This is a genomic window from Acinetobacter boissieri (genome assembly GCF_900096955.1).
Taxonomy (GTDB): domain Bacteria; phylum Pseudomonadota; class Gammaproteobacteria; order Pseudomonadales; family Moraxellaceae; genus Acinetobacter; species Acinetobacter boissieri.
On the sequence record NZ_FMYL01000008.1, the window covers coordinates 1 to 57,671 of the forward strand.

Annotated in this window: 51 protein-coding genes, 4 tRNA genes and 1 pseudogene (1 of these 56 running past the window's edge); 36 read left to right on the top strand and 20 right to left on the bottom strand. The window is 37.6% G+C overall.

Annotation, left to right across the window (positions count from 1 at the left end):
• Both BLS38_RS08955 and BLS38_RS08960 read right to left on the bottom strand, forming a co-directional pair.
• Positions 1–329, bottom strand: a 329-nt coding sequence (locus BLS38_RS08955; protein ID WP_425283479.1) for a phage regulatory CII family protein, incomplete at its 3' end; no start/stop codon positions are given.
• A gap of 62 nt (positions 330–391) precedes the next feature.
• Positions 392–580, bottom strand: coding sequence for a Cro/CI family transcriptional regulator (locus BLS38_RS08960; RefSeq protein ID WP_092748778.1), 189 nt, complete (start codon positions 578–580; stop codon positions 392–394).
• Positions 581–686: 106 nt separating this feature from the next.
• Between BLS38_RS08960 and BLS38_RS08965 the strand changes: the two genes are divergently transcribed.
• The 6 genes and pseudogenes from BLS38_RS08965 (at position 687) to BLS38_RS08995 (ending at position 4,343) form a co-directional block, all read left to right on the top strand.
• Positions 687–1,370, top strand: coding sequence for a LexA family protein (locus tag BLS38_RS08965; protein WP_092748780.1), 684 nt, complete (start codon positions 687–689; stop codon positions 1,368–1,370).
• Positions 1,371–1,877: 507 nt separating this feature from the next.
• A complete protein-coding gene (locus BLS38_RS08975) occupies positions 1,878–2,114 on the top strand; it encodes a hypothetical protein (RefSeq protein ID WP_092748784.1) in 237 nt (78 codons plus the stop codon).
• A gap of 2 nt (positions 2,115–2,116) precedes the next feature.
• Positions 2,117–3,255, top strand: a pseudogene (locus tag BLS38_RS08980) (ATP-binding protein).
• Between the two features lie 94 nt (positions 3,256–3,349).
• Positions 3,350–3,847 carry a single-stranded DNA-binding protein gene (ssb, locus tag BLS38_RS08985; protein ID WP_092748786.1) on the top strand — a complete coding sequence of 166 codons (498 nt, stop codon included), beginning with the start codon at positions 3,350–3,352 and terminating at the stop codon, positions 3,845–3,847.
• Positions 3,848–3,857: 10 nt separating this feature from the next.
• Positions 3,858–4,067: a hypothetical protein gene (locus BLS38_RS08990; protein ID WP_092748788.1), complete on the top strand. Its 210-nt coding sequence runs from the start codon at positions 3,858–3,860 to the stop codon at positions 4,065–4,067.
• A 54-nt stretch (positions 4,068–4,121) separates the two neighbouring features.
• Positions 4,122–4,343, top strand: a complete 222-nt coding sequence (locus BLS38_RS08995; RefSeq protein WP_244518255.1) for a helix-turn-helix domain-containing protein — start codon at positions 4,122–4,124, stop codon at positions 4,341–4,343.
• On the opposite strand, the gene BLS38_RS09000 is transcribed toward BLS38_RS08995, so the two are convergent.
• The 3 genes from BLS38_RS09000 to BLS38_RS09010 all read right to left on the bottom strand — a co-directional run bounded on the left by BLS38_RS09000 (position 4,340) and on the right by BLS38_RS09010 (position 12,925).
• Positions 4,340–5,545, bottom strand: a complete 1,206-nt coding sequence (locus BLS38_RS09000; RefSeq protein WP_092748792.1) for a tyrosine-type recombinase/integrase — start codon at positions 5,543–5,545, stop codon at positions 4,340–4,342. The two genes, BLS38_RS08995 and BLS38_RS09000, sit on opposite strands and share 4 nt — an antisense overlap.
• 152 nt (positions 5,546–5,697) lie before the next feature.
• Complete coding sequence (locus BLS38_RS09005; protein WP_092749081.1) at positions 5,698–10,209, bottom strand: translocation/assembly module TamB domain-containing protein; 4,512 nt, start codon at positions 10,207–10,209, stop codon at positions 5,698–5,700.
• A 25-nt stretch (positions 10,210–10,234) separates the two neighbouring features.
• Positions 10,235–12,925 (bottom strand): autotransporter assembly complex protein TamA, encoded by a 2,691-nt coding sequence (locus tag BLS38_RS09010; protein ID WP_092748794.1) that lies wholly within the window; start codon positions 12,923–12,925, stop codon positions 10,235–10,237.
• A gap of 162 nt (positions 12,926–13,087) precedes the next feature.
• On the opposite strand from BLS38_RS09010, the gene BLS38_RS09015 reads away from it, so the two are divergent.
• Both BLS38_RS09015 and coq7 read left to right on the top strand, forming a co-directional pair.
• Positions 13,088–14,404: an MFS transporter gene (locus BLS38_RS09015; protein ID WP_092748796.1), complete on the top strand. Its 1,317-nt coding sequence runs from the start codon at positions 13,088–13,090 to the stop codon at positions 14,402–14,404.
• Between the two features lie 3 nt (positions 14,405–14,407).
• A complete protein-coding gene (gene coq7 / locus BLS38_RS09020; RefSeq protein WP_092748798.1) occupies positions 14,408–15,043 on the top strand; it encodes a 2-polyprenyl-3-methyl-6-methoxy-1,4-benzoquinone monooxygenase in 636 nt (211 codons plus the stop codon).
• 39 nt (positions 15,044–15,082) lie between these two features.
• Here coq7 and BLS38_RS09025 read toward each other — a convergent pair whose 3' ends face one another.
• Genes BLS38_RS09025 through BLS38_RS09035 form a run of 3 tightly spaced genes read right to left on the bottom strand, consistent with a single transcriptional unit; the run spans position 15,083 to position 17,192 of the window.
• On the bottom strand, positions 15,083–15,547 hold the full coding sequence (locus BLS38_RS09025; RefSeq protein WP_244518257.1) for a 2-amino-4-hydroxy-6-hydroxymethyldihydropteridine diphosphokinase: 465 nt from the start codon (positions 15,545–15,547) through the stop codon (positions 15,083–15,085).
• Positions 15,504–15,884, bottom strand: a complete 381-nt coding sequence (gene folB / locus BLS38_RS09030; RefSeq protein ID WP_092748802.1) for a dihydroneopterin aldolase — start codon at positions 15,882–15,884, stop codon at positions 15,504–15,506. Before folB ends, BLS38_RS09025 begins: the two co-directional genes overlap by 44 nt.
• Before the next feature lie 33 nt (positions 15,885–15,917).
• Positions 15,918–17,192, bottom strand: coding sequence for an ABC1 kinase family protein (locus BLS38_RS09035; protein ID WP_092748804.1), 1,275 nt, complete (start codon positions 17,190–17,192; stop codon positions 15,918–15,920).
• Between the two features lie 594 nt (positions 17,193–17,786).
• On the opposite strand from BLS38_RS09035, the gene BLS38_RS09040 reads away from it, so the two are divergent.
• A tRNA-Val gene (locus tag BLS38_RS09040) sits at positions 17,787–17,863 on the top strand.
• Between the two features lie 459 nt (positions 17,864–18,322).
• Here BLS38_RS09040 and BLS38_RS09045 read toward each other — a convergent pair.
• A complete protein-coding gene (locus tag BLS38_RS09045; RefSeq protein ID WP_092748806.1) occupies positions 18,323–19,726 on the bottom strand; it encodes an aminotransferase-like domain-containing protein in 1,404 nt (467 codons plus the stop codon).
• Positions 19,727–20,401: 675 nt separating this feature from the next.
• Between BLS38_RS09045 and BLS38_RS09050 the strand changes: the two genes are divergently transcribed.
• Positions 20,402–20,875: a hypothetical protein gene (locus BLS38_RS09050; RefSeq protein WP_092748808.1), complete on the top strand. Its 474-nt coding sequence runs from the start codon at positions 20,402–20,404 to the stop codon at positions 20,873–20,875.
• A 24-nt stretch (positions 20,876–20,899) separates the two neighbouring features.
• Here BLS38_RS09050 and BLS38_RS09055 read toward each other — a convergent pair whose 3' ends face one another.
• Both BLS38_RS09055 and BLS38_RS09060 read right to left on the bottom strand, forming a co-directional pair.
• Positions 20,900–22,060 carry a glutathionylspermidine synthase family protein gene (locus tag BLS38_RS09055; RefSeq protein WP_092748810.1) on the bottom strand — a complete coding sequence of 387 codons (1,161 nt, stop codon included), beginning with the start codon at positions 22,058–22,060 and terminating at the stop codon, positions 20,900–20,902.
• Between the two features lie 3 nt (positions 22,061–22,063).
• The gene (locus BLS38_RS09060) at positions 22,064–22,432 is read right to left on the bottom strand and encodes a hypothetical protein (protein WP_092748812.1); all 369 of its coding nucleotides are present in this window, start codon (positions 22,430–22,432) and stop codon (positions 22,064–22,066) included.
• 118 nt (positions 22,433–22,550) lie between these two features.
• On the opposite strand from BLS38_RS09060, the gene BLS38_RS09065 reads away from it, so the two are divergent.
• Positions 22,551–22,895, top strand: a complete 345-nt coding sequence (locus BLS38_RS09065; RefSeq protein WP_092748814.1) for a DMT family transporter — start codon at positions 22,551–22,553, stop codon at positions 22,893–22,895.
• 170 nt (positions 22,896–23,065) lie between these two features.
• Here BLS38_RS09065 and groL read toward each other — a convergent pair whose 3' ends face one another.
• The 4 genes from groL to BLS38_RS09085 form a co-directional block, all read right to left on the bottom strand.
• A complete protein-coding gene (groL, locus tag BLS38_RS09070) occupies positions 23,066–24,700 on the bottom strand; it encodes a chaperonin GroEL (RefSeq protein WP_092748816.1) in 1,635 nt (544 codons plus the stop codon).
• Between the two features lie 57 nt (positions 24,701–24,757).
• Positions 24,758–25,048, bottom strand: a complete 291-nt coding sequence (locus tag BLS38_RS09075) for a co-chaperone GroES (protein ID WP_092748818.1) — start codon at positions 25,046–25,048, stop codon at positions 24,758–24,760.
• A 284-nt stretch (positions 25,049–25,332) separates the two neighbouring features.
• Positions 25,333–26,103 (bottom strand): metallophosphoesterase family protein, encoded by a 771-nt coding sequence (locus BLS38_RS09080; protein WP_092748820.1) that lies wholly within the window; start codon positions 26,101–26,103, stop codon positions 25,333–25,335.
• Positions 26,084–27,022, bottom strand: a complete 939-nt coding sequence (locus BLS38_RS09085) for a diacylglycerol/lipid kinase family protein (RefSeq protein WP_092748822.1) — start codon at positions 27,020–27,022, stop codon at positions 26,084–26,086. The genes BLS38_RS09080 and BLS38_RS09085 overlap by 20 nt, the downstream gene beginning before the upstream one ends.
• 358 nt (positions 27,023–27,380) lie before the next feature.
• On the opposite strand from BLS38_RS09085, the gene BLS38_RS09090 reads away from it, so the two are divergent.
• The 3 genes from BLS38_RS09090 (at position 27,381) to BLS38_RS09100 (ending at position 30,723) form a co-directional block, all read left to right on the top strand.
• The gene (locus BLS38_RS09090) at positions 27,381–29,219 is read left to right on the top strand and encodes a phosphoenolpyruvate carboxykinase (GTP) (RefSeq protein WP_092748824.1); all 1,839 of its coding nucleotides are present in this window, start codon (positions 27,381–27,383) and stop codon (positions 29,217–29,219) included.
• Positions 29,220–29,335: 116 nt separating this feature from the next.
• Positions 29,336–29,764, top strand: a complete 429-nt coding sequence (locus BLS38_RS09095) for a hypothetical protein (protein WP_092748826.1) — start codon at positions 29,336–29,338, stop codon at positions 29,762–29,764.
• A 26-nt stretch (positions 29,765–29,790) separates the two neighbouring features.
• A complete protein-coding gene (locus BLS38_RS09100; protein WP_092748828.1) occupies positions 29,791–30,723 on the top strand; it encodes a TIGR01777 family oxidoreductase in 933 nt (310 codons plus the stop codon).
• 40 nt (positions 30,724–30,763) lie between these two features.
• Here BLS38_RS09100 and folD read toward each other — a convergent pair whose 3' ends face one another.
• The gene (gene folD, locus BLS38_RS09105) at positions 30,764–31,612 is read right to left on the bottom strand and encodes a bifunctional methylenetetrahydrofolate dehydrogenase/methenyltetrahydrofolate cyclohydrolase FolD (protein WP_092748830.1); all 849 of its coding nucleotides are present in this window, start codon (positions 31,610–31,612) and stop codon (positions 30,764–30,766) included.
• A 150-nt stretch (positions 31,613–31,762) separates the two neighbouring features.
• On the opposite strand from folD, the gene BLS38_RS09110 reads away from it, so the two are divergent.
• A tRNA-Cys gene (locus BLS38_RS09110) sits at positions 31,763–31,836 on the top strand.
• 12 nt (positions 31,837–31,848) lie between these two features.
• A tRNA-Leu gene (locus BLS38_RS09115) sits at positions 31,849–31,934 on the top strand.
• A gap of 73 nt (positions 31,935–32,007) precedes the next feature.
• Here the strand turns inward: BLS38_RS09115 and BLS38_RS09120 are convergent.
• Complete coding sequence (locus tag BLS38_RS09120) at positions 32,008–32,649, bottom strand: hypothetical protein (RefSeq protein WP_425283480.1); 642 nt, start codon at positions 32,647–32,649, stop codon at positions 32,008–32,010.
• A 114-nt stretch (positions 32,650–32,763) separates the two neighbouring features.
• Entirely contained in the window at positions 32,764–34,917 is a 2,154-nt protein-coding gene (locus BLS38_RS09125; RefSeq protein WP_092748834.1) for a TonB-dependent siderophore receptor, read from the bottom strand.
• Between the two features lie 281 nt (positions 34,918–35,198).
• Between BLS38_RS09125 and BLS38_RS09130 the strand changes: the two genes are divergently transcribed.
• The 7 genes from BLS38_RS09130 (at position 35,199) to BLS38_RS09160 (ending at position 41,970) form a co-directional block, all read left to right on the top strand.
• Positions 35,199–35,284, top strand: a tRNA-Leu gene (locus BLS38_RS09130).
• Between the two features lie 177 nt (positions 35,285–35,461).
• Complete coding sequence (locus tag BLS38_RS09135) at positions 35,462–36,805, top strand: MFS transporter (protein ID WP_092748836.1); 1,344 nt, start codon at positions 35,462–35,464, stop codon at positions 36,803–36,805.
• 144 nt (positions 36,806–36,949) lie between these two features.
• Positions 36,950–37,411: an ATP synthase subunit B family protein gene (locus BLS38_RS09140; protein WP_092748838.1), complete on the top strand. Its 462-nt coding sequence runs from the start codon at positions 36,950–36,952 to the stop codon at positions 37,409–37,411.
• A 14-nt stretch (positions 37,412–37,425) separates the two neighbouring features.
• The gene (locus BLS38_RS09145) at positions 37,426–37,995 is read left to right on the top strand and encodes a 5-formyltetrahydrofolate cyclo-ligase (protein ID WP_092748840.1); all 570 of its coding nucleotides are present in this window, start codon (positions 37,426–37,428) and stop codon (positions 37,993–37,995) included.
• Positions 37,996–38,137: 142 nt separating this feature from the next.
• Positions 38,138–40,570, top strand: a complete 2,433-nt coding sequence (gene lon, locus BLS38_RS09150; protein WP_092748842.1) for an endopeptidase La — start codon at positions 38,138–38,140, stop codon at positions 40,568–40,570.
• 121 nt (positions 40,571–40,691) lie between these two features.
• The gene (gene rlmH, locus BLS38_RS09155) at positions 40,692–41,171 is read left to right on the top strand and encodes a 23S rRNA (pseudouridine(1915)-N(3))-methyltransferase RlmH (RefSeq protein WP_092748844.1); all 480 of its coding nucleotides are present in this window, start codon (positions 40,692–40,694) and stop codon (positions 41,169–41,171) included.
• 22 nt (positions 41,172–41,193) lie between these two features.
• Positions 41,194–41,970 carry a DODA-type extradiol aromatic ring-opening family dioxygenase gene (locus tag BLS38_RS09160; protein WP_092748846.1) on the top strand — a complete coding sequence of 259 codons (777 nt, stop codon included), beginning with the start codon at positions 41,194–41,196 and terminating at the stop codon, positions 41,968–41,970.
• 141 nt (positions 41,971–42,111) lie between these two features.
• Here the strand turns inward: BLS38_RS09160 and ahpF are convergent, their stop codons facing one another.
• On the bottom strand, positions 42,112–43,677 hold the full coding sequence (gene ahpF / locus BLS38_RS09165) for an alkyl hydroperoxide reductase subunit F (RefSeq protein WP_092748848.1): 1,566 nt from the start codon (positions 43,675–43,677) through the stop codon (positions 42,112–42,114).
• A gap of 425 nt (positions 43,678–44,102) precedes the next feature.
• Between ahpF and BLS38_RS09170 the strand changes: the two genes are divergently transcribed.
• Together BLS38_RS09170 and folE2 are read left to right on the top strand one after the other, a co-directional pair.
• Positions 44,103–44,855: a D-Ala-D-Ala carboxypeptidase family metallohydrolase gene (locus BLS38_RS09170; protein WP_092748850.1), complete on the top strand. Its 753-nt coding sequence runs from the start codon at positions 44,103–44,105 to the stop codon at positions 44,853–44,855.
• 55 nt (positions 44,856–44,910) lie between these two features.
• Complete coding sequence (folE2, locus tag BLS38_RS09175; RefSeq protein ID WP_092748852.1) at positions 44,911–45,780, top strand: GTP cyclohydrolase FolE2; 870 nt, start codon at positions 44,911–44,913, stop codon at positions 45,778–45,780.
• A 219-nt stretch (positions 45,781–45,999) separates the two neighbouring features.
• Here the strand turns inward: folE2 and ppsR are convergent, their stop codons facing one another.
• Positions 46,000–46,836 (bottom strand): posphoenolpyruvate synthetase regulatory kinase/phosphorylase PpsR, encoded by an 837-nt coding sequence (ppsR, locus tag BLS38_RS09180; protein WP_092748854.1) that lies wholly within the window; start codon positions 46,834–46,836, stop codon positions 46,000–46,002.
• A gap of 156 nt (positions 46,837–46,992) precedes the next feature.
• On the opposite strand from ppsR, the gene ppsA reads away from it, so the two are divergent.
• From ppsA to dnaB, 11 genes are all read left to right on the top strand, one after another.
• Entirely contained in the window at positions 46,993–49,371 is a 2,379-nt protein-coding gene (ppsA, locus tag BLS38_RS09185) for a phosphoenolpyruvate synthase (RefSeq protein ID WP_092748856.1), read from the top strand.
• Positions 49,372–49,435: 64 nt separating this feature from the next.
• The gene (locus tag BLS38_RS09190; RefSeq protein ID WP_092748858.1) at positions 49,436–50,158 is read left to right on the top strand and encodes an RDD family protein; all 723 of its coding nucleotides are present in this window, start codon (positions 49,436–49,438) and stop codon (positions 50,156–50,158) included.
• Between the two features lie 281 nt (positions 50,159–50,439).
• Entirely contained in the window at positions 50,440–51,480 is a 1,041-nt protein-coding gene (gene cyoA, locus BLS38_RS09195) for a ubiquinol oxidase subunit II (protein WP_092748860.1), read from the top strand.
• Positions 51,481–51,483: 3 nt separating this feature from the next.
• Complete coding sequence (gene cyoB / locus BLS38_RS09200) at positions 51,484–53,478, top strand: cytochrome o ubiquinol oxidase subunit I (protein WP_092748862.1); 1,995 nt, start codon at positions 51,484–51,486, stop codon at positions 53,476–53,478.
• Positions 53,479–53,481: 3 nt separating this feature from the next.
• Positions 53,482–54,102: a cytochrome o ubiquinol oxidase subunit III gene (gene cyoC / locus BLS38_RS09205; protein WP_092748864.1), complete on the top strand. Its 621-nt coding sequence runs from the start codon at positions 53,482–53,484 to the stop codon at positions 54,100–54,102.
• Positions 54,099–54,425, top strand: coding sequence for a cytochrome o ubiquinol oxidase subunit IV (locus BLS38_RS09210; protein WP_092748866.1), 327 nt, complete (start codon positions 54,099–54,101; stop codon positions 54,423–54,425). Before cyoC ends, BLS38_RS09210 begins: the two co-directional genes overlap by 4 nt.
• Before the next feature lie 10 nt (positions 54,426–54,435).
• On the top strand, positions 54,436–55,314 hold the full coding sequence (cyoE, locus tag BLS38_RS09215) for a heme o synthase (RefSeq protein WP_092748868.1): 879 nt from the start codon (positions 54,436–54,438) through the stop codon (positions 55,312–55,314).
• 180 nt (positions 55,315–55,494) lie between these two features.
• Entirely contained in the window at positions 55,495–55,884 is a 390-nt protein-coding gene (rpsF, locus tag BLS38_RS09220) for a 30S ribosomal protein S6 (protein ID WP_092748869.1), read from the top strand.
• A gap of 11 nt (positions 55,885–55,895) precedes the next feature.
• The gene (rpsR, locus tag BLS38_RS09225; RefSeq protein WP_092748871.1) at positions 55,896–56,123 is read left to right on the top strand and encodes a 30S ribosomal protein S18; all 228 of its coding nucleotides are present in this window, start codon (positions 55,896–55,898) and stop codon (positions 56,121–56,123) included.
• An 8-nt stretch (positions 56,124–56,131) separates the two neighbouring features.
• Positions 56,132–56,578 (top strand): 50S ribosomal protein L9, encoded by a 447-nt coding sequence (gene rplI, locus BLS38_RS09230; RefSeq protein ID WP_092748873.1) that lies wholly within the window; start codon positions 56,132–56,134, stop codon positions 56,576–56,578.
• Positions 56,579–56,736: 158 nt separating this feature from the next.
• On the top strand, positions 56,737–57,671 hold the 5' portion of the coding sequence (gene dnaB, locus BLS38_RS09235) for a replicative DNA helicase (RefSeq protein ID WP_092748875.1). Its footprint extends 511 nt past the window's final position; the window shows 935 of its 1,446 coding nt (coding positions 1–935); it begins with the start codon at positions 56,737–56,739; the stop codon falls past the right edge of the window.

The following is a 57,671-nucleotide window of genomic DNA, read 5'->3' on the forward strand; positions in this document are numbered from 1 at the left end:
TTCACAGGTAACAACTGCTCTACAACACTGACTTGATGTGATTTCTTTTCAGAGAGCTGTGTATCAATATTTGGTACTGGTACAAGCATGAAACCTAATTTATGAGCCCATGCTTTTAACATTGCTGGGTTTTGCGTAAACATTTGGATTGCTTCAAACTTCTTAAGGCTTGGTAAATGGCTTTCCATATTTGGATTTGCATAATTCAATATGGTTTTGTGTGAGTCATTCGTCACCATGGCAATGTCTTTAGGATCTATACCAGGAGTTTGGTGCACCATTTTGTATAAAGCTGTTTTGGCTTCTCTGCTTAAATCAATGTCGTTTATTTGCATGTGAACCTTTGATATTTTTCACGTTTATTTGTGTAGGTCGATTGGGGATAATTGGTTTAAGCCACGTTTTGTTTTAGATCTGCTTTTAAAGCACCGTTTGTTTGGATTTGGAATAAAGCTTGTCTCTTTAAAGGGATTCCATTTTTATTCCACTTCCAGATGGCAACATCTGAAATGTTTAGAATTTTTGACATTTCTCTGTAAGTCTTACAGTTGTAAAAACTCTTTAAGTCATTAACGTTCATTAAGCTAACCTAAGTTACTAAAAATCATTAATAAAAGTTAACATAAACTAACCTAAGTTTCAATACTTTGTATTAACATAAGTTAGTGTTTTTAGGGATTATCGAAATGTTGTTACACGAACGCATACAGCAAAAACTTGCTGAGAAGAATTTAAAACAAGCAGATATTTCTAGAGCGACAGGAAAGTCTAGCGTTGCTGTTACTAAATGGGTTCGAGGTGAAAACATTCCTAAGACTGATAGCTTGAAAGCTATCGCCAATCTATTAAATGTTTCGGAAGAATGGCTCTTAACTGGAAGGGATAATACATCTACCAAAAATATAGAATCCAAGAATGGTTGGGGTAATGTTCAACCATCAGGTAGAACATTACGAATTATACCTTTATTAGATTTTGTTCAGGCAGGCACATTTCATGAAACTTGTTATGATGGGCTAAATCCTAAAGGTGAATCTTATACGAGTTATAAGGGGGGCAACGATAAGTCTGTATTCTCTTTAACTATAGATGGTGAAAGCATGCTACCTGAATTTAAGCCAGGCGATGAAATTGTTGTTGATGCTAGTTTGTCTCCTAAGCCTGGATCTTTAGTAGTGGCACAGGAGATTCAGCATGGTACTGCTATGAATACATTTAAGAAGTATAGGCTTTTAGGTGTTAATGAGCATGGAGTTGATATTGTTGAATTAGTTCCATTAAATCCTGACTATCCAACATACAATTCAACTCAAATAGAAATTTCAATTATTGGTGTAATTGTTGAGCATCATAGAAATATAGGGTATTAGAAATAAAAATATTTATTTTATTAAGCCCTACTCATGTGGGGCTTTCTTTTTTACGTACTCTAAAGCCTCTTCTAATTGAGCGTTCTCAATCTCGGCTTTAAACAACCTTTCCCTGAGTTCTTCTACTTCCTTTATTCTTTTGAGGTGCATTTTTGTAATATAGCAAGTAACGCATATGCAGATAGCAACAGCAATTAGAATAAAAACCGTTATATCATCCATATTCTTATACTCAGATTTGATAAGATTTAGTATTTCATAACACTTTTTAAGTAGCAAACCAAATTACATCATTGCATGAACCATGTTTCTATTTTAGCCCTGCACTTTGCGGGGCTTTCTTTTAGGTATTATAAATTAAAAAACAAAATTATTAACTTTTTACTAACTTAAACCAACTTCACCCTTGACCACAATGCTAACTAAAGTTAATATAAATCATCAAGACAACAAAAAGCCCACTCCGACTCCTACATCCAAATGGGCTTTTCAAACAACGAGGTCATTATGAAACAAGTAAATCCAAAAAGTCAAATCACTACATTCAAGCCATCTATGGGTAAAGCAGCCACTGCCCTTTGCTCCCTTATCATTGCCACGGCGTTCTTTTACCTCTTATTGGTACAAGCGGACCGTGAGCAGGTAAACCACGAATTAGCTGTTGCAAATGCTCGTGCACAACTTGCTGAACTAAATGCTCAAGAGCAAGAAAATAATAAAGAACAACACAAAGGAGTTAACTAATCATGGCTTTAAATATCATCACTTCCGACCAAGCTGTACAAGTTAGCTCAATCATTACTTATATTTATGCAGATCCTGGTCTAGGTAAAACATCTATTGGCTTTACTGCAGTAATGCCATTTCTTTTGACTTCGATAAAGGTGTACATCGTGCTGGTGAATTACGCCGTGGTGCTGTCGTGCAAGTACAAAAGTGGACAGACGTATCTACGCTTACGGCTCAGGACCTAGCCCCTTTTAACACAGTGATTATCGATACCGTTGGGGCAATGCTTGAAACTATTAAATCTTACTTACAGGCCAACCCACAGAACTGTCAAAAAGACGGTGCATTAAAACTAAAAGCCCAAGGCCTAGCAAATAATATATTTAAGCAGTTTATTGCGAATCTGATTTCATTTGGTAAAGACATTGTTTTTATTGCACATGCCTCAGAAGATACTAACGGTGATCAAGTCATTTACAGACCAGATCTAGGCGGTAAGAATCGTAATGAGCTATATCGTATGGCAGATGTTATGGGCTATCTAACTACTGTTAAAACCAATGATGGTAACAGTGCTCGCCTACTTAGCTTTAATCCATCAGATACGCACCATGGTAAAAATAGCGGTGCATTGGGTGGAAATACAGGTGAAGTTTGGATACCTGATTTAAAAACGTCTCCTACCTTTTTGGCTGATCTTATTCAACAAGCTAAAGACCATATTAATACACTAACCCTTGAGCAAATCGCTGCTCAAAAAGCCTTTGCAGATTGGCAAAACTGGCAACAAAGCTGTGATGAAGCACAACATGCTGGTGATATTAACGACTTAACAGCCTCACTAGAAGTTTTAAGTAAAGAAGGCCACATGTACTACCAAAACATGCGTACGTACTTAGTAAGTACCGCTAAAAATAAGCTCAAATGCTCTTATAACAAAGAATACAACAAATGGATGAACCCACCTGAGTTCATGTCAATTTCAAATGAACAACGTGATGAAATCCAAGACCTACTCGCTGAACAAAATATAGATGTTCAAACCTTCTGTGAAGATATGGGCATTGATAGTTTGATTGCTATTCCTAAAGCGCAATTTAACGCCGTTAAAAATGAGATTTTGAATAAGAAATCTACAGGTGAGGTTACTCAATAAAAGTGTTGAACAGAAATATAGCCTCTATTTTAAAGAGCTCATGCAAGTAGATACGTACTATTATATCGCTTGCTACATATTAAGAGGAAAAATAATGCGTGGCGTAAATAAAGTAATTCTTGTGGGTACGTTGGGTAAAGATCCTGAAACTAAAAGCTTTCCAAATGGTGGCTCTATCACTCAGTTTTCAATTGCAACCAGTGAATATTGGGTAGATAAAAACACTGGTGAACGTAAAGAGAATACTGAATGGCATCGTATCGTTTTAAACAATCGCCTTGGTGAAGTGGCACAGCAGTATTTGCGTAAAGGCTCAAAGGTGTATATCGAAGGTTCACTACGTACTCGCCAGTGGACGGATCAGAACGGCCAGACTCAATATACGACTGAAATACGTGGCGACAGCATGCAGATTTTGGATAGTCAGCGTCAAGATAATCAGCAGAACAATAACTATGGCAACCCTAGTCAGGGCTATGGCACTCAATCTAAGCAAAGTTACGGCCAAAGCAATCAACAACCACGCTATTCAAAACCAGTAGGTCAACAGCAACAAGTACCTACTGACCTAGATGATAATTTGCCATTTTGAGGATTGACGAATGATTACTGAAATTCAACTCAATGGCTTTGTTTTTTGGCTCTGCCACATTGGTTATCGTGGCGTACAAAAAGCTGATGGTAGCACTATATTTTATTGCGAAGTCATTAATAAACGCTTCCCTCGCAACGTGATTATTAGTTACGACAAGAAGCTAAATAAAGTTGCTAGAGCACTATTTAAAGAATTTGAAAGTCATTTAATGGCATAGGGTGAGATTATGAAAAAACAATTATCAATGATGTCGGATTTTGAGAAGCAGAAATTGTTAAATCAATTTCTCCATGCGCCAACTGAGCAACTTTTTCCACAAGAATCTGTTGCCGTGTATTTACAGTGTTCAACCAACACCCTACAAAGACTTCGCTGTGTCGGTGGTGGAATGCCCTATACCAAAATTGGCAGAACAGTAGCTTACAAGAAGCAAGATGTTTTGGAGTATCAAGAATCACGGACTGTTATGAACACAGCACAGCTTGCAAGTTAATCAAAGCAATTCAATCTACCCTGATAAACGGCTTCAATATCATTCATTGCAAGCCGTAATTTTTTAACAGAAACTTGTACATAACTACCTGTTACATCACTTCTAGCACCCGATCTGTGGTTGAGTAACCTTTTAATGGTGTATTGACCATAATCAAGGTTATTACAAATTGTCGCAAATGTTCGTCTTAAGTCATGCAATGAAATATATATACCCGTATCTGCTCCAATCTTTTCTAAAAGGCCACCTGCACCAGAAACATGAGTATTATTTTTAGCTGAGAATGTCGCAGGAAATACATACTCACTTACTTTATTTTCATACCTAGTTTTCATTATCTCAAACAAATGGTCACCCATAGGTAGTGTATGGTCATCTCCATTTTTAGGATCTTTAAAAACAAAAAGACCCTTTTCAATATCTATATTTTCCCACTTCAATGTTTGTGCTTCGTTTCTTCGACAACCTGTATACATAATGAAAAGTACTAGGTCTCTTACTGCGTTCTTAGATTCATCATCGTAGAGAGATCGTTCAGTGTAGTAATTTAAAACAGCATTGTAGTATGTATGGATCGATGCTTCGTCTAAGTGCCTGGTGCGCGGTTTGACTTTATTCCAACCTCTTTTAGCTGGTATTACATCTACTGGGTTATGTTTGAGTATCGGATCTTCATCACTTGAATAATGTATTTGGGCAAATCGCCATATTGATCCAAATACCTTAAGCACCAAATTTGCCTGTGATTCACTATATTCTGAGAGCTTTAAGAACTTATCAAAAACCTGTTTTTTTGTAATTTCAAAAATAGGCTTATCTAGCCATTCGCTAAGAAATGTACCAATACAATGATTATATGTATTAATTGAAAGAGCTTTTAGCTTTCGATGCTTAAGATACAAGTCAAAAGCTTGTTGCAACGTAGGATTGTTTTCATTTTCTTCTTTTTTCTTCTGGTACATGCCATTTGATATTTCAGCAAGTACAGTTTGTGCTTTCTTTTTAGCTTCAGCAAAAGTTATTTCATTAGTACGACCCAGCGTTACTCTATAAAGCTTACCTAAACTTCGTCTCTCAACAATATACACTTTACTTTTAGTTGTGGCTCTAACAGCAAAACCAATTAAGTCAGAGTCTCGATAAATCGTCTGACCTTTTTCAGTAAGCACAATTGAATCAACATTCGACTTATTTAGTTTCATTAGGAACTTTTTGTAGATAGTTAGATGCTTTATTTTATATATAAAACACCCAACAGTCTACAAATCGTCTACATCAATAAAATTCAACACTCAATATCGTAAATATTAATATTTAAATTCAATTACTTAGAATAAATTAAACAAATTTCATATTAAAAACGCCAGTTATAAAATACATCCACTGCACGTTCAACAGACTCACTGGCCTCTAAATATAAGCGTTTGTTCATTTGATATCTTAAGGTTAATTTATTGACTGCTGTAAATACACCTACGCCGTACCTTAAGTATAAATCTGGGGTAATATACCCTGTTACGCTTACTTGTGTATCATCACCTGTCCCTTGCGCATCTAAAGCCAAGCCACTTAAACCAAAAGCATGGCCAAGTTGATTGGTAAAAGCACGTGTACCGCCCAAACCTAAACTAATACCTGCAGCTGCAAGGGTGTTATTGACATCAGATTTAAAACCTTCCGTTTGGCTTAAGCTACTGCCACCTTGATTAATTCTTCCTGTCAGCAACGCATTGAGTGCTTCTTGTTCAGATAACCCACCATCATTATAAATTTGAATATTCGGTGTAGAGGCCGTCCCTGTAATACGCACACCTAGCGTAGTATTTGATATTTTTTTCGTGGTATCTATATCTAAAGTTGGATTGGCAAGCGGTCCATTAAATCGCGCAATAGCACGGTTTAAGTCCAAAGTTTGTCCATAAGATTCAATTTTAACCTTTTGACTCACACCAATGGCACCGTTGGCACTCATGGCTGTTTCTAAGCCACGTTGCGATAAGTACAACCGACCTGTAAGTGGAATACGACTGTTAAATCCTTGGAAAATCACACGATCTCCTAAAGAAAAGTCAATATCAGCTTGCACATTCCAAGGTTTAGCTGCTTTCAATACAGCAATAAGGTCTTCACCACCACGAACAATACGTGCGTCAGGCGATACATTAATCACATCTGGACTGGTTTCTGGCATATTAATAATTGCACGTGGCACCTCAATATTACCTTTTACCGCAACACTACGTTGATTTGGATATACATCAACATTCATCACGGTATTCACCAATGCAGTCATTAACGGTGCTTGTTTAACGAGTAAGTTTTCACCTTGTAGCTTCAATTGTATATGTGGCTCATTACGCCAAGAGACTTGACCATCAATCTTTCCAAGGCCAGGGCCACTATTAAATATACCCATAATAGTGGCTTGATCTTGACGAATTGCCGAATACATTTGAATATTATTTAAATTTACAGGCGTAGAAATCATGCTAATTAGGCCATCTTTCAAACGAAGATCGCCTGTAATGAGCGGTTGATTAACTGTCCCATTAATTTTAGCTGCAAAATCTAGTGTTCCACCAATACGGCGTGCATCGGGTATAAATGGTTTTAAAAACTGTAAATCCACTTGTGAGAATGCGGCTTCACCTTGCATAGGCAACTGGTCTTTATACGGATCAATCGTCACACTGGCATAACCGTTACCAATATTTTGAGTTTTTACATCAAGTCTAATCTGTAATCCTTCAGCAACACTCCGTGCAAATATACTAAGTTGCTGATAGCTTGTGGTTGTTGCACCATCGTCAGGGTCTTCTGAAGCCATACCTATACGACCATTTTGTGCAGTCACTTTCGCATCTAAATGAGGTGCTTTTCCTTGTTCCCAACTGGCTTTTGCATAGCCATTTAATTCACCTGTCATCGCCAAACCATCTGGCATAAATGCCGCAAAATCACTTAAATTTAAGCGATTGGCAATAAAGGATATATTTCCTTGTTTTGGACTGGCTTGTATCGGTTGATCAAAACATAATTGGCTTTGATTACTAGCCCAACAATGCTCACTAATATATAAACGTTGCGTTGCTGCTCTATAAACAACATTGGCATTTTGTTGTTGTTTAAGTGAAGCTCTCAGTGAGTCAAAATTCCCTTTTTGAATTTGACCCAACCAGTCATGCTCTTGATTAAAACCACCACTCAACTGCACATATAATTTAGAGTACTTATTCCATCCCTGCACACTCACCACATGCGCTTTCGGTGTACCTGAAATGGTCACAGCACCGTACTGAATTTGACGTTGGCCATAATTTAAATGATCAATTTCTGCTTGTAATTTTGTAGGGGTTGTTTCTGAAGTTGGTAACTCTCCACGCAAACGTATTTTTTCAATATTTAGCTGATCACCGAAACCTAAACCATCAATATTTAAGTTTGCAATCGCTTGAATGGTTGGCTGTGTTTGTACATTAATAATGCCATAAGCACGGCCTCGAAGCCCTGCATACACTCGATTTAAATAAGGTGCATTCAGCTTAAGCTGGAGCTTTTGTGCATTACCTGTGATCTGTGCTTGATTCCCTGCATAGGCTAAAAAGAAATTATTGGCTTCAAATTGCTCTGGAATTAATGTTTTATTTTTAGTATTTGTGTTCATTACGAGGCTAAGTTTTCCTTTGCCTCGTAATATTTGATTATTAATTGTTCCTGCTAAGTTTAAGTCATTAATATTAATTCGCTGTGATTTGTCTGACCATATACCCGTGGTATTGACAACGCCTGAAACCTCTCCACGAACATTTGAGACAAAATATTGCGGCTTAAATCGAATCAGTGATGCATTTAAATCCCAAGCCGCGCCTGTTGCTAGGTTAACCTTACCATTTGCTAATATTTTTCCTGCCGCACCATCGTGTTGAAAGCGATTAATTTCCACACTGCTTGGTGTTCCTGAAATTTTAAAACTTAATACACCATCGGCAGTTTGATATTGGCTTGAAGTCAATTTACCATCGTAGACTACACCATAGCCTTTTAAGCCACCGCCATGTTTTTCATCATTCATTAACACTGCTGTAGTGCTTTTCCCTGTTAAATGCACTGTTTCTTTTTGCTGAGCCAACTGCCCTTTTAAATCGATGTGATCTAGTTGAATAAATTGATCATTATTTTTAGCATACCCATTAGCACGTATTTCACCATTCAGTAGGTCGAGTGGAGCGCTTAGAGAAACTGCTTGAGGATTAAAGTTTTTTGCAAGAAGCTGTGCTGTCCACTTTAATTGCTGTTTTTTTGTAGGTAAATCTAATTGTGCCTGACCTGTTAGACCACCTTGCGGTGTAACCAATTTCAACTCACTCACATTAATGTGATCACCTTTCATCACCGCTTTGGTTTGATAGACACCTTCAGGCAATACAGATTGCTCATGTTTAACAATATTTGCAGAGGCAGATAAGTCTGTTTGCTCACTGGCGAGAATGATTTTCGCTTCACCTTGAGGGCTATTTAACCAACCCACTGATGGGAAACTACGATTCATGTTCGTCCAACCCACCAGTACATTTAATGGTGGAGATTTTTTAGGGTCTTGTTGTGATGCTTGATCAAGTTGTAAATGAACCTTTTCGTACTTGTCTAAATCAACAAATGCTTTCAGATGTAAGCCTTGATCTAATGAACCTGTTGCACCAAGCTTACCATTCATTGTTGGTGGCAAATAGGCTTGTATTTGCTGTGGAATGGATTTTTCAGTGGCTTTCAACCCTTGAAGCTGTCCTTGAATATTCCATGCAAGTGCTTTGTCCCAATTTAAAACACCACTTAAATCAAGGCTTCCTCCCATCAATTGACCAGTAAATTGCTTAATATTTAACTGATGCACATAATCTACATTCAGCTTACTCTGATATCTTCCTTCAGGAACATCTACACCTTTAAGATCTGTACTCAAGTCAACATTCATTTCAGATGCCGAGCCTTGTAATCTGGCTATACCCGCATGCGTATACAGTTTTTGGTCTGTCGCAATAGGCCAGTGATATTGATTAAAATTAATCTGGCCTTGCATTGGAACATTATCTCTTACAGGATGTATTAACATTCGACCTGTAAGTAAGTCGGGTGTATTGACTGCAAAACCTGTTGCCAAAGCATCTAACGTGCCTCGAACATCAACAAAAATATCTTTGATATTAATGGCATGTAATGAAGGCAAATCGACTCTAGCTTTGGCTTGTAATGGATATTTGTGCTGAAAGTCCATTTGGCCAGTGGCCTGTTTTACAAAAACTTGGTCTAATATATTTAATGATGTATTTTTAAAACTCAGTTGTGTACCTTGCCACAAGGTATTATTCAACTGAATATCTTTAATTTCTGTGCTAGACGTTGTGGTTCTTAATTCGAGTTTATCTATACTGGCATGGTCTAAACGCAACGTGACTGGCATATTAATGACAGTAAAATCAAACGGCGTATTTGTTGGTGGTTTTTTATTAATAATTTGTAGTTGTTGTATATTTGCCTTATAAAAATGAACTTCTTTATTTAAAATAGCACGCCAACCAATCACAACATTCGCATGCTTCATTTTTACTTCTAAGTCTGGCAAATTAATGTCTAAGTTTTTCAACATCAATCCCGATAAGAAACTACCACCATCGTATTCATAGCTCATCATACTTTGGTTTTTCAATACTCGATCTAGTAAAAACTCACTACCTCGATTGGTAGAAAACATCACAGCCAATGCTACAAATAAGACAATGAATGTACCCAGCACCGACCAAAGTATACGTTTTAACCAACTACGCTTTGGCGGAAGGTTTTGTTGTTCTGTGTTATTTTTTTCAAGCATTGTCATTGAGCAAATTACCCCAAAATCAAAGTTGTGAGCCAATAAAGAAGTGTAATCGAATTGGATGGCCTGGGTCAGAAATTCCAGATGCAATATCTAGACGAATCGGACCAATAGGTGAGCGCCAACGTATGCCCACCCCAACACTGTAAGCAATTGGATTACTAAAATCTTTGTTATATGCATTACCAACGTCGGTAAATGCAGCCGCTCGCCAGCCTTCTTTAAATTGATAGTTGTATTCTAATGAACCAACCGCTAAAGCTTGTCCACCAATTTTATAACCTCCTTCTTCGGGAGATAAACTTTTATAATCAAAACCTCTTAAACTTTGATCTCCGCCTGCAAAAAATCTAAGGTTATATGGAACATGATCAAAGTCATCGGTAAAAATGTAAGCCATTTGGGCACTTGCAACAAACTGATGATTATAGTTTTTACCAAGCGAATAAATTCCAGCCCAATCCGCACTTAAAATTGCCATATTGGCATCAGAAATGACAGATTTTGATCCCAATTGTAATTTATAGCTCTGCTTAAATCCCTTTACAGGATTTAGTGGATCATTACTGTCTGTACGTGAGATTTGATAACCAAAGAGTAATGCTTGTTGTTGTGGATTTGAACCCGGACGTAAAAATGCACTCGGTACATCGGCTTCATCGACATCACCAATTTGGTGAATTTTATCTAAACGATAACGAAAGCCAAACGTTTGTTGCCAACCGCCAAATGGATTACGTATCACACGCTCTGCACCTGCAATGGCTGTTTCTGTGGTCAAACTCATACCGGGACCAACCCCAGTAAACTCTTCACGTTCGTAACCACTCACCAGATTAAAATAATCATTAATTGGGTGTTTGTATGGAATAGTATAATGCGTGTCTACCGCTTGGCGAATCTGCGACAACTCCATATTGGCATCAAAAGAGTGTCCATAACTATTAACAATCGCACGGCGATATTGTGTACGTAAACGAATACCAGTATCTGTGCCATAACCAATACCGACCTCTGCACTATTTAACTTATCGGCATTTAATGTCACAATTACAGGCACTTGTTTGGTTTTTCTCACCTGTTCTTTTTGTTGATTAATATCCTCAACTTGTTCTACATCTGCTTGTGTATTTTGATTGGTACGATCTTGTGCGCCCGCAAATTGCTTTTCATCCGCTATTGTTTGTTTTTTAACAGGCTCATTTGCAGACACTGCTTTATTTTCAACTGTTTTTTCTGTACTTGTATCTTGTAAACCACTTTGAGCCTGTGTCTGCGTGATTTTTTGTTCATTGACTAAAGCTTGTATATCTGGTGGTAACTCTTGAGGCTTTGAAATAGGATCTGGTTTAACTGTTTCAACCAAACTCCAATTGAAATAGCGACTATTGGTTAAATTATTGGCCAATGTATTCACACGCCAAAATGCATAATCATCACCACTTTGCCACGGTACCATGCTCTTTAAAACACTCATTCTCAAAGGAAAAGGTTTCTTTGAGTCACTCATTCTAAACTCGACATTGCCTAATTTATAACGCTCTCCTGTGTCATATTTTAAGTTTATATCTGCTTTATTTTCTGGTAGCTGAACTTTCAGGTCATGTAATCGCCAATATGCATCGAAATAACCATTATCTGACGCAACATCTGTAATACGTAACTTGGTCTTTTCATATTTCCCTTGATTTAGAATATCTCCCACTTCTAAATCAGGTAATAAACGTATAATTTGAAATTGTGCAAGGTTTTTACCTGCGCCCAAAAATTCAATATTTTGAGAATCAACCAACACCGGCTGATTTGGCTCAACAATAACTTTAACTTTTTTATTGCTCAGTCGCTCAAATTTAAATTTTGCATTGTAATAACCCACTGCTTGAGCCGCTTGTTGTACTTGTGCTCTTAGTTGCGGCAATGCTGAGCTTTCATCTTCAAATGCTTCTTGCGTAAATGTAGAAAGCTTATTTTTAATATTAGTTTCTAATATAAGTGGCGCACCCTGTACTTCAGCAGTAATTTTTGGAATCACAAAACTGTCTGTATTTTGATTTGGTTTCAAACGATTAAACCAGCGTTTAAAAATATTTTTTTCAGGTACAGTGGGTTGTTCTATTTCAAACGTTGTATCGTTAAAAATTGCGCCTTTTTTTGCTTGTGAGTTTGCATCATTGGCTCGCGCTTGAGTCAGGTCTTGATCATGTGCTGTTTGAATATTGTTAATAATTTGATTTACTTGTACAGGTGGCATCGTTGTTTCAGTTAATGTCTGCATCGTTTGTGCAGACATTTGGCTATTAACAACCATACCTTGCTGTCTATTCGTTTCTGCTTGTTGTTTTGCTTGTGCTGCTTCATTTAAAATCTGCTGTGCCATACTTGGGTCAACAGCAATTTCAGGCAGTTGCTCTAACTCACCAAGATTTACTGGTTTAAAATCTGTGAGTGTGGGGTTTTGCTGTTGCTGTTGTAATAACTGCAGGCTATCTGTGCTATTTAAAGTACTACCCAAATCTTGTTGTATTGTTGTTGATGCTAGGGTTTGTGTATTAGACTGTTGAAGCTTTGGCGCGGTGTCTTGTGCAAAAGCCTGACTCACTGTACAACTGGTCAACAAAGCAATACATATTAAATGTGGCTTGTCATCTATTTTTAATATGGACTGAACATGCTGAACAAGTCGCAATTTTTTAAAATGTGTTTTTAAAAGCATAGCGCACAACAACCCGTTTTTATTGTCAAAATGATATCTGTCTTTGTAAATACGGCATAACAAAGGTTTAAACAGATCAATGTTTTTTTATATCATACATGATTTTGTTCGTGAGATAATCCGTTATCAATCATTATGTGACTTTTTTGAGCACCCATCGTTATGGAAGAAAAATCATCTTTAATTACCTCAAAACGATTTTTACCCATGTTTTTAACCCAATTTTTTGGGGCACTGAATGATAATGTCTATAAACAGTCATTATTATTAGTCATTACTTATGGGTTAGTACAGCATAGTGGTAATAACATTAGTTTTTTAAACAATTTAGCTGCACTGTTATTTATTTTACCTTACTTTATTTTCTCTGCGACTGCAGGTCAAATTGCAGATAAATTTGAAAGAGCTAAGCTGATTCGATCAATTAAAATACTCGAAATTATTATTATGTTGATTGGTTCATTTGGTTTTTTACTCGGTCATGTCAGTTTATTGTTATTTGCTCTGTTTTTAATGGGTGTACATTCTACATTTTTTGGCCCGATCAAATATGCCATTTTACCTGAAATTTTAAAACCGAATGAATTAATGTCAGGTAATGCCCTTTTTCAAACGGGGACATCTCTTGCGATTCTATTTGGTATGATTTTAGGTGGTGCAATCATTTCGTTGTCTGGTGGTTCCCTGATTTGGGTATGTATTGCGGTGGTTATCATTGCATGCTTAGGCTATTTAGCTAGTCGTTTTATTGCGACACAACCTGTAAACGATACCAACATTCAAATCGACTGGCATTTTTTACGTACCAGTTTACAAACGATTCGCTATGCAAAAAGTATTCCAATTATTTATGTCATTCTGCTAGGTAATTCTTGGTATTGGTTTTACGGTGCATCGTATCTCACGCAAATTCCAGAACTTACACACCAATATTTAAATGCCTCTGAAAATGTAGTGAGCTTACTTCTCACTCTATTTTCACTCGGTATTGGTGTAGGTTCTTTGTTATGTAAAAAAATTGCGGGCTCTGAAGTAAACTTTAAGATGGTACCTATTGGTGCAATTGGTTTGACTATTTTTGCCTTTTATTTATCTATTGTATTGTCATTAACACCCAAGTCACCCACTATTTTAGGTCTAGCTGATGTATTTACACATGGGCAAATGTATTACCATGTCATGCTAGCAATTATTTTATTAGGTATCAGTGGCGGTTTTTATATTGTGCCTTTGTATGCACTTATGCAAGCCTACTCTCCTCGCTCACATCGTGCGCGTGTGGTTGCTGCAAATAATATTTTTAATGCCATTTTTATGGTAGCTTCAGCACTATTTTCAATAGTTGTTTTAAGTGTGCTCAAAATAGACATGACGATTTTATTTTGTATTACTGCTATTTTTAGTGCATGCTTTTGTTTTTGGCTCGTTCGTAGAATACAGCCTTTACTTCATCAAAAACCTACGACTGTAGAGGATTAACTTATGCGTCATTATTCAACCATTGACCGTTGTATTCAATCACTAGATCAAGCTGTTCGTAGCCTAGTCCCTGGAGCAACAACAGCGCAAAGAAGTAACCCTGCTCAGGGTGTTGAGTCTTCATTATCAATTCGTGAAGCCCGCCATGTTGCTGGACTTATGCGAGTCAATCACAGTGGTGAAGTCTGTGCTCAAGCGCTATATCATGGACAAGCACTTACGGCTAAGCTACCCAATGTGCGCCGTGAAATGGAGCATGCAGCGATTGAAGAACAAGACCATTTGGCATGGTGTGAAGATCGTTTAAAAGAGCTTGATAGTTTACCAAGTTTGCTTAACCCTGTGTGGTATGGGCTTTCTTTTGCTATGGGTGCAATTGCTGGCGTTGCTGGAGATAAATATAGTTTGGGCTTTGTCGCAGAAACCGAGCGCCAAGTGAGCCTACATTTAGAAGATCATATTGAACAATTACCTGAACAAGACGAAAGATCTCGTAAAATTTTAGTACAAATGAACGAAGATGAATTAAAACACCGCGATACAGCACTCGACGCAGGTGGTGTAGATTTACCTAAACCTGTGCAAATAACCATGAATGCTATTTCAAAACTCATGACCAAAACCAGTTATTATATTTAAAATAAATGAGTGAGCGCACCTTTTGAAGATACGCTCACTTTACTGTTGATAGCCACCAAAATCATACTTTAACTGTATGTAGTTGTGGTTATGGCTAACATGAAATGTAGCTATAGGCAAAATATCATACAATGGTATTTTTACATCTAATGCAAAAGGCATTTTTTTAGTATTGTACTGCCAAGGCTGAATGTCTTGGGTTTTCCAAGCAATTAGATCAATATCTAGTGTAATTTGATGCGATGGCCGAATGCGCCCTGTCATTAGCTCTAAGTCTCGAATCAATACTTGAAGCGAGGACAATTCGAGTGCTTTTGACTCGAATAAGCATGCTGCATTTAAATAATCTGCACCCACATCATCTCTACATTTCATTTCATACGCAGAAGATACGGCGAGAAGCATTCCTTGATTTTGTAATTGCTGTAGCGCCCAATTTAAATGCTTACACGCATTGGAATTACTGGCTAATGCGAGCGCAAAAATCATGGCGATATCGCTCAAGACGAATTCCAACAGCTTGCGCTTCAGGAATGATTGCGGGTTTACGAATCGTGATTTGAATCTTTTCTATACCTTCAAAATGTTCAAACAACTTTTTCATTACTAAGTAGGCTGCATGTTCAATCAGTTTGGGCTGTGCTTTTTGGATCACTTCACGACTTAAGTCACAAACTTCAGCATAGCTAATGGTATCGTCTAAATCATCGGACTGACTCGCAATAGATAAATCATAACTCACGATCAGATCTAATGAGAGTGGTTGCTCAATTTCACGCTCCCATGTAAAACAACCAATCACCGTCTTGATCTTTAAATCTTCTACTAAAATAATATCCACAAATCTTCTCTATTTTTAATGTTTCGCATCATTTTATGAATGATGTAGCATATTTAAACGTTGGTCAGCATAGATATCTGTATATGGTGCAAGCGTTTTCATAAAGCGATCAAAGTAAAGAATTTGTTTAAATAGCAATGCAAAATCTCTTGGAAAACGAATACCATGTCGCTCGCCCACTGCAACAATATCTAGCATCATATGATTTAAATCTGCAGGGCTTGTTGATAAAATTTCTTGTGGGTCTGCGAGCATTATTCCTGCAAATAAACGCTCAATATCTTGCGCAAGTAACGTAGTATCCACTTTCTGCTTGGTCATGCCCATCTGCAACATATTTTCAGCCATAGACATGTAATTGGTATGCTGCAATGCATCCATAAATGCAAGTGATGCAGACCAAACTTTTGGTGGAAGCTGTCCTACAATACCAAAATCAATAAAAGCAATACGACCATCTTCAAGTAACATGACATTGCCTGCATGTAAATCGGCATGGAAACTTTTACATGCCGTTAAACTACCGAACCAGGTATTCATGGTTGTAATTAAAACTTGTGATGGATCTTTACTGTACTTTTTTACCATATTAAAGTCAGTAAGGGACACGCCATATAGTCTTTGCATGGTCAGCACACGGCGTGTCGAGTGTTGTAAATATACTTTTGGTGCAATTACATCTTGAATATGGCTGCCTTGTAAATATGCAATAAAATCATTGAGATTATTTGCTTCCTCAATAAAGTCGACCTCTCTGACCATACGTGTCTTAATTTCTTCAACAATATCGGCAATTGACGCAAACTTTACTTTAGGTACAAATTTTTCAAGTAACTTTGCCGACCAATGCAATACATTCAAGTCGGTATATAAAGTATTTTCAACATGAGGTCTCTGTACTTTAATAACAACATCTTCGCCTGTTACCAATCGGGCTGCATGAACTTGTGCAATTGATGCAGATGCCAATGGAATTTCTTCAATATATGAAAAAATATCTTCAATTGGACGATGAGGAAACTCTTGTTTTAACACGTTTTCAATATAACTAAATGGTAGTTTAGGCGTTTGATCTAAGCAACCTTGAAACTCCTCAACAAATTCTCTTGGAAATAGCGAAGGGGTACTTGCAATAAATTGACCTAGCTTAATATACGTTGCACCGAGGTCTTCAAATGTTTCTCGCATAAGTTTTGCAGGTGTTGGTTTTTTTAACCCATATTTTACCCCTGCACGTGCTGCAATAAAGGCAGTTTCGCTAACACGAACAATTGAGCGCATACCATTAAACAATATATCTTTTTTCATCGTCAACAAATGCTAAAAACCATTATGTTTTGAGTGTAACAAAAAAATAAGCATTACACTGCATTCGATCATAAAATTATTTGGAAGTGCATATATTGACCTTAATGTTTAATTTCTTGCTGTATCTATACAATCTATACAAAACTTTAAATTTCACTGAGCTGTTTAGAGTAAGAACTGACTTTTTATATTTACAATATCAAAAACCTCACCGTTAGATTAAATACCATTTTATTTATCTTTTCTGAACTTGTATTTAACAGTAGTAACTCTCTATGTAGATCACTAATCAACTATTTTTCTCCTTGATCATGTGATTTACGTAAACTCGACAGCACTGGCTTCATCAGTAGAAGCTGTTTTTAATTCATCCTTTTATCTCTGTTAGAAAAAACTGTCAACTATAAAAAAGAGAATATTTTTAACATCACTTTAGCAGCCTAACTCTTTCAAAGTTCAGTTCTATTTTTAAACTAAACCAGGACTACCATGTAATAACTACTTATCTTTAGGCGATAAAACAAACACTTAATCTAAGCCAGTCTAAAATATTCTTGTATTTTTTTTTAACTATAGCTATTATTCTTCCCACTTAGGCGTATAGCTCAGTTGGTTAGAGCGCTACGTTGACATCGTAGAGGTCTCCAGTTCAAATCTGGATATGCCTACCAATATAAAACAAGGGTTTACAAGCAATTTCAATGACTTGTAAACCCTTTTTTAATGTCTAAAATAATGCATTTGCTTTATATGCTGTATAAAATAACGTAATTGAGCAACTACAGTATATTTAGCATTTCAATGGTTTTAATCATCCGACTCGACTCTTTTAAAATTAAAAATAAGGGACGGTATTATTAACAGTTTATATTTTAGTATGAATATCAAAACTTCATAATGATTTAAAGCTTTTGATAAAGACAGTCCCGTTACAGTAATGTCTACTCAATGGTTTACTATTTCGGTCTTAGTTATAAAAAAGATAATAGTATTTTCAAATCAATTTAAACTCTAGTCGGTTGAATTGTAAAATCCTTTACTAAAAATAAAATTAATCTTAGACATAAAAAGTCAATTAAATGAGTAATTAATGCAAAAAGAATATTGAAACCATCATTTTTGTATAAAGATCAATACTCAGATGCTTCTGATATTTGTTTAATTAATAGGTCTATTGCCTGAATAATATTATCTTCCATTTCAAAAGAACAATTTATACGGATATGATTTTGCTTTTTATCTTTGTGATAAAAAAGAATACTTGGCGCTATTCCAATATTCTTCTGAATCATTTTTTCATAAATATGTTTACTGTCAACTTCTTGAGGTAATGTCACCCAAAGAAAATAGCCAGATGGATAATAATGCACAGTGCAGTTAGGCAAGCGTGTGGTTAAATAGTTGTAATATTGCTCTTTAATGTTTTTTAATTTGATACGCAACCCTTTTAAGTGTTTTTCATAATGACGATGGGATAAATAATCTACCAATGAATTTTGAATAAATGCGTTGACAGAAATTGTACTCATTAACTGTAAATGTTGAATATGCTCTGAAAATTTTCCCGCATAAACCCAACCAATACGAAAACTTGCACCTAATATTTTTGAAAAAGAAGAACAATGCAACACCATCTTATGCTGATCATAATATTTCATAGATTGTGGCTTTTTATGGCCATAGTAAAGCTCTTCATAAACATCATCTTCTATCAAATACACATCATGTTGATAAAGTAATTGTGCAAGTTTAGATTTAATTTCATCACTTACGGTAAATCCAATCGGATTATGGCTATTGAGCATGAGCAAACAGACTTTAATTGGATAGCTAGTAATTGCTTTTTCAAAAGCGTCTAAGTCTAATCCATGTTCTAGATGCTCTGGAATACTGATGACTTTTAATCCAAGATTTTCCACAGCCTGCCATGCGCCATAAAATATAGTTTCTTGTAGCAAAATATAATCACCTGCTTTAGTCATAGCCCTCAAACATAGGTTTAGAGCATCTAGACCACCGGAGGTAATAACAATATCAGATGGAACTGTTGGAATACCTTGCATACAGTAACGTTGTGCGATCATTTTTCGAAGATTGTAATTTCCAGGGGGTAAACTCGGCATTTGCTCATAGCCAATAGGATATTTTGCTTGTTGTGCCACGGTTTGCATAAGCTTTGGAGAGTACAGCAATCGGCTATTCGGGAATGCACTACCGAATGGTACAATGTTCTCGGATTGAATTGACTTTAAATATCGAAATACTAGTGAGTTGATCTCTATTTTGTCATTGATCATGACTCTTTTAGCAAGGGCTGTTTGCACAGGGTTTTCGGCAATGAAGTAACCTAATTTCTCTTTAGAATACACCAACCCTTGCGCTTCTAATTTTTGATAAGCATTCATTACCGTAATTAAACTAAATCCTGAAATTTCGACTTGTTGCCTTAAAGAGGGTAATTTTTCATGAGGTTTCCATGTTTTCGTTTCAATTAAATATTTTAAGCTTAATGCAAGTTGTTCTGATTTATACATAAATGATCATGCTCATATCGCTATAGTAATATTATTCAAAACGAATGGTAATAAATGAAAGGGCTATAACATTCGAGATCTAAATCATTAAATTTCTCAACATAATTATTCTATTTTAACCTAAATTCTATTCAATGAATTAGAGTTAAAAATGGAGAATTCAGAACCCCAATGGGAGTGGCTATACATGACTAACAGCTCCAGTGATATTACTACCCCATTTTATACAGTTGATGATTTTTAGAAAATTTGAGCTATAGGTTAAAAAATTAGTTAAAGGCGTAAAAGTAATAAATGATACAGATCATGGATATATGAACCAAAGTCTTAAAGGGAAGTTTAACTCCAATAAATTAACTCCATGAATTATTAGTTGAAATATTAAGCAATATATCGGCCTAAGACAGTTTAATATCATTTAAAACAATGAGATAAAATCTAGCGCTTAGAAATATAGAAAGAATTATTTAATGATATTGATCCGAAATTTATGCATCTTTGTATCAGCTTTGCCATAAAAGAGCCAACCATTTAAGTCATGCATACCTCATAAACAAGATTCAGAAGATATAATCTAACAATAAAGTTATGTCTAATAGTCTAAATTTCATACTTCCCCTTTATCTTATGTCACTGTAAAGTATAAACTTAATAAAAACTTAAGAGTTTAAAGTCATGTATTTTTGGAATACGAAAGCTTTAGCAAAAGCATTGTCAGATAACACTTTAGAAAAAAAGCATTATAAGAACTACTATTTAATGACCGCATTACTCATCACTTTAGTATACTACTACGGCATGTATTCACCTTATTTAGATTTAAAAGTGGTTGGTTTCGAGAGTATTTCAACGCTAATTATCCTCTATATAGGGATTCAAAGTGCGTATAAAGCCAATGGTGGTGACACAGGAAATCATTTTCTTGGCAGAATAACAGCATTATCATTCCCTATTTTAATGCAAACAACAATAGCCGGTATTATTTTTGGCTTAATTCTGTTTGGTTTATACTCTATACTCAATTTGGCAGGAACTGCTTTTGATGACTGGTTTGAATGGTCTATTTCAGCGTTTACGATCTTCCTTCAAATCTTATTTTTTACACGGCTAGTCTTTTATATGAAGCAAGTGGCTCAGCATCAACTCTAAAAATACTTCAACCAGACTTCGCTATTATTCAATAAAATAATGCGCTGCAAAATGGGCATCATTGCCAATAATGTCAAATACATCTTCACGTAAAGACATACCAGCGCATTCATCGCCAACCATCCATAACCCTAAAGTAGGTAATCTACCCTCGTACAACGGCGTATCAGCCCAACGCTGTACCACATAACCATGCTGATCATAATCTTTAAAATAAAAACTTCCTGATGCCTCCCCACAGTCTTTACTATTTTGCAATATATGAATATTTGCACCTTCACGCGCTAAAATAGGCTTACGAACCCATTTTCCAGAGTAATTCTCTGTCGAATCATAGGCATGAGACTCTAGCAGAAGTGGATGATTTGGAAAACGTTTCCACAATTCAATTAAAATGGCTTTATTTGATAGTAACATTTTCCAGCACGGTTCAATCCACTGTATATGCGGTTGTATATACTGTGAAAATTGTTCTTGCCAAATCCACTCCCATGGATAAAGTTTAAATATATGCTGAATGGTTTCATCATTTAAGTCGACAAAATTTAAACCATCCCAACCAATATTTTGCATGGATAATTCACTTACATTTAAGCCTGCTTGGAATGCAGTATCCATTAAATACTCTAAATTCCCCCAGTCTTCACGCCCTGCGCTTTGACAAGCAGAAAAATGTACTGTGGTCTGAGGCTGGTATAATAATTTCCAACGAGCAATCAATGCTTCATGAATGCTATTAAATTGATCACGATTTTTAATTGTTTCTACTTGCTCTAACCAATGCCATTGTGCGACTGATGCTTCAAGTAGACCTGTAGGAGTGTCGGCATTATATTCCAACATTTTTATAGTATGGCCATCATAAGCAAAATCAAATCTCCCATAAAGCATAGGTGATTTGGATTTCCATGTTTCTTCAATCAGGGGAATTGCGGATTGAGGTAATTCAAAATAATTTGGGTAATTCCCTCGTTGTATTAGATCTTCAACAATACTTAAGCACATTTGATGCAGTTGATTTGAGGCATCTTCAAGTTGTTCAATTTGTTTAAATGTAAATTCGTAGGCAACCCCTTCTGACCAATACATTGAACCATCTCTAGACGGCAAATTGTAATAGTCAAATCCAATATCATTATGTTGTTTCTGCCAATTACTTCTTGGTGGTAAGATCACTCTTTTCATGATTTATCCTCCAGCAGAGCTTGATGTTGTATTCACGTATCCAAATCCACCGCGAATGGGTGTAGATTTTGCATTTGGACGAATATTCGTTGAAATAATCGGTTTTTGATGAGAATGGCGACCAGAGGCTTTCACAACATTTCCCAAATATCGTACTTTTCGAATCGTTTTATAATACTGCGGCCCCATATACAGCACACGACCACCCCACCCATTGCTATATTCTGTTGATTCTTGTTCACACAGGTCTAAGGGCCAGTCTTGCTGACAACTGTATTGGTTATTATAAACATCTTGCTGTAATACATTCTGCTGACTACATGCTGTTAATAGCAAAGGAACAACTACTAGCGATAACTTTTTAGTTCGCATTAGCGTAAAACCTATATCCCTATTAAAAATATTTAAAATGATTGAAATAGTTATCTTATTTGTACTAAAAGATAAAGTACAGTATTAAAAATCTAAAAATCGTTAATTTGAGCACTTTATGCGTACTTTATTACTGTCCAACATAGGATATCTATATTTAATTTGTATTATCATCATAGATGTTTTAATGATGTTTTTTCTAACACAATCTAACGGCTTTACCCATTATAAAGCAACAATGTTAAGCCTGATTTGTTATGCCATTACATTCGTATTTGCAGGGTTAAGCTTAAAATACTTACCCACTGGTATTGTATATGCGTTATGGGGTGGAATAGGTACTGTTGCATGTGCAATTGTTGCACATTTCTTTCTCGGGCAAAAATTAAGCTTTCCCATTTATGTCGGCATTGGCTTTATCGTTGTAGGTGTAATTATTGTAGAAATATTTTCAGAAAACTAATCGTACATTTAGTATAAAACCCTTCATTTTCTAATAAAAGACTTCATTAAAAATACCCCGAAAGCCAGAGCAGACACGCTAGCATTCAGGGTATTTTTTATTACATAATGATTTTTCAGTTACGATTTAACTTAACAATAATTTAATGATTTAAATAGAAACCAAGTGGCTTACATCATACCGCCCATTCCACCCATGCCACCCATATCTGGTGCAGCTGGTTTATCTTCAGGAATATCTGTAATCATTGCTTCTGTTGTAAGCATTAGGCCTGCAACAGATGCTGCATGCTCAAGTGCTGAACGAGTTACTTTTGCAGGGTCAAGAATCCCCATTTCAAGCATATCGCCATATTCAGCTGTTGCCGCGTTATAACCAAAGTTACCTTCACCTTGTTTCACAGCATTAATGACTACTGAAGGCTCTCCGCCTGCATTAGAAACAATTTGACGGAAAGGTGCTTCAATAGCACGGCGTAAAATATTTACACCCACTGTTTGGTCATCATTTTCGCCTTTAAGTTCAGCTAAACGAGCAACTGCACGTACAAGCGCAACACCACCACCTGCAACCACACCTTCTTCAACCGCAGCACGTGTTGCATGTAATGCATCATCAACACGGTCTTTTTTCTCTTTCATTTCAACTTCTGTTGCAGCACCGATTTTAATTACTGCAACACCGCCTGCTAATTTAGCAACACGCTCTTGTAGCTTTTCACGGTCGTACTCAGATGTCGACTCTTCAATTTGTGCACGAATTTGTTGTACACGGTCGCTAATCATTTCTGCATTGCCTGCACCATCAACGATCACTGTATTTTCTTTAGACACAGTCACTTTATGCGCTGTACCTAAATCTTCAAGTGATGCTTTTTCTAATGACATGCCTACTTCTTCAGAAATCACATTTGCACCTGTCAGCACAGCAATGTCTTGTAACATTGCTTTACGACGGTCACCAAATCCTGGTGCCTTCACTGCACAGACTTTAATAATACCGCGCATATTATTTACAACCAATGTTGCAAGTGCTTCGCCTTCAACATCTTCAGCAATAATAAGTAGTGGCTTACCTGTTTTTGCAACTGCTTCTAACGTGCTGATCAATTCACGAATATTGGCAATTTTTTTATCAACCAATAATATAAATGGATTTTCTAATTCAGCTGTTAGCGTATCTTGTTTGTTCGCAAAGTATGGGCTTAAGTAACCACGATCAAACTGCATACCTTCTACAACATCTAAAGCATCTTCAAAGCCTGAACCTTCTTCAACGGTAATTACACCTTCTTTACCTACTTTTTCCATCGCTTGTGCAATCAGCTTACCTACTGTGTGGTCTGAGTTTGCAGAGATAGAACCCACTTGTTCAATCGCTTTAAAATCATTTGCTGGTGTTGCAGTTTCACGAATATTTTCAACTACAGCTTTTACTGCAAGATCAATACCACGTTTTAAATCCATTGGGTTCATACCTGCAGTCACAGATTTAATCCCTTCATTTAAAATCGCTTGAGCAAGTACAGTCGCTGTCGTTGTACCATCACCTGCAACATCGTTGGTTTTAGATGACACTTCACGTACAAGCTGTGCACCCATATTTTCAAATTTATCTTGTAGCGTGATTTCTTTAGCGACAGTTACACCATCTTTAGTAATATGTGGTGAACCGAATGAACGATCAATCACTACATTACGACCTTTAGGGCCTAAAGTAACTTTAACGGCATCAGCAAGTATATTTACACCAGCAATCATTTTTGAACGTGCTGAATCACCAAATTTAATATCTTTAGCAGACATTTCGCAAACTCCAAATTTTGTTTATTTCAAATATATAAATAATTTTAAGGTATAAAATTAGTCAGCCAGTACCGCTAAAATATCAGACTCTTTCATAATCAATAATTCTTCAGCATCTACTTTTACTGTTGTGCCCGCATAAGTACCAAATAATACTTTATCGCCTACTTTAACGTCTAAAGCACGAACGCCATTTTCAGTGATTTGGCCATTTCCTACAGCAATCACTTCCCCTTGAGATGGCTTTTCAGCAGCAGAACCTGGCAGTAAAATACCACCTGCTGTTTTTGATTCTTCTTCAACACGGCGAATCACAACACGGTCATGTAAGGGACGAATAGTGCTCATTTTAAAACTCCAATTAGACTTACTATTTTAAATGGCTAATCATGGCTATATCAGTATGCGTTATACCATGGCCAACCAATGATTGATGTGAAATTGGTGGGGGTAAAAACAACAGCTTCAAGGGCTACACTAAAAAAAAGTAGTTTAATTGATTTTTTTTTACCCAGACATCGAAAATTATATTAGCACCTCATCGGCATGTGCCAATAAGTTGTAATACACTGATAAAATACAAACTAGATTGATACGCTTAACCATCAAAACTAGATAACAATATCGTAAATCTAATCTGATATATGTGTTGCTAAAAAGACTCCTTTCAATTCATGAAAATTATAGTGTGTCACTTCCCCAGTTGTACTAATGGTATTAAAACTATTGGGTTGGTTTTTACGCAGGCGCCAAGATGTAGCTGTTCCTGCATGAATATCCCATATTGGTTGGGTTGTTTTCAAATCAAATAACTGAGTCAGGTTATATATGCCTGTGTGGTGTAAATGACCATGAAGTAATCCAAATAACCCTAAGTCTGCCCAGCGCTCTAATGCTAATCTGGCTTGTTTAGGGCAATCTTTCCAACCATGTGATTTATGCGGGGTATAAAAAGGCTGATGAACCACAACTAATTTTAATTTGTCTACAGGTGCTTTATGCAGTCGATTATTTATTCGATCTATTTGTGCAAGTGAAATTTCACCTTTCGTATGATGTCTACGGCGTATACTGTTTAAACCAATCAAATAAAAATTTTTTGTCGCCAATACTTGCTCAGCTGGACCAAAAAAACCCTCATAAAATGTAAATGGATAGAATATACGCTTCCAAACATGATAAAGCGGTATGTCATGATTCCCTGGTACAACCAAATATGGCAGTTTGAGACTTTTCAAAAATTGCTTACAGGCTAAAAATTCAGCAAATTTTGCTCTTTGAGTTAAATCACCACTCACAACCACGGCTTCAATATCAGGTGACTGCTTACAAAACAACCGAATTGCATCTAAACATGGTTTTTTTTCAGTCCCAAAGTGTAAATCAGACAGATGAAGTAGCATAAGGCACCATAATATGTAAGGCATGTTTATCTACAGAAATCTGTAAAGGAGATTGCTCCTCCACCAATTCGCCATCAATTGCTAAATATAATGGTTTATCTTGCACAGATCTTATTTCTATATGTTCTGCGCTAAATAATGATACGCCATCTGCATGTTCTACACTGCCCCTAAATAACCTTATAAGTAATTTAACCAGTGAGATACGATCACTTTTTGAAATTACAACCCCTGCAACTTTACCTTCTTTTGCAGCATCAGCAATGGTAAGATTAAGCTCTTTGAGTTGAAGTTGATTATTGCCTAAAAATACTAAAGATGTCGTCACAGGATGCTTTACTCCATCTACAATAAGCTCCAATTTTAATGCTTTATATTTACGTAATAAAACATCTAAAGCCGACGTATAGGCATGTAAAGGAAAGCGCCCTAAATATTTGTTATAACGTTCTCGTTGTTCAATAAACAATGGATACAAACCCAAACTGGCATTATTTAAATAAATATGGTCATTTAAACGAGCAACATGCACGGCGCGTGGCGAGCCTTTAGCAATCACCTCAGCCGCTTGAATTAACGCAATTGGAATGTTGAGCGCACGAGCAACATAGTTAAAGGTACCTAAAGGTAAAATACCGAGTGGAATATCTGTACCTACCAAATATGATGCAATTGCATTCAGCGTGCCATCACCACCAGCCCCCACTACAACACCTTTCTGCTCGGTTTTTTGATGTCGTGCAATAATTTTTTTCATTAACAATGAAATTGGGCTACGATCACTCAGCTCAAACACTTGAATTTCAAAACCATAATAAGAAAACAAGGTCATCATTTGCTCATATACTTCATCGTTATGGCTGGCATGAAACCCTGATTTATGGTTATACACTAAAGATAATGGTTTCAAATTTAACATCACAACCACAAAACTCGTATCGCTATGAAGTCATAGCATAACACTCATTGTATACAATTTTGTATAAAAACTGATTTTTTTACGCACTACCATAAAAAAATAAGTAATTGTTTTGATTATACATTTATTTAAAAAATAAAAATAATTTAAATATTTTTAAATTAAATACCAGTTTCAATAACAATATAAACCATTGATTTAAATACTTACACTTAAAATAAATATACTAAATCAATATTTCTTATATTAAATTTTCAACTTAAATTAAGGCTGTGGGTATGCTCTAATAATCACTGCAAAATATAAAAATAGACGTTTTTTGATTGCACTATTCTTTCTAAATAGCCAAGGCATTCGCATGATCTCACTCAATGTACCCTCATTTGTTCAACATACCAAATTGATCGAATGGGTCACTCACATTGCTCAACTTACTCAGCCAAAAAAAATTCAATGGTGTGACGGCAGTGAAACAGAATACCAAGACTTAATTCAGCTCATGATTGCCAATGGCAGTATGCAAGCATTAGATCCAGAAACGCACCCTAACTCTTATAACGTGTTGTCAGACCCAACAGACGTTGCTCGTGTAGAAGATCGAACATTTATTTGCAGCGAAAAAAAAGAAGATGCTGGAACAACAAATAATTGGCAAGCACCTGATGTCATGCGTACAACGCTCAATGGACTATTTAAAGGGTGCATGCAAGGACGTACCATGTATGTTGTTCCTTTTTCAATGGGCCCTATAGGTAGTCATATCGCCCACATTGGTATTGAAATCACAGACTCTCCTTATGTTGTTGTTAGTATGCGTAAAATGACCCGTATGGGCAAAGCCGTATATGACGTATTAAAAACAGCTGGAACATTTATTCCTTGTGTTCACAGTGTAGGTATGCCTCTAACCAATGACATAAAAGACGTTGCATGGCCATGTAACAACGAAAAATATATTGTGCACTACCCTGAAAGCCGTGAAATTTGGTCATTTGGTTCAGGTTATGGCGGTAATGCGCTATTAGGAAAAAAATGTTTTGCGCTACGTATCGCTTCAGTCATGGGACGTGAACAAGGTTGGCTTGCAGAACATATGCTTATATTAGGTGTTACCAACCCACAAGGTAAAAAACACTATATTGCGGCGGCATTTCCTTCTGCATGCGGAAAAACCAACTTTGCCATGCTTATTCCACCAAAAACATACCAAGGTTGGAAAGTTGAAACTGTGGGTGATGATATTGCGTGGATTAAACCAGGCCAAGATGGGCGCTTGTATGCCATTAATCCAGAAGCTGGATTTTTTGGTGTAGCACCTGGTACAAATATTAAAACGAATCCGAACTGCATGGCCACATTACAAGAAGATGTGATTTATACCAATGTTGCTATGACTAAAACAGGGCAAGTTTGGTGGGAAGGCTTAACGAAAACAGCCCCTGAACAGCTAATCAATTGGAAAGGTCAGCCACATCAAGGTACTGAGAAAGCGGCTCACCCTAACTCACGTTTTACAGTCGCTGCAACACAGTGCCCATCTATTGACCCAGATTGGAACAACCCTCAAGGTGTCCCTATTTCAGCATTTATTTTTGGTGGACGTAGAGCAGATACCATACCACTGGTATCCGAAGCATATGATTGGGTAGATGGTGTCTATAAAGCCGCAACAATGGGCTCTGAAACCACTGCAGCTGCGGCTGGACAACAAGGGATTGTGCGCAGAGATCCTTTTGCAATGTTGCCTTTTGTTGGATACAACATGGCTGATTATTTTGACCATTGGTTAACGATTGGACAAACTACAAAAATTCAAGCCGAAGCTAACAATCTAGAACTTCCAAAAATATTTAATGTCAACTGGTTCCGCCGTGATGAAGATGGTTCATTTATTTGGCCAGGTTTTGGGGAAAATATGCGCGTTCTAGAGTGGATCATTGCACGTTGTGAAGGAACTGCAAAAGCGACAGATACAGCAATTGGTAAAGTACCTCGCTACCAAGATATGAACTGGTCAGGCAGTGAATTTAGCCTATCTTCATTTGAAAAAGTCACCCACCAAGACCAAACTCAATGGAAAAAAGAACTAGAAAGCCACGGCGTATTGTTTGAAAAGTTAGGAAGTCGTATGCCAAAAACGCTTTTACAACATCAAGCAAAACTGCTCAAAAAATTCAGCCAAACCGAAAAAATCTAAGTATAAAAAAGAGCCAAAAATTTGGCTCTTTTCCTTTTTTACACATCACAAAAACAACAAAATAGCCAAAAAATTATGGCATACTCACATCGAAAAACCATTTGGACTTAACAAAAATGAAAAAAGCTTTCCTCGCCCTTACCGCATCAAGCCTAGTTCTTATGCTCAGTGCATGTCAAACCACACCACAAACCTATAATGGCCATACAGGCTATCAAATTGAACAGCGTAGCGCTCAAAGTGCTATCATTAGCTATACACTAGCAGCAAAAGCAAACGCAAATACCAATTCAAGCAAACTACAAAGTGCCTGTAAAAAAGTACTTGGTGGACAGCAAAATTATAAAATAGACATTTTAAGTAATAGCGAAATGATTAACCCAGCCAATAACCCAAGCGCGTACGGTATTGGTATTGGACAGAGCAAAACAAGTTTTGAATTGGCCCAAATTAACAATGGTACAGACCAATCCAGTGCTGCACGTACAGCAATGAATACACACCCACAAATACTCAATGTCATTCGCTACCGCTGTACTCCTTAAAATACTCCAAACAATAAGGTTGAGTTATGGATAATTTAGCAGAACAGACGATTTTAATCACAGGCGGCACAGGACTGATTGGCACAGCCCTTATTCAGTATCTTTTAACACAGCAATGTCACGTGATTGTACTGACCCGCTCACCCAATCACGTACTAGAAAAATACAATCAAAAACAGGTTAAGCCAATTCGTACATTCAGCGAACTCAAAAGCGATACTCAAATTGATTACGTGATTAATCTTGCTGGTGAAAATATTGGTAGCCAACGTTGGACTGAATCAAGAAAGCAAATACTCATCAATAGTCGTGTCGACACCACTCAACAACTGACCGATTGGCTTGATACACAAGCCATCAAACCCAAATGTATTATTTCAGGGTCTGCTGTTGGGTATTATGGTATAGACCAAACTAAAACATGGCAAAATACTTGCGATGAAAATAGTCCACCACAAAATATTTTTATATCAGAAATTTGCCAAAAATGGGAGCAAGCCATTTTACCATGGGCATCGAAACAGCAGCAACACGTTAAAGTAGTACGTTTAGGCGTAGTTTTTGCCAAACAAGCACCTGCTTTTAAACAGATGCTACTACCCATTAAATTAAATCTGGTTGGTAACATTGGTTCAGGTCAACAACCTCTAAGTTGGATTCATATTGATGATGTAGTCAATGCAATTGTTTTTCTTATGACATCAACAACACAACACAACATTTACAACTTATCAGCACCACAGCAAATTACACAGCAAGAATTTGTCCAGAGTTGTAAAACAATATTACATAAATTTACACCACTGTCTTTACCAGAAAGCCTACTCAAATTAGTTTTAAATGAACAAGCTGAACTGATCACCAATGGCCAGTTTGTAAGCCCTAAACACTTAAATGATGAAGGCTATCACTTTAAATATCCAACATTAAATCAAGCATTACATAATCTACTCACATAAAAAAAGCGCCTTGTCTTAGGCGCTTTTAACTCAGATATTTTTATATCAGAGCTTTTTCAGCGGCCTCTACTGTTTGACGAATAAGTGTCGTAATGGTCATTGGCCCGACACCACCTGGTACAGGTGTATACGCAGATGCAATTGACGCTATACCTTCAAGCTCAATATCACCAACACCGCCATTTTCTCTCGGGTGGAAACCTGCATCTACCACCACAGCACCCGCTTTAATCCAATCTTTTTGAATAAGCTCAGCTTTACCTACTGCACCCACAATAATATCTGCCTGTTTTACAAACTCAGCTAAATTTTGCGTACGTGAATGGCAAATAGTGACTGTAGCATTCGCTTGTAGAAGCATCATTGCCATCGGTTTTCCTAAAATCGCAGAACGCCCAACAACGACAGCATGTTTACCCGCAATTTCAATGTTATTTTCTTCTAAAATCGTCATAATACCAGCAGGTGTTGCCGAACCATACGCAGATTCGCCCATGGCCATACGACCAAAACCAAGACAAGTCACACCATCTACATCTTTGTTCTGCAAAATTGCATCAAAACATGCACGCTCATCAATCTGTTCAGGTACAGGGTGCTGAAGTAAAATGCCGTGTACGTCTGGATTTTGGTTCAGTTTTTCAATTTCTGCCAATAATTGCTCTGTAGTGGTCTGTTGCGGTAACTCTACTTTTAAAGAGTCCATACCCACTCTACGACATGCATTGCCTTTCATACGTACATATGTTGCAGATGCACCATCATCACCCACTAAAATGGTCGCTAAAATTGGTGTACGCCCTGTTTTTTCTTTTAAAGCACTGACTCGCTCAAATAAATTTGCTTCAATTTTTTTAGCTAACGCTTTTCCATCTAAAACCAATGCCACGGTGCATCTCCAAGAGGATTTAAATTAATTCATGAATAATACATGATAATTTGAGCAATTTTCTTTTACATGTTGTTTTTATGAACATATATCTACAACAAACTATTGTCTTTTTTTAAAAGCTTGCTAATATGTGCATCACCAAGAGATGGCGGGGTGGCAGAGTGGTCATGCAGCGGACTGCAACTCCGTGTACGCCGGTTCGATTCCGACCTCCGCCTCCAATCTTGTGTAACGCCCGGGTGGTGAAATAGGTAGACACAGGGGATTTAAAATCCCCCGCCCTCAAAGCGTGCCGGTTCGAGTCCGGCCCCGGGCACCATTTTTTAACTAAAATGGTATCAATGAAAAAACCAGCTTAAAGCTGGTTTTTTTTGTATCTATACGCTGTTAAATTACTTTTTATTCTGCGCTAAAGTCCATGCAACCGATGCATCAAATAACTTTAAACCATCTTCAGACAGATTATCAAAGGTATCGTTTGACAAGAAAAACATTAAACGGCGTGCAGGTGCAAGCGTTTCATAATCCATAGTACTGTCTTTTTCATAACCCCAAATCGCGACTTTTTCTGGCTGTCCGTAAATCGTGGCAATAATCGTTGCACCTAGGCCGGGCTTACCCCACCCCATAGGCGCTTGCTTCTTATAGACATTCACAGTACCTGCAGGTAATTTAGCAGATAACTCATGTGGCTGATTCACAAGCCACAAATAACGCTCTTTGTCTAATTCACCAAAATCCGTACCACTTCTTTTTCCTGTCATGGCTAAATCATCAAGATAATCATTTTCCCAAGTCATGAGTGGATAATGCATACCTCGCCAACCTGACTTTAAACTTTTAGATGCCACAGTAGATGATAAAATCACTAAATCTACATTTTTAATCGTTAAAGGATCAATCGCCTGATCGACAACTTCAACTTGATGTCCTTTTTGTATTAAATAACGCTGAATACTTTGATCTGATGCTGCTTCTTTACCTTGAGTTTGCGAAACCAACATAATTTTTGCAGCATGGCTAGCCTGTACCATACTTAAAACAAGTACAAATACACTTGCAATACTACGACTATTTAACCACTTCATTAATTACTTCCTCTGCAGAATAGAGAAAGGAGTAATCCTATCTCTATTCACGCCTTTAAATTAAAATTTCATTGTTGCTTTTAAAACAAATTCTCTTGAATCACCACGAGAAACGTTTAAATACGCTGTGCTGTCGGTTGCAGTGGTAGATGTTAAATAATCTTTATCAAATAGATTATTCACATTCAATTTCAAGTTTAAATCTTGACCACTTAGCTTGGTGTCATAACTCACAAATGCATTCATAAGCGCATAATTAGGAAGTTTAAAGTTATTTGATTGATCACCAGGTCGACTACCAACATAGTTTCCACTTGTGCCAAATCTCAATTGACCATTGGCAAATTGCCCATAATCATAAGACAATGACAGCGATGCTGTATTTTTTGCGACATTGGCCAAGTACTTTCCAATTGCTGTTTTATTTGTCGAATCAGTGACCTTAGCATAAGTATATGCATACGTTGCGATTGCATCTAGGTTATCTGTAATACGCCCTGTTATATCAATTTCAAGACCTTTTGAACGTGCATCTTGTGCTGTAGATATTCCCGCAAATGTATCGTTGTCAATAATATTAGTTTTCTTAATATCATATAAAGCAACATTTGCTGTAAAGCGCTGCCCAAGCTCATACTTCAAACCAACTTCGTACGACTTTCCTTGCTCTGGAGGTACAGTGCTATCCAACTGTGCTTTATAACCTGCAATCGTCCAACTGGGTTTAAGTGACTCTGTATAGCTTGCATATACTGACGCTTGGTCATTGATTTTATAAACCAACCCAAAACGTGGTAACCATTTCCCATCATCAGTATTGGTACTCAATACGAATGGTCGACCTTTACCTGCTGTTTGTTGCCAATGCGTGTATCTTGCACCGACCACAGCAATCCACTGGTCTGTTAAATAAATAGAATCTTGCAAATACATGCCATATGTATGTAATTTATTAGTCTGATCACTGGCCGATGCATCAACCGATGACACCATGCCTGTATCTGCCCCTGCAAGTGTTTCGTAATTAATCGTTTTTTGATTTGCAGTGGTCGTACGCCATAGATCTTTACGGTAGTACTTTACATAAGCGCTTTCTATGCCCAACTGGATATTATGACGTAATCCGAAAAATGATGTATCTCCATTCAAATATGCTTGACCAAAACTCGAAATGCTATTTGCACCTGTTGTTGCATCACTGCTTCTTTTTAAAATATGCGTTGTTGTATTTAAGGTACCTGGAACAACACGCATTTGATTCGCATCATAGGTTTCTTTGTTATAACTATATCCTGCGTGTAATTTCCACTGTTCATTCAACTCATGATCAACCACCAATTGAGCCAAATGATCTTCACCAGACATTTGATTACTGGCTTGGTCTAAACGTGTGTATTTAGAGATTGGTAAAACTTGGCCTGTACCAAAACGGTCAATAATCGTGGAGCGATCAAAAGGTACATCAAACTTATGGTACTGGTAACTTAAATTGACGGTTGTTGCACCGTTCTGCCACTGTATAGATGGTGCAATCAATTGCTGATCGTTATAGCCAAAACTACGCCAGTAATCCTTTCGAGATTGATCTGCAACGAGTCGGTAGGAAAAATCACTGTTTCCAATTTGACCTGTTGTATCAACAGTTACACCCGCACCATTTTTGCCACGCTCATAACTTGAACCATACACAGAAAGTTCCGTACTTTGTTTTTGCTGTGGTTTTTTAGTGACTGCATTCACTACCCCACCCGGATCCATGATGCCATATAATAAAGATGCAGGCCCTTTAAGCACTTCAACTTTTGCAACACTCGCATTCATAACACGCCCTTGTACAATAGGCATGCCGTTGATCATGATTGATCCATCACGGTTATCACCAAAACCCCGCTTCATAATCGTATCTTGCGTGCCTGCAAGGGTATTTCCTTGCGTGATGCCACTGACTTGGCTCAGCGCTTCATCTAAATTTGCAGGCTCATAGTCTGCAATATATTTTGAAGATACGACATTTACAGTTTGTGGCACATCTAAGTTTTTTTGATTGCCTCTTAACGTAGACTCATCTTTAACGGCGTTATAGCTTTTGGTGTCATCTTTTTGGGCTGAAGCAACAATCGTTGGAAGCAATGCTTGGCTTTGAGCATACACAGATGATACCGAGATAAGGCATAGCACAAGCGTGGTAAGTTTAAATTGGAAAGATATTTGCATATAGAACAAAAGGTCATATAAAATTCACCGAAACCATACAGTTAATCATTCTCATTATCAACAAATCTAATCAGGTCATCAAAATTAAAAATAAAACCCCAGTCGTGATGATTTTTTTCACTTAAAAAAAATAAAAAAACTAATCATTTCTTCATTTTCATTGAGATCAAATCATAATTTGATCCATAAATGCTCAAATTAGTTATTTTATAACCACTCTCGCTATAAATGCGCTCTAATCTATTGCCATTTATCATTTTTTTTACTATGATTGCGCACATGCCCGGGTGGTGAAATAGGTAGACACAGGGGATTTAAAATCCCCCGCCCTCAAAGCGTGCCGGTTCGAGTCCGGCCCCGGGCACCATTTTTAACTAAAATGGTATCAATAAAAAACCAGCTTAAAGCTGGTTTTTTTGTGCCTTTTTATTCTCTTACAAGTCATCAATAAAAAAATCAGCTTTATTTCTAAAAGTTACTTTATGTATTGTTTATGTAATGTTATAAGCATGCTTAAAATGCAACCATGCCATAGAGCCATACAATGTCTATTGATTTAAGTGCGAAAAAAGCCACTCGAATTCATCTATTTAATTTTAAAACTGCAACGATGCGGGCCTTCCACATGAGCTGGCTCGCCTTTTTTGTTTGTTTTTTTGCATGGTTTGCCTGTGCCCCACTCATGCCAGTCATTGCAGATGAATTTCACTTAAGTAAAGACCAAATTGCAAATATTAATATTGCTGCTGTGGCCATTACTATTTTGGTCCGCTTAGCTGTTGGACCATTATGCGACAAGTACGGCCCACGTAAAGCACATACAGGGCTACTGTTAATCGGTAGTATTCCTGTATTTGGACTATCTTTAGCCAATAGCTATGAAATGTTTTTATTTTTTAGGCTACTCATTGGTGCAATTGGTGCCAGTTTTGTGATTACTCAATATCATACCAGTATTATGTTTGCCCCTAATGTAGTGGGTACTGCCAATGCAACCACAGCAGGTTGGGGAAACTCCGGCGGTGGTGCAACTCAAGCACTTATGCCATTTTTACTGTCTGCTTTAGTCATGTTTGGTGTTGAACAAACTTTGGGGTGGCGCTTTGCACTGGCCGTACCGGGCATCATGATGATTATTGTGGGTCTCATGTATTGGACATTCACTCAAGATTGTCCTCAAGGTAATTTTAAAGCATTAAATGCACAAGGCATTTATGTAAGCAGTGGAAAAAAAGGTGGGCTCGCCATTTTATTACATGCCGCAAAAAACTACCGAGTATGGATATTATTTACAGCCTATGGTGCTTGTTTTGGTATTGAAATTTTTATTCACAATGTTGTGGCAATGTATTATGTCGACCAATTTCAGTTTGGCCTTAAAGAAGCAGGCCTTACTGCAGGTATTTTTGGTTTATTAGCACTTTTTGCACGGGCTTTAGGCGGTATTGTATCTGACCGTATTGCTGTTACTAAAGGCTTAGATGGTCGCACCAAAGTTTTGTTTTGTATGATTGTATTAGAAGGTGTTTTTTTAGTACTTTTTTCACACATGCAAACCCCATTACTGGCCATATTAAGCATGACCATTTTTGCAATTTTCACCCATATGGCCTGCGGTGCAACGTATGCACTTGTACCATTTATTGACCGAGATGCTTTAGGTGGCGTAGCAGGTATTATTGGTGCAGGTGGCAATGTCGGTGCTGTTGCTGCAGGTTTTTTACTCAAAGGTATGCTTGATATTCAAACCTGCCTGATGGTCTTAGGCATATTAGTCACAATTGCAGGTCTATGTGTTTTAGGTATTCGTTTTTCTACAGCGCATAAAGAAAAAGAACAACAGCTCTTTGAAGATGCTTTACGTGAACGTGCAAACACAGCACAATAATTTTACTTTTCAGTAGCACACTTAATATTGAGGTGCTACTGAAATTGTTTTGTATTTAAATCAGAAATCTCATACTATTTTATTCTTCTTTTTTAATATATTTCTACAATGCAAAAAATTATTTTTTTCAGTTTATCTATAATCATGGCAACCATCATTACAGCCTGTTCTCCATCTCCACAGCAACAAACTCTCAGTAAAAATCAACCCAATGATATTAAAAACGATTTAGATACCTTATATACCATTAGTAAAAAACAAGTTAAAAATAGTCCCTATTTAAATCAAAACATTGCAATCGCTTTAAAATCACAGCAAGAAAGCCAAGTAAAACAAGCTGTTGAAAAAGTAGATCAGTTTGTTAAAAATTTCAACAAAGACCTAAGTTCAGCACAAATCAAAAGTACTGAAGCAGATATATTACGTCAACAGCTCATCTATGCTAACGATACTGCACTAGAACTGGCTCAAGCAGGAATCTCAGTACAATCCAATACGCAAAAAATAGACCAATTAACACAGCAAGCAAAACAGGCTCAAAGTAATATTGAACAAACGATGCTAACACTACAGCAACAGATACAAGCCCAACCATCTCGCCATTAACGACATACTCATTTATGCAAACCGTTCAACGTAAGTTACTCAGAAAACAGCGTAAAAACATTTCACACAAAGTACAACAATATACTGAACACCACATCTGTATAAAAATAGCCCGTTCTGCGATATTTAAAAAATCTAAGCATATTGGGCTTTACTTACACGCTTTTGGTGAGGTACGGACTCACCTACTCATCATGCAATGCTTTAAACATAAAAAATTTGTTTATTTACCCCAAGTGTGCAATATGAATCAGCAATTACATTGGGTGAAAGTAACACCGCAACAATACTTACAAAAAAGATTTTATAGGCATCGATTAGGCATGTATGAACCGAGACAAAGAGGTCGTTCTATTCATATTTTAGACCTTGTAATCACCCCTTTGCTCGCTTGTGACAGTGTTGGTACACGTGTGGGTATGGGTGGCGGATTTTATGATCGAACATTAGTATCAGCACCCTACCGACCCTATAGGCTAGGAATTGCTCATACTTTTCAATACATTACAAATCCTATTTTTAAACAAATATGGGATCAACCCATTCACGCCTTATTTACAGCAACTAAAGCCTATTATTTTTAACACAAGCATAACAATAATGATTTATTTTTAAGCATTTCTGTGTTTTTTAGCATTTTTATCTAAAATACCCTTGTAATTTTCTAAAAGCACTTCACTATAAAATGATACTTAGCAACACTGTTGTTACTCATGAGGAGTGCCCATGGCTGAACAAATTTTAAATCACGATGATTTCGAAGAAGCAAATCCAATACATAATGTATTGCCATTATTGGCGCTTCGTGATGTGGTCGTTTATCCACATATGCAAATCGCACTGTTTGTTGGTCGTGAAAAATCTATCAAAGCAGTAGATGTTGCGCGTAGTAATGACAACTTAGTTTTTGTTGTTGCGCAAAAAGATTCTCTGACTGAAGACATCGACCAAAATAACCTATACCAATATGGGACTGTTGCAAAAATTGTGCAGGTTGTTAATCATGAAAATGATGAAAACTGCGTCAAAGTTCTCATTGAAGGACTACATCGTTCTGAGTTAAAAGCCATCATTAATGAACATGATGACTACTTAAGTGCTGAACATAGTATTAGCCCGATTGCTGTTGATTTAGATCAAGAGACTCAAACTACTGCAATACAAGAGTTGCAAGAGCTCTTTGCACAATATGCTGAAGCCAAATTACGTAATGCACGTGAGCTGATTGCAGCTGCAAATAAAATTGAAGATTTGCAACAACTGCTTTTCTTTGTAGCAACTCGTGCACCGCTTACCATTGAAGCAAAACAAAAGTTCCTAGAGTACGATGATTTTAATCGCCATTACAAAGAACTCACTCAGTATTTATTACAGCAATCTGAAGAACAACAGATTGAACAAGGCTTACACGACAACGTTAAACGTCAGATGGAAAAGAACCAACGTGAATACTTTCTAAATGAAAAAATGAAAGTTATTCAACGTGAGTTGTCTGATATCAATGGTGGTGCTGAAGACGAAGTTGCAGAGCTAGAAAAACGCCTTGTGGATGCAGACTTGCCTGAACACGTACGTAAAAAAGCAGAGTCTGAATTTCGTAAACTCAAAGCAATGCAACCTGCATCAAGTGAAGCGGCTGTCGTACGTAATTACTTGGAAGCGATTTTAGATACGCCTTGGAATACTGCAAGCAAAGTCAGTATAAACCTGACGAAAGCACAAGAGATTTTAGATAAAGACCACTATGGCCTTGATGAAGTTAAAGAGCGCATTGTTGAATACTTAGCAGTTCAATCTCGTGTAAAAAAACTACGCGGCCCAATTTTATGTCTTGTTGGCCCACCGGGAGTCGGTAAAACGTCTTTAGGTGAGTCTGTTGCAAAGGCAACAGGTCGTGAGTTTGTACGCATGGCCTTAGGTGGTGTAAGAGACGAAGCTGAAATACGTGGCCATAGACGTACCTATATTGGTGCTATGCCAGGTAAAATTGTGCAATCTCTTACAAAAGTTGGGGTAAAGAATCCATTATTTTTACTCGACGAAATTGATAAAATGGCTCAGGACTACCGTGGTGATCCATCATCGGCTTTACTTGAAGTACTCGATCCATCACAAAATAATAAGTTTAATGACCACTACTTGGACTTAGACTTAGACCTTTCAGAAGTCATGTTTATTTGTACAGCAAACAGCATGAATATTCCTGAAGCGTTACTCGATCGTATGGAAGTCATTCGCCTTCCGGGGTATACCGAGGATGAAAAAGTAAATATCGCTTCACGCTACCTTGTACCTAAGGCAATTAAAGACAATGGTTTACGTGGCAAAGAACTTTCTGTACACGAAGAAGCGATCCGAGATATTGTCCGCCGTTATACACGTGAAGCAGGTGTTCGTAGCTTACAACGTGAAATTTCAAAAGTTGCACGTAAAGTTGTTAAAGAAGCAGTGAGCAAAAAAGCGAAGAACCCAGAAACAGAAGTGAGTATAACTAACCTTCCAGACTACTTGGGTGCACATAAATTTGACTACGGTATGGCTGAAGAACAGGCAGAAGTTGGGCGTGTCAATGGCCTTGCTTGGACCTCTGTAGGTGGTGAACTTCTTACTATTGAAGTTGCTGCAGTCAAAGGTAAAGGTAAATTCATTACTACAGGCTCACTAGGCGATGTAATGAAAGAATCTATTACTGCTGCCATGACTGTTGTACGGACACGTGCCGATGAACTGGGCATTGAAGCCAGCCGTTTTGATGAAACTGATGTACACGTGCATCTACCAGAAGGCGCAACACCAAAAGATGGCCCATCTGCAGGCTTGGCACTCACAACTGCATTAGTCTCTGCTTTTACAGGCATTCCAATTCGTGCAGACATTGCCATGACAGGTGAAACTTCCTTACGTGGTCACGCATTACGTATAGGAGGCTTAAAGGAAAAATTACTTGCAGCACACCGTGGCGGTATTCAGCTAGTATTTATTCCTCAAGACAACGTCAGAGATTTGTCTGAAATCCCAGACAACGTGAAAGAAGGGCTAGAAATTAAAGCGGTAAAAACCATTGATGATGTGTTGCCATTAGCACTCACTGAAATGCCAAAACCTTTACCCCCCCCTATCACAAAATCGGTGGTAACACCAAAAGCCACCCGCCACTAAACACAATAAAGCCACTTCATGAAGTGGCTTTATTTTTTATAACAATACTCCATTACACTTAATCGGCTGTTCTATTTTCGCTATACTGCGTTTTAATTTTTAGACTACGCAATCAAGCCTTATGAAGATTAGAATACTCAGTATTGGACAGAAGATGCCTGCATGGGTACTCACTGGTGTAGAAGACTACCTCAAACGCATTCAGCCTTTTGTACAAACTCAGTTTGTCGAATTACCCATGGCAAAACGAGGTAAAAATGACTCTGAAGCAGATATTTTAAAGTATTGCCAAATTGAAGGCGAAAGTATTTTATCTGCACTCAAACCAAATGAAATACTGATTGCATTAGAAGTGAATGGACGTGAATTCAGTACTGAAAAATTGGCTAGCACTATGCAAGAGTGGATGCTGTCGGGTCAAGATATTGCTTTAGCGATTGGCGGCCCAGATGGTTTAAGCCAAGCCATAAAGCAAAAAGCAGTATGGCATTGGTCACTCTCTAAACTCACATTACCACACCCTTTAGTTCGTGTGATGCTAATTGAGCAATTATATCGGGGCATGACCATTAACCACAATCACCCCTACCACCGTGCATAAATAATGATTAAGAGAGAGGATAATGCATTTAAATACGTTGCCTGGTTTATTTATTTCACATGGCTCACCCATGCTCGCAATCAACCCAGAGCAAGTTGGGCCAGCACTATATCGTTTAAGTACAAACTTGCCTAAACCACAAGCGATTATTGTTATGTCTGCACACTGGGAAAGTGATGTTCTTGAAGTAAGTACAGCAACTAGACCAAATACATGGCATGACTTTCGTGGTTTTCCGGAGTCACTGTATCAAGTCAGATATCCTGCACCCGGCTCGGCAGAAATTTCAGAGCGACTGCTCAGCTTATTTGCTGAACATCATATGACAGCACACGCAAACAGTAGCAGACCAAGAGATCACGGCGTATGGGCACCATTATTACATATGTATCCAGAAGCAGATATTCCTGTCATTACAGTATCATTACCTATTAAATATACTGCACAACAAATCCATCGTATTGGTGAAATCATTGCTGTATTAAGAAAAGAGCAAATTCTCATCATTGGTTCTGGAAGTATTACACATAACCTTAGCGAGCTTAATTGGCATGAAACAAATGCCCCACCACCGGTATGGGCCTCTACTTTCAAAAACCATATCGTACAACAGCTACAGCAAGGGGACCAAGACAGCGTACTGAATTGGCCTTCTCTACCTTATGTAGAAAAAAATCATCCGACCTTGGAACATTTTGCACCTTTATTTTTTGCTATGGGTACAGGAAAAACCTTTAGTATTGTACATAGTAGTTTTTCTATGGGTTCTCTAGGTATGGATATTTACCGTTTTGATTAAATCTATTCATCCTTAATAAAAAAACCATCAGCTCATTAATATACTCAAGCCGATGGTCAGATAAAATATTTTAAAAATCAATCATACATTTAAAAAAAAGCCAAAGACGATGCTTTGGCTTTTTCTATTTTATAGATGAAACTATTGGCCTGAGCGAATAATATAATCAAATGCTGACAGTGATGCTTTTGCACCCTCACCTGTTGCAATAATAATTTGCTTATAAGGCACCGTTGTACAGTCACCTGCTGCAAACACACCTTTTACATTGGTTTCGTTACGGCTGTCAATCACTACTTCACCACGTGGTGATAATGCGACATCGCTTGCTTTTAAGAAATCAGTATTCGGTAACAAACCAATTTGCACAAAAATACCTGCAAGATTAACAACGTGCTCTTCATCCGTTGTACGATCTTTATATTTTAGGCCTGTTACTTGACTACCATCACCCAATACTTCTGTCGTTAATGCACTTTTAATCACGGTACTATTAGGTAAGCTGTGTAACTTGTCTTGTAATACTTGGTCTGCAAGTAGCTTGTCACTAAATTCAATGAGTGTGACATGTTCTACAATACCCGCCAAATCAATTGCTGCTTCAACGCCTGAGTTACCACCACCAATTACAGCAACATGCTTGCCTTTAAATAAAGGACCATCACAGTGTGGGCAATACGCCACACCACGTGTACGGTACTCTACTTCACCCGGTACGTTTAACTCTCTCCAACGTGCACCTGTAGAAATAATGACTGTTTTAGACTCAAGTACAGCACCATTTTCTAATTCAAGCGACACTAAACCGTTTGCAGTTTTATCAGCACCTGTCAACGTTTTTACACGCTGCAGGTTCATAATATCTACATTGTACTCTCGTACATGCGCTTCCATATCACTGGTAAATTGTGGTCCTACAGTACGTTGTACCGTCGTGAAGTTTTCAATGTCCATGGTATCCATGACCTGACCACCAAAGCGCTCTGCAACAATACCTGTATTAATGCCTTTACGTGCAGCATAAATAGCTGCTGTACCACCTGCAGGGCCGCCGCCTACAACTAAAACATCAAATACCTCTTTTGCATTTAATTTTTCAGTTTCTTTTTCGGCAGAGTTGGTATCTAATTTTGCAACAATTTCCTCTAACGTCATACGCCCTTGACCAATGTGTTCGTTGTCTTGGAACACCATAGGTACAGCCATGATCTTACGTTGCTCAACTTCATCTTGGAAGAAAGAGCCATCAATCATTGTTGCTGTTGTATTCGGATTATTTACAGCAATTAAGTTTAACGCCTGTACTACATCTGGGCAGTTGTGACATGTTAGTGATACAAACACATCAAAATTTGCTTTTAGGTTTAAACCTTTAATCTGAGCAAGTAATTCATCAGATACTTTTGGTGGATATCCAGACACTTGTAACAGTGCCAAAATTAAAGAAGTAAACTCATGCCCCATAGGTAAGCCTGCAAAATATACGCGTGGCTCCTCGCCAGCTTTTGCAATACCAAAACTTGGACGGCGTTTATTTTGTCCGTCTAAACGAGCAATCACTTTATCTGATAGTGCTGCAACTTCTGTCACTAACTCTTTAATTTTAATTGCTTTATCTGATTCATCTAAAGAAGCAACCAATTCGATTGGGCTATCTAAGCGCTCAAGATAAGTCTTTAGTTGCGCTTTAATATTCTGATCTAACATTATTTGAGTCTCCGAGGGAGTTTTTCTGTGCTTGTAAACATACTAACTAAATTTAACATATAGTCAAAACAGTATATTTTTATAGATATAATCGGTTTTTCAGATAATCATGAAAGATTCATTGTATGTATAAATAAATCATAAAGAATCAGTATCATGAAACAATGCATACATTATTTTCAGATAGAATGATTGAAAAAATCTCCAAAGTAAAAGCTTTTGATCTACAATTATACAAATGATATTTTTCTATATAGTCAAATATTATTACGCGACTTTAAACAGAACGTATAGCCTCAAACAATAGATGAGTGTGTTTTTTTCTACAATGCACCGACCTATCGTTAAAAATCAATACATAAATATACGACACTCATCTTTGCGTTATAGTATAACAAGCATAAGAGCAACTTTATTCAACCACTATGCAAAAAAAATATACATATACCGTCATAAGTTTGATCTGTATTGGCTCACTCAGTGCTTGTGTTTCACAGCCTAAAGTAAGTGTATCAAAAGTCATTGTACCAACTGTCACCAGTACACCACCTCCAACTGTCGCGGAACACCCCCCAGTTACCCCGCCTGTACTAAAAGTAATAACAACCTTGCAACCGATCACTTACACCCAATGGCTTAATCAAGGGCAAAATCAACAACGTTTAGATCAATACAAAAACTACTTAAAACAAAGACAAGCTGATTTTATTGTGCCCGATTATCAAATGTTACGTTCTGCAAGAGAATGGCAAAACTGTAATGCCAGTGAATATGACGTGCCTCCTGCAGAGGTTTGGGAATATGCTGTCCAGACACTCAAATTATTCAAAACATTAAAAGACCAAGGAATTATTTCTGCTAATAATATTGAGGTGACATCAAGTTACAGAGCACCTTATTTAAATACCTGTGCTGGAGGCGCAAAAAGCTCGAGTCATGTAAAAAATGCTGCAATTGACTTTAGAATAGGTCCTGAAAACCCTACCCCTCAAGATACTTACCAGATACAACAAACCAAAGTTGCACTATGTCGTTTTTGGCAAACACAAGGTAAATATTACAATATGGGCGTGGGTATTTATGAATCTGGACAAATTCATATCGATACTTTAGGGTTTAGAACATGGGGCTATAATCACAGTTGGCGTACTTCCCTATGCGGTGAAATTATTCCTTAATCCACGCTGGAAAATATGTTATATTATAACATAACAATTAAGAATTTCTCAGCTTATGCCACTCCCAGATATATCAACACAACACCTACCACAACATTTCAGCCCACTCAATTGGGTGGGTATGGAAAAAATTGCCTTACCATTACTATTTAACAATCAACCTATTTTGAGCCATGCAGATATTCACATCAATGTACCTAAAGAAAATGTTAAAGGTATTCACATGTCTAGAATATTTTTACAGCTCCAACAACTAAAAAACATTACAGCGAGTACCATTAAAGAACAACTAGAGCAGATCATCACCACACATCAAAATGACAACACAAACCAAGCCCGATTAATACTGCACTTTAAATTACCTATACAACAGTATGCATTAAAAACACCAGAAATTAGTGGCTGGAAATATTATCCTGTTATGGTAGAGGCCCAGTTAACATCAACCCAATTCAACTTAGACTATACTGTTGAGATAGAGTATTCATCAACTTGCCCTTGTTCAGCAGCACTCTCTCGTCAAATCATCACAGATCAATTCACTCATGATTTTGAAACGTCTAATCAGATCAACAAATCAGACGTTGTCAACTGGATTACTCAACACGGTAGCCTTGCAACGCCACACAGTCAGCGTAGCACAGCAGCTATTACAATTCGTCAAAGCACAGATTTGAATTTCTATCAAATGATTGAAAGTATTGAACATACGTTACAAACAGCCACTCAAACTGCAGTCAAACGTGCAGATGAACAAGCATTTGCACAACATAATGGACAAAACTTAATGTTTGTTGAAGATGCAGCACGGCGAATTGGGCATACCTTAAATCAAAGTTACAGCAAATGGCAGGTTAAAGTGACACACTATGAAAGTCTACACTCACACAATGCCGTTGCTTATCTAGACCATACTATTACATAAAAAATAGGCGTTAAATGTTTAAAACATAACGCCTACCTTATAACAGTGATCTTGCAGTCAACCAACGTTTAGAGTAAAAACACCTTCATCTCAAATAATAAACTGTACTAGTGAAATTATCCTATCTCGAAGACTTACATCTCATAAAAGCATTTATTAGCTTCAACATCATATTTGTGCTTCATAAAAATAAATCCTTTTCCTTAAGCACAACTCGAGTTAACTAATACGGCGTTTTAAACCAGTGATTTGTAAAACACGTGTCGAAATCTCTTCAATTGACATTTCAGATACATTTAAAAATGGAATTCCTTCAGAAATATAAATCCCCTCAATAGCCCGGAGCTCCATTTGACACTGGCTATAACTGGCATAACGACTTCCCGCTTTACGTTCAGTACGAATCGCGACTAAACGGTCTGCATCTATCATTAAACCAAACAATTTAGCTTTATGCTCACGTAATACTTTAGGCAAACGATTGTCATCGAGATCTTCTTCTGTGAGTGGATAGTTTGCTACCCGTATGCCAAACTGTAATGACAAATAGATTGCTGTTGGCGTTTTTCCTGAGCGAGATACACCAATTAAAATAATATCTGCTTTATCGTAATGTCGAGTACGTGCACCATCATCATTGTCTAAAGCAAAATGTACCGCATCAATGCGTGCCTTATAATACTCAGAGTCAATCACAGCATGTGTCTGCCCAATTAAACTGGTCGGTGCTGTTTTTAACTCTTGCTCAAGTTTACTAATCATGCCTTCAAAAACATCTAAGTTTACTGCATTGGCTGTATTAATAATTTCCCTCACATGTGGATTAACCAACGTATCAAAGACCAGTGGCAACTCCCCTTCTACTTGCTGACACGCATTGATTTCCTGCACGACTTTTAAAGCATCTTCTTCAGATGAAATATAAGGAATAATATGTACATTAAATTTTACGTTTGGAAACTGAGCCAACAACGAATGGCCTAAAGTTTCAGCAGTAATTGCCGTCCCATCAGAAATAAAAAACACACTTCTTTCAATTTGTTGACTTTCGGGCATGAAAAACTCCTCAAATATTTGTCATAGTCGGCTATATTCTTTATAGTAAGCCCCATCTGATATAAGTATGTATGGCTTGAAGTCAAAAAGCCAAAAAACTTTACTCTATGAGATACTAGCGAACAAATAATATACTGAAAAAGTGGAGAAGCTACTTTGGAATCGCACGTAATTGGTCTAGAAAAATTAGGAAAGCATGATGTTGAACTCGTGGGTGGGAAAAACTCATCTTTGGGGGAAATGATTAGTCATCTTTCTACTGCAGGTGTATCTGTGCCGGGTGGTTTTGCAACCACGGCAGCAGCATATCGTGAGTTTCTTGAGCAAAGTGGCCTTAACTCAAAAATTCAAGCAGCTCTAGACACACTAGACGTTGATGATATTCAAGCACTGACTCAAACAGGTGCAAAAATCCGCCAATGGATTATTGAAACCCCACTGACAGAAGCACTTGAAAAAAGCGTTCGAGAAGCATTTAGTACGCTTGCAAGCGGTAATGCAGACATTGCTGTGGCAGTGCGTTCATCTGCAACTGCTGAAGACTTACCTGATGCCTCTTTTGCAGGACAGCAAGAAACTTTCCTGAACATTCGTGGCATAGACAATGTACTGATTGCCATTAAAGAAGTGTTTGCATCACTGTTTAATGACCGTGCGATTTCATACCGTGTTCATCAAGGGTTTGATCATAAGCTTGTCGCATTATCAGCGGGCATTCAACGCATGGTGCGCTCTGAAACAGGTGCAGCGGGTGTCATGTTCACCCTAGATACAGAATCAGGCTTCCGTGATGTGGTATTTATTACCTCATCTTATGGTTTAGGTGAAATGGTTGTACAAGGTGCAGTCAACCCAGACGAATTTTACCTTTCTAAGCCATTACTTACAGCAAAAAAACATGCTGTGGTACGCCGTAACTTAGGTTCAAAACACCAAAAAATGATCTACGGTGAAGAAGCATCTGCGGGTAAATCTGTATCTATTGTTGAAGTTGAAAAGCCTCAACGCCAACAATTCTCTCTAACAGATGAAGAATTACATGAGCTTGCTAAGCAAGCCATGATTATCGAACAACACTACGGTGCACCAATGGACATCGAGTGGGCGAAAGATGGCGATGATGGCCGTTTATATATTGTTCAAGCACGTCCAGAAACCGTTAAAAGCCGTCAAAATGTCAGTACGATGGAGCGCTATCTTCTTAAAGAAAAAGGCGCTGTACTTGCAGAAGGCCGTTCAATTGGTCAACGTATTGGTGCTGGTAAAGTTCGCATTGTCACATCTATTGATGAAATGGATAAAGTACAAAACGGTGATGTACTCGTTTCAGACATGACCGACCCAGACTGGGAACCTGTCATGAAACGCGCTTCTGCGATTATTACTAACCGTGGTGGCCGTACCTGTCACGCAGCAATTATTGCCCGTGAACTTGGTGTGCCCGCAATCGTAGGTTGTGGTAATGCAACAGAACTTCTAAGCGAAGACCAAGATGTAACTGTTTCTTGTGCTGAGGGTGATACTGGCTTCATTTACGAAGGCCAACTGAATTTTGAAATTCAACGCAATACCATTGATTCAATGCCACCACTGCCATTTAAAGTAATGATGAACGTGGGTAACCCAGACCGCGCGTTTGACTTTGCTCAAATTCCAAATGCCGGTATTGGTCTAGCGCGTTTAGAGTTTATTATTAACCGCATGATTGGTGTGCATCCAAAAGCGCTACTTAACCTAGAAAGCTTACCTAGAGAGCTTAAATCAACGATCTCTACGCGTATTGCAGGCTATGGCTCGGCAGTAGACTTCTATGTTGAAAAACTTGTAGAAGGAATCGCAACACTGGCATCGGCTTTTCATGACAAACCAGTTATTGTACGTATGTCTGACTTCAAATCAAATGAGTATGCTAACCTGATTGGCGGTAAACTCTATGAACCTGAAGAAGAAAACCCAATGCTTGGCTTCCGTGGTGCAAGCCGTTACGTTTCTGAAAATTTCCGTGATTGTTTCGAACTCGAATGTCGTGCACTAAAAAAAGCACGTGACGAAATGGGTTTGACTAATATTCAAATCATGATTCCGTTTGTACGTACAGTCAATGAAGCAAAACGAGTAATTGAACTTCTAGCTGAAAATGGCTTACATCGTGGCGAAAATGGTCTTAAAGTCATTATGATGTGTGAACTACCAACCAATGCTTTACTTGCAGATCAGTTTTTAGAACATTTCGATGGTTTCTCTATCGGTTCAAACGACTTAACACAGCTGACGTTAGGCCTAGACCGCGACTCAGGCATTGTTTCACAATTATTTGATGAACGAGATGCTGCTGTTAAAGTATTGCTCTCTATGGCCATTAAAGCCTGTAAAAAAGCTGGAAAATATGTGGGTATTTGTGGTCAAGGTCCATCAGACCACCCAGATCTTGCTTATTGGCTTATGGAACAAGGCATTGAATCTGTGTCACTTAACCCAGACTCAGTGTTAGATACGTGGTTCTTCCTTGCAAAGCAAGACAGTAAATCACTTTAAGTTATCTTAAAAACGTGTTAAAAAAGACCCTTTCAAGGGTCTTTTTTAATGAGATTATAGTTTTATGCAAATTTATTTGGCTCGAAATAGTCAGCAAGCTGGACCATACTCCCTAGAGCAAATTAATCAAATGCTGCAAGATCAGCAAATTTTACTCACTGATTTAGCATGGCACCAAGGTATGACTGAATGGAAAGCTCTCGGAGAACTTACCCGTGGGCAATCACAGTACCAACCTGAAGGCTACCAATACAGCTATACACAACCCGCTCAAAAACAACAATCAACCCAAAGCACAGCATCTGAACTGGCGAGTATTTCATCTCGTGCACTTGCTAAAGTTATAGATTTAACGTTTTGGTTTGTGACCGCGACCATTCCTTATTTTTTTCTTAGTACTGAAAGTCTCAAGAAAATAGAAACGCTCAATGGTAACTTTAGCAAGGCAGCTCAAGATCAAATTATGCAACTAATACCAAACCAAGCTTGGTTTGCTATGCTAATTTATATTGTTATTATGTTGACTATTCAAGCATTCTTACTCAATAAATATGGTCAAAGTATTGGAAAGCTCATCACAAAAATTAAAATTGTTGACCAAATAAATGAAGCCAAAGTGCCCCTTACTCGTATCTTTCTGATACGTAGTGTGTTTTTTATTATATTTAACATTATTTCTATCCCATTAATGAGTATTATTGACTACGCTTTCGGACTTGGTAAGAATAGACAAACCTTGCATGACCGTATAGCAAAAACCAAAGTGATAAAAATGAACAAAAAATAAACAAAGAAACCACCCTATAAAAAAACTAAAAAAAACATTAGCTCACTACTATATATACATATATACATACACTTAGTTTAAATCCAACCTAAACTGTTGGATTTAAAACTGCTAATTTTCAAGCCTCTAAATGTAGCGTAGTTTATTAATATGAGGCATAATGCCCTATAAAGTAGCGGTGTAATAAACTTTAAATACTTAATGATAAAGTTACCGTCACTGTAATCGCTATCCCATAGTTATAATCCATATACATGGGCTCTCTTCACCGAGGTTGTAAAATGAGACAAACAATATTAGCTGTATTGTCTTTATCTGTGATTTCTGCACTTCTCAGTGGGTGTGGTGGTGATTTAGTACTTCTAAACTCAAAAGGTCCAGTTGCAGCAGGCCAAAGTGGCTTAATGATGACTGCAATTTACCTTATGCTATTGGTGGTTATTCCATCAATTATTATGGCTCTTTGGTTTGGTTGGAAATATCGCGCGTCAAATAAAGATGCAGACTATAAACCAACATGGGCACACTCAACTGCGATTGAAATCGTTGTATGGGGCGTTCCTATTATTATTATCGCTATATTGGCGTGGATGGCATGGTGGGGTTCTCACCAATACGATCCATATAAACCACTTGATGCAGAATCTGATAAGAAACCTGTAGATGTACAAGTGATCGCAGAGCCATTTAAATGGGTATTTGTTTATCCAGAGCAAAAAATTGCTACGGTGAACGAACTTCGTATCCCTGAGCAAACTCCGGTACACTTCCATATTACCTCTGACTTTACAATGACGTCTTTCTTCATTCCACAGTTAGCAGGTCAAATCTATGCAATGGCAGGTATGCAGACCCACCTACACGTTCTTGCAAATGAAGTGGGCATATTCCGTGGTTTTGCGTCAAATTATAATGGTTTTGGTTTCTCACAAATGCATTTTAAAGCACATAGCTTAACTGAAGCCGACTTTAAAAAATGGGTAAGTGACATTCAAGCCGGTAAAGGTAACGAAAACAATACTTCAGCTGAACAAAAAGGTACTTTAGATTTTGCAACCTTACAATCGCTACGCGATGGTGAACGTTCTCACCACCAAATCGAAGCTATGTTAATGGATGCAAGAACACCTAAACAAAAAGAAATTGCCGAAGAAGCTGAACGTATGGGCCCTTACCCTACGAAACCATATCCTGTGACATACTATTCTTCAGTTGAACCAGATTTATTTAAGAAAGTTATTAATAAATATATGAGTAACTATCATGGTGCTCAAGGTTCTTCTCAAGCAAATATGCAACATGCAGCCTCTGCAGGAGAATAAAACATGGAGATGCTACTAGGTAAAATTGGATGGGGTGCCATTCCAAAAGAACCCATTGTAATTGTTACCGCAATCATTATGGCACTCGGTGCTATAGCTTTACTTGCAGGAATTACCTACTTTAAAAAATGGGGATACCTGTGGAGAGAGTGGGCGACATCTGTAGACCATAAAAAAATTGGTATTATGTACATCATTGTATCTGTTGTCATGTTACTACGTGGCTTTGCAGATGCGTTTATGATGCGCTTACAACTATTCCTTGCAGGCAGTGGTGGCACAGGCTACTTACACCCAGACCACTATGATCAGATTTTCACTGCACACGGTGTGATCATGATCTTCTTCGTGGCAATGGGGCTAGTTGTTGGCTTAATGAATATTGTTGTACCACTACAAGTTGGTGCGCGTGACGTTGCTTTCCCAATTCTAAACCAATTTAGTTTTTGGGTATTTGCAGGTTCTGCAGGCCTTATCATGGCTTCACTTGTTTTAGGTGAATTCGGTGCAACAGGTTGGCTTGCTTATCCGCCACTATCAGGTATTCAATACTCACCGGGTGTGGGGGTCGACTATTGGATTTGGTCAATTCAAATTTCAGGTATAGGTACGCTACTTACAGGGGTTAACTTCCTTGTAACAATTATAAAAATGCGCGCACCTGGCATGAAACTCATGGATATGCCAATTTTCACATGGACTGCACTATGTACATGTGTACTGATTGTTGCAACATTCCCTGTACTTACTGCAACTGTGGCAATGCTCACACTTGACCGTTACTTTGACTTCCATTTCTTCACTAATGAGCTTGGCGGTAGTCCAATGCTTTATGTGAACTTGATTTGGACATGGGGACACCCAGAAGTATATATTCTCATATTACCTGTATTTGGTGTGTACTCTGAAATTGTTCCTACTTTTGCACGTAAAGCATTGTTTGGCTATAAAACGATGGTCTATGCAACACTTGCAATTGCTGTACTGTCTTTAATTGTTTGGTTACACCACTTCTTTACCATGGGTGCAGGTGCAAACGTCAATGCATTCTTTGGTATTATGACTATGGTGATTGCAATCCCAACAGGGGTTAAAATCTTCTCATGGTTATTTACGATGTATAAAGGTCGTATTACCTTTACATCGCCAATGCTATGGACTTTAGGCTTCTTAGTCACTTTTGGTATTGGTGGTCTAACAGGTGTTCTGATGGCATTACCACCAGCAGACTTCTTAGTACATAACTCATTATTCTTAATTGCTCACTTCCATAACGTAATTATTGGTGGTGTAGTATTTGGATTATTTGCAGGTATTATATTTTGGTGGCCAAAAATGTTTGGCTGGAAACTTAATGAAGCATGGGGCAAAGCATCGTTTTGGTTCTGGTTCACTGGTTTCTACTTTGCATTTATGCCGCTCTATATTCTTGGTTTTATGGGAATGACACGCCGTCTAAGCACCTATGATAACCCTGAATGGACACCGTATCTTCAAGTTGCAATGATTGGTGCAGTACTTGTTGCTCTAGGTATTGCTTGTTTCATCATGCAAATCATTGTTGGTTACTTACAACGTAATGACAACATGGATTACACAGGTGATGCATGGCATGATGGGCGTACATTTGAATGGTCAACCTCATCACCAGCACCTTTTTATAACTTTGCACATCTTCCACAAGGCGAACACATCGATCGCTTCTGGTTAGATAAAGAAGATGGTGTTGCCTATAATAGACCTGTAAAATATGAAGATATTCATATGCCTACAAACCGCTCTGCCGGCTTTATTATGGCAATATTAATCACTATTTTAGGTTTTGCACTAATCTGGCATATTTGGTGGCTTGTAATTGTTTCTTTCGTATCAACCATTATTACGTTAATTAACAGTAGTAATACCAAGAAAGTTGACTATTATGTTCCTGCTGCTGAAGTTGAGCGTATAGAAAATGAACGCTTTGCCGTTTTAGAAAAACACTTGAAGAAGGACTAAGACATGGCTGAAGTACTTCATCACGGAAACAATGCGCATGATGAACATCATCATGACGATACAGATATTACTGTATTTGGTTTCTGGACTTACTTGATGAGCGACCTTGTACTTTTTGGTACAATGTTTATCGCTTACGTGGTTTTACAATCACATATTCCAGCTGGAACGCCAACGCCACACGAGTTATTCAGTGAATCTCTCAGCTTTGTATTGGTTGAAACATTTGCCCTACTCATCTCATCAGTTACATTTGGTTTTGCCGTGCTTGCACGTTACAAAAACAATGTAAAAGGTGTTTTGACGTGGTTAATGATCACATGCTTATTTGGTATGGCATTTATTGGGATGGAACTTTACGAATTTCATCACCTTGTAGAAGCTGGGCATGGACCAACGCATAGTGCTTTCTTATCTGCATTCTTTACGCTTGTGGGTACTCATGGTATTCACGTAACATCTGGTATTGTCTGGATGATTATTCTAATGCTGCAGATTAAGAAAAATGGTTTAACCTTGCCAAACACACGTCGTTTAGCTTGTTTAAGTCTTTTCTGGCACTTCCTAGATATTGTTTGGATCTGTGTATTTAGTGTTGTTTACTTAATGGGAGCTATCTCATGAGTCATGATAATCACGCGTCTGGTGCATCTCACGGCAGTATGAAGCAATACACTATTGGCTTTATTCTATCAATCATCTTAACGATCTTACCTTTTGGTATGGTCATGTCGGGTGGTTTTAGCAGAACGCTTTTGCTTTCTGTTGTAGGGATCACAGCAATTATTCAAATTCTAGTTCAGTTAATATTCTTCTTACATATGAATTCGTCAGAAGAACAACGCTGGAATGTAATTGCTTTTATTTATACCATCTTAACGATTGCAATTTTGCTAATCGGTTCAGTATGGGTAATGAACTACCTTCACTACAACATGATGATCTAAACTGGTCATCATGCTGAAAAAATATATAGTCCTGACCAAACCAGGGATTATCTTTGGTAACTTTGTTACTACCTTGGGTGGCTTCTTCTTAGCCGCTCAAGGAAATATAGATATCCTTCTCCTCTTAGTCACGCTCATTGGCACAAGTTTAGTTGTGGCATCGGGCTGTGTTATCAATAACTTTATCGATCAAGATATTGATCATAAAATGCAACGCACACAAAACCGTGCACTTGTCACAAAAAGCATTTCACCAGCTGCTGCGCTTATTTATGCCTTTATTTTGGGTATATGTGGCTTAAGCTTGTTATGGGTATTTACAAACCTATATGCATTTGGTGCAGCTGTACTTGGCTTTGTTGTTTACGTATTTTTCTATAGTCTGTGGTCCAAACGTACATCAATACACCAAACCATCATTGGTAGTGTTTCAGGGGCTTGCCCACCTGTTGTTGGGTATACTGCTGTGTCACACTCATTTGATATTGCAGCACTTCTTGTTTTTCTTGCATATGGTTTGTGGCAAATGCCACACTCTTGGGGAATTGCAATTTACCGCTTTAATGATTACAAAAGTGCCAATATACCTATACTTCCCGTAGCACGCTCGATAAAACGTACAAAAATAGAAAGCTTTATTTACGTACTTTTATTTACAGCTGTACTCAATGGACTGTATTGCTTTAAATACACAAATATATTTTTCTTAATTACATTCAATGCACTATGTGCCTATTGGATCTACTTATCAATCATTGGTTTTAAAGCAGCAGATGATCAACTATGGGCAAAACGTTACTTTCTTTATTCTGTAATTTTAATTACAGCACTAAGTATTAGTTTAAGTTTTAGCTATCAATCTCCTGCCCCCCAACTGCCTTTGTTTTAAAGCAATCGAAAAATAGAGTGACTCAGCACTCTATTTTTATGCATTTGCGATCATAGCACTTGAAAAATCACTTAAACTCCTTTACTATCTCGCTTCGCTTAAGCGACATACTCAAGAGTATGCCTCCTTGCTTCTAATAAATTAGAACTTAGAAGCTGTATAATCCGTAAGGAGCTGACAATGCGTCACTACGAAATCGTACTTCTGGTACATCCGGATCAAAGCGATCAAGTGGTAGGTATGGTGGAACGCTATATCTCTCACATTAAAGAAGCTGAAGGTCAAATTCATCGTTTAGAAGATTGGGGCCGTCGCCAATTGGCATACCCAATCAATAAAATTCATAAAGCACACTACATTTTAATGAATGTTGAATGTGGTCAAGTAACGCTTGATGAATTAAACGAATTATTCCGTTACAACGATGCAATCATTCGTAATGTTGTGATTCGTCGTGATACTGCAATTACAGAAGAATCTTTACTTGCAAAGAGTGCTGAAGAAAAACGCGCGCGTAAAGCTCAGCGTGAAGAAGCACAACACTCAACTCAAGACTCTGCTGAAGCATAAGGAGAACACACATGGCACGTTTTTACCGTCGTCGCAAGTTCTGTCGCTTCACAGCAGAGAAAGTTGCATACATCGACTATAAAGATATCGATACTCTAAAGCAGTATATCACTGAAAACGGCAAGATTGTTCCTAGCCGTATCACTGGTACAAAAGCACGCTATCAACGCCAACTTGCACTTGCAATTAAACAAGCTCGTTTCTTGGCTTTGATTCCGTACACTGACAACCATAAGTGAGGTGAGCTGTGGACGTTATCTTATTACAACGTATTAAAAACCTTGGTAAACTAGGCGATAAAATTTCAGTGAAAGCTGGTTATGGCCGTAACTACCTAATTCCTCAAGGTCAAGCAGTTGCTGCAACTGAAGCAAATACTGCTGCTTTTGAAGCACGTCGTGCTGAACTTGAAAAGCAAGAATCTGAAGTACTTGCAGCTGCTCAAGCACGTGCTGACCAATTAGACGAAGTAAATATCGTAATTACAGCGAAAGCTGGTGATGAAGGTAAACTCTTCGGCTCAATCGGTACACGTGATATTGCTGATGCATTAACAAGTGCTGGTTTAAATGTTGACCGTGCGGAAGTACGTTTACCAAATGGCGCACTTCGTCATACTGGTGAATTCAATATTGCTATTCAATTACATCATGATGTAACTGCAGACGTACTCGTAACTATTGTTTCTGAGTAAGTTTTCAATATAAAAAAGAGCATGCATCTGCATGCTCTTTTTTTTAATCTGTAAAAACCAGTTCAAATGCTAGTTTTTAATGTTGTAAAAATTTATACTTTTAATCCGCATTTTCATTTGCCTTTTATTCTAACGATCTGTCAGCACAAGGTTTCTTTATGTCTCAGGCGAATACGCAAAATTCAACACACACCACCAATAATGGCTCAGAGAAAACAACAAATAGTCAAATTAAAGAGCTTCGCACACCGCCACATAATTTATCTATAGAACAAGCTGTACTCACAGCACTCATGACTGTTGCAGAGTCTTTTGAACAAGTCAGTGATATTTTAGAAGAAAATGACTTCTACGCTACACGACATAAATATATTTTTAGAGCGATTGAGAAACTTGCACAGCTCAACTCCCCTTATGATGCAGTGCTGGTACATGATTGGTTAACCAACCAAAAACTCATTGAAAGTGTTGGTGGCGAAAACTATTTAATGCAACTGATGTCAGACTCCCCATCAAGTTTCTATAATCTAGAAACATATGCACAAAAAATTAAAGAGTTTGCAACCTTACGACATATGATTAAAGCAGGTAATGAAATTCTAATTAATGCGTATGACACCAAAGGTCGCAGTGTCAGTGATATCTTAGATATTGCTGAAAGTAATATTTTTTCAATCACAGAACAACATAACAATAATAAAAAGGCAGAAGGTCCAAAGCCAATTACAGCAGTTGTATCAAGCGTATTTAACAAACTAGATGAGCTCTCTCAACTCGAAGGAAGCATTACAGGGTTGTCTACTGGATTTATTGAATTAGACAATAAGACCTCTGGTATGCAAGCAGGTGATCTTATAATTGTTGCTGCCAGACCATCTATGGGTAAAACAACGTTTGCAATGAACCTTATTGAAAGCGTGCTCTTTAATAGTAATTTACCAGCACTGGTCTTTTCTATGGAAATGCCAGCTGACTCTATTGCCATGCGTATGATCTCATCAATTGGGAAAGTACACCAAGGGCATTTACGCGCAGGTAAACTAGATGATGATGAATGGTCAAAAGTAACTGCAAGCATACTACAGCTACAAGA

Excerpts from the sequence above, each read along its gene's own strand:
- BLS38_RS08960 (WP_092748778.1), bottom strand. The coding sequence starts at position 580 with ATGAACGTTAATGACTTAAAGAGTTTTTACAACTGTAAGACTTACAGA.
- BLS38_RS08965 (WP_092748780.1), top strand. The coding sequence starts at position 687 with ATGTTGTTACACGAACGCATACAGCAAAAACTTGCTGAGAAGAATTTA.
- BLS38_RS08975 (WP_092748784.1), top strand. The coding sequence starts at position 1,878 with ATGAAACAAGTAAATCCAAAAAGTCAAATCACTACATTCAAGCCATCT.
- ssb (WP_092748786.1), top strand. The coding sequence starts at position 3,350 with ATGCGTGGCGTAAATAAAGTAATTCTTGTGGGTACGTTGGGTAAAGAT.
- BLS38_RS08990 (WP_092748788.1), top strand. The coding sequence starts at position 3,858 with ATGATTACTGAAATTCAACTCAATGGCTTTGTTTTTTGGCTCTGCCAC.
- BLS38_RS09000 (WP_092748792.1), bottom strand. The coding sequence starts at position 5,545 with ATGAAACTAAATAAGTCGAATGTTGATTCAATTGTGCTTACTGAAAAA.
- BLS38_RS09005 (WP_092749081.1), bottom strand. The coding sequence starts at position 10,209 with ATGCTTGAAAAAAATAACACAGAACAACAAAACCTTCCGCCAAAGCGT.
- BLS38_RS09010 (WP_092748794.1), bottom strand. The coding sequence starts at position 12,925 with ATGCTTTTAAAAACACATTTTAAAAAATTGCGACTTGTTCAGCATGTT.
- BLS38_RS09015 (WP_092748796.1), top strand. The coding sequence starts at position 13,088 with ATGGAAGAAAAATCATCTTTAATTACCTCAAAACGATTTTTACCCATG.
- coq7 (WP_092748798.1), top strand. The coding sequence starts at position 14,408 with ATGCGTCATTATTCAACCATTGACCGTTGTATTCAATCACTAGATCAA.
- BLS38_RS09035 (WP_092748804.1), bottom strand. The coding sequence starts at position 17,192 with ATGAAAAAAGATATATTGTTTAATGGTATGCGCTCAATTGTTCGTGTT.
- BLS38_RS09045 (WP_092748806.1), bottom strand. The coding sequence starts at position 19,726 with ATGTATAAATCAGAACAACTTGCATTAAGCTTAAAATATTTAATTGAA.
- BLS38_RS09050 (WP_092748808.1), top strand. The coding sequence starts at position 20,402 with ATGTATTTTTGGAATACGAAAGCTTTAGCAAAAGCATTGTCAGATAAC.
- BLS38_RS09055 (WP_092748810.1), bottom strand. The coding sequence starts at position 22,060 with ATGAAAAGAGTGATCTTACCACCAAGAAGTAATTGGCAGAAACAACAT.
- BLS38_RS09060 (WP_092748812.1), bottom strand. The coding sequence starts at position 22,432 with ATGCGAACTAAAAAGTTATCGCTAGTAGTTGTTCCTTTGCTATTAACA.
- BLS38_RS09065 (WP_092748814.1), top strand. The coding sequence starts at position 22,551 with ATGCGTACTTTATTACTGTCCAACATAGGATATCTATATTTAATTTGT.
- groL (WP_092748816.1), bottom strand. The coding sequence starts at position 24,700 with ATGTCTGCTAAAGATATTAAATTTGGTGATTCAGCACGTTCAAAAATG.
- BLS38_RS09075 (WP_092748818.1), bottom strand. The coding sequence starts at position 25,048 with ATGAGCACTATTCGTCCCTTACATGACCGTGTTGTGATTCGCCGTGTT.
- BLS38_RS09080 (WP_092748820.1), bottom strand. The coding sequence starts at position 26,103 with ATGCTACTTCATCTGTCTGATTTACACTTTGGGACTGAAAAAAAACCA.
- BLS38_RS09085 (WP_092748822.1), bottom strand. The coding sequence starts at position 27,022 with ATGTTAAATTTGAAACCATTATCTTTAGTGTATAACCATAAATCAGGG.
- BLS38_RS09090 (WP_092748824.1), top strand. The coding sequence starts at position 27,381 with ATGATCTCACTCAATGTACCCTCATTTGTTCAACATACCAAATTGATC.
- BLS38_RS09095 (WP_092748826.1), top strand. The coding sequence starts at position 29,336 with ATGAAAAAAGCTTTCCTCGCCCTTACCGCATCAAGCCTAGTTCTTATG.
- BLS38_RS09100 (WP_092748828.1), top strand. The coding sequence starts at position 29,791 with ATGGATAATTTAGCAGAACAGACGATTTTAATCACAGGCGGCACAGGA.
- BLS38_RS09120 (WP_425283480.1), bottom strand. The coding sequence starts at position 32,649 with ATGGTACAGGCTAGCCATGCTGCAAAAATTATGTTGGTTTCGCAAACT.
- BLS38_RS09125 (WP_092748834.1), bottom strand. The coding sequence starts at position 34,917 with ATGCAAATATCTTTCCAATTTAAACTTACCACGCTTGTGCTATGCCTT.
- BLS38_RS09135 (WP_092748836.1), top strand. The coding sequence starts at position 35,462 with ATGTCTATTGATTTAAGTGCGAAAAAAGCCACTCGAATTCATCTATTT.
- BLS38_RS09140 (WP_092748838.1), top strand. The coding sequence starts at position 36,950 with ATGGCAACCATCATTACAGCCTGTTCTCCATCTCCACAGCAACAAACT.
- BLS38_RS09145 (WP_092748840.1), top strand. The coding sequence starts at position 37,426 with ATGCAAACCGTTCAACGTAAGTTACTCAGAAAACAGCGTAAAAACATT.
- lon (WP_092748842.1), top strand. The coding sequence starts at position 38,138 with ATGGCTGAACAAATTTTAAATCACGATGATTTCGAAGAAGCAAATCCA.
- rlmH (WP_092748844.1), top strand. The coding sequence starts at position 40,692 with ATGAAGATTAGAATACTCAGTATTGGACAGAAGATGCCTGCATGGGTA.
- BLS38_RS09160 (WP_092748846.1), top strand. The coding sequence starts at position 41,194 with ATGCATTTAAATACGTTGCCTGGTTTATTTATTTCACATGGCTCACCC.
- ahpF (WP_092748848.1), bottom strand. The coding sequence starts at position 43,677 with ATGTTAGATCAGAATATTAAAGCGCAACTAAAGACTTATCTTGAGCGC.
- BLS38_RS09170 (WP_092748850.1), top strand. The coding sequence starts at position 44,103 with ATGCAAAAAAAATATACATATACCGTCATAAGTTTGATCTGTATTGGC.
- folE2 (WP_092748852.1), top strand. The coding sequence starts at position 44,911 with ATGCCACTCCCAGATATATCAACACAACACCTACCACAACATTTCAGC.
- ppsR (WP_092748854.1), bottom strand. The coding sequence starts at position 46,836 with ATGCCCGAAAGTCAACAAATTGAAAGAAGTGTGTTTTTTATTTCTGAT.
- BLS38_RS09190 (WP_092748858.1), top strand. The coding sequence starts at position 49,436 with ATGCAAATTTATTTGGCTCGAAATAGTCAGCAAGCTGGACCATACTCC.
- cyoA (WP_092748860.1), top strand. The coding sequence starts at position 50,440 with ATGAGACAAACAATATTAGCTGTATTGTCTTTATCTGTGATTTCTGCA.
- cyoB (WP_092748862.1), top strand. The coding sequence starts at position 51,484 with ATGGAGATGCTACTAGGTAAAATTGGATGGGGTGCCATTCCAAAAGAA.
- cyoC (WP_092748864.1), top strand. The coding sequence starts at position 53,482 with ATGGCTGAAGTACTTCATCACGGAAACAATGCGCATGATGAACATCAT.
- BLS38_RS09210 (WP_092748866.1), top strand. The coding sequence starts at position 54,099 with ATGAGTCATGATAATCACGCGTCTGGTGCATCTCACGGCAGTATGAAG.
- cyoE (WP_092748868.1), top strand. The coding sequence starts at position 54,436 with ATGCTGAAAAAATATATAGTCCTGACCAAACCAGGGATTATCTTTGGT.
- rpsF (WP_092748869.1), top strand. The coding sequence starts at position 55,495 with ATGCGTCACTACGAAATCGTACTTCTGGTACATCCGGATCAAAGCGAT.
- rpsR (WP_092748871.1), top strand. The coding sequence starts at position 55,896 with ATGGCACGTTTTTACCGTCGTCGCAAGTTCTGTCGCTTCACAGCAGAG.